We start from the raw sequence: 57671 nt of genomic DNA on the forward strand, positions 1-57671 counted from the left end.
TTAGAAAAGAGCGACTGCAAGAAGCTCCTTTTATAAAAATAGAAAAAAGGCAAATGAGCGAGAGATTGAAACGGATAACGCGATTAAGCTCCTAAGAAAGTGATTGCTATTACTAAATAAGGACTAATAGATTTTTTTTATGTTTACAATAAGTATCGGTCCAATATATAAGTATAACAATGTTTAAGATAGTACTTATTATCGTCAACTAAGCTAATATTATGGAACTCTAAAAACACTAACTCTACTGCTATAATGAATACTTTATTTTTTGGATCTAGCTTTAGCATTGAAATCTAAATTGTTTAAATTAACTTCAAGTACCCAAACCCTCTGAATTTAAGAGCTTACTAAGAATTTTATTTTCAAGATTATATAATGATTTTCTTCCTCTTTAGTGTTTTTCTGAAATAAATTATTCAAATTCACTTTAAATATCGATCCAAAAGTAATACACTACAATTGCTTTTGATATTAACTTTTACAAAAATCAAAGTTTTTACCGAAAACTATCAACGCGTTGTTAAAAATTACTTTAAAAATGAAGATAAGATTACATTTTTTTACCTTATTATTAATAGCAGTATTTTCATTATTTCATAAACAGTCGAAGAATAAGAATTTTGTAGTTTCAATTTTAGACAAAATAAAATTTACAATTCGAAATATAATTTCCTATTATATCAATAAAAAATTTACATATTAATCAAAAAACAACACTTATTTAAATTTATTTAACAATTTTTAATAGATCGTATTTTTATTTAACATTTTATTTAGATATTTGTTTGAACTAACTATAAATAAGTAAAAATGAAAATTAAATTCAAGTGTTTTTTGAGTTTCTTACTGGTGCTTTTTGCACAATTAATATTTGCTCAAGAAAGTAAAATTTCAGGAAAAGTTACTGACATGACAGGCCTTCCTATTCCCGGAGTCAATATTGTTATTAAAGGCAGTGACACAAGTGCTCAAACTAATTTTGACGGTGAATTTATCATCACAGCAAAAAAAGGACAACTTTTAATTGTAAGTTTTGTAGGTATGAAAACAGTTGAAATTCCTGCCTCTGACTCCATGCAAATTAAATTAAAAGATGATTCAAACCAGCTGGAAACAGTTCTTGTAATGGGTTATGGTACACAATCTAAAAAGAAGTCTACAGATGCAGTTTCACGAGTTACGGCAAAAGATATTGAAAATATCCCTGTTTCAAATGTACAAAATGCGTTAGTGGGTAAACTTGCAGGGGTACAAATCACGCAAACAAATGGCAAAGTTGAAGGCGGCATGAATATTCGCGTACGTGGACAAGCTAGTATTTCTGCTGGAACACAACCTCTATACGTATTGGATGGCATGATTTTAATTAATCAAAATGAATCTCTTAATGGTGCTGCTCTAAATCCATTATTAACTCTAAGCCCAAATGAAATAGAGTCCATCGATATTTTGAAAGATGCATCATCAGCAGCTATTTATGGTGCTAGGGGTGCTAACGGAGTTGTTATTATTACAACCAAAAAAGGAAAAGCAGGAAAAACAGCCTTTTCAGCGAACTTTTCACAAGGTATTAGTGAAGCTACAAATACAAGAAAATTCTTGAATAGTGCACAGTACATCGAATTATTTACCGAAGCGCGTTTGAATGAGGGTTTTAGTGATCCACGAAATGCAGGAGGTAAATTTGACCAATTATCAGCAGGTAAAGACTGGAGAAAAGGCGAGGTCGATACGGACTGGACCAAACTTGCTTTGAGAACTGGATATACAACCGATGCCGATGTCTCGGCATCAGGAGGAACAGATAAAACGCAATACTACTTTTCTGGCGCTTATAGCAAAAATACTGGTATTGTGTCATTTAATGATTTAGAAAGATTTAATTTTAGAAATAACGTTACCACAAAAATATCCGATCGCTTCAGCGCGGGAATGAATATGGCTTTTTCACGTACTTTAATTCATCGTAATACTAATGATAACTCTTTTACCACGCCAATGCAAGGAGTTGCACAGTCGCCATTGTCTCCTGCAAGAAATGATGATGGAACTGCTAACACTGCTACGCAATACGTAAACTTTTTAGCAGCTCAGGATAATGGAAACAATCAGACTATCATTAGAAGAATAACAGGGAAATTTTTTGGAGAATATAAAATTATTACTCCTTTAAAATTCAACTCTGAGGTTTCATATGATTTATATGCTCAAACGCAGGACAATTGGTATGGTACCAATTATCCCTTTGTTGCCACAAATGGAGAAGTATTTGCAGCATCAGTTAATAATGAATCATATACATTGTCCAATTATTTCACGTTTGATAAAACTTTTGGAGATCATAATTTGAATATAGTTGCTGGTCAAGAATTTACAAGTTTTGCTAGTCGTTATCAAAGTGTAACGTCGATTTACTTCGCAAGTGATTCACTTCAAACTGTAGATAGCGGCGCTGAAGTAAATGCCGGATCAGGTAACGAATCTGATTATGCATTTGACTCCTTGTTTTCACGAGTGAGTTACAGTTATGCTAACAAATATCTACTAAAAGCCTCGGTAAGAAGAGATGGATCGTCCCGATTTGGACAAAATAACCAATATGGATATTTTCCGGCAGTGTCGGCGGGCTGGGTTCTTTCTCAAGAAGATTTTTTAGCAGACAATAATACTATTTCTAACTTAAAGTTGAGAGCTTCATTTGGTCAAACTGGAAACGCTGAAATAGGTAATTTTAGTTCAAGATCGCTATACTCTGGAGCATCTTATAATTTAAAAGCGGGATTATTGCCTTCTCAACCCGGAAATAATGATTTGAGTTGGGAGAAATCTAAACAATTAGATTTAGGTTTAGAATTCGGCTTCTTGAAAAATAGAATTAGCGGCGAGATAGATTACTATGATAAAAATACAGATGGTTTATTATTTGATGTTCCTTTAGCGATTAGTTCAGGAGCTTCGTCAATCACTGAAAATATAGGACTAGTCAATAGTAAAGGGTTTGAATTTGTGCTAAATGGAAAAATAATTGATACCGATGATTTCCAATGGAACGCCTCATTAAATTTAACAACTAATGAATCTGCAGTGAAGAAATTACCAGATAATAATACTGATATTGTAGGTACATATACAATCAATAGAGTTGGAGAAAACATTAATTCTTTCTATTTAATTGAATATGGAGGTGTTGATCAAGCCAATGGTGATGCATTATTTGTAAAAAACACTAGACTACCAGACGGATCATTAGATAAATCAACCACAAATGACTATAGTCAAGCAGAAAGAGTAATTTCAGGAAATCCTTTTCCAACATTAATGAGCGGATTCACAAATACAATAAATTTCAAAGGACTTGACTTTTCATTTACTTTTCAAGGTGAATGGGGATCAAGCATTTATAACGGCGGTGGACAGTACCAATCAGCTAATGGAGATTTTTGGGATAATCAAACCATTGATCAATTAAATAGATGGCAAAAAGCAGGTGATATTACAAGAGTACCGCAAGCTCGCTATGTGGGTGGAAACGGTACTCAAGCTTCAACAAGGTATCTTGATAAATCTGATTTTGTACGATTAAGAAACTTAACTTTAGGTTACTCTTTACCAACATCTTTACTTGAAAAATCTGGTTTAAGTAAGGTGAGAGTTTATATTACTGGAGTAAATCTATTAACATTTACAAACTACCAAGGTAATGATCCTGAAGCACGATATGATATCGGTGGAAGCATTGGACAAGAATTCTATTCTGCTCCGCCAGCTAAAACTATTGCATTGGGAGTGAATTTAACATTTTAAAATATAAATGATGAAAAATATAAAAATATACCTTTTCTTTTTGACAACAGTTTTATTCGTAAGTTGTGAATCTGAGTTAGCACTTAATCCTAAACAAAGTTTAGATAGTGGCGTTGTATTAACAACAGAAAGTGGTGTTAAACAAGTTTTAGTTGGTGCATACGCTAACTTAGCAAACGGTTCTTTATACGGTGGACGAACACAAATAATGGCAGATCTGCTAGGAGCTACAGGTAGATCAAGTACAACTCATATTGAATGGTACGGGACATTTGCAGGATTTAGTGATATCTATTCTAAAAATATGACCAATGATAATATTTTTGCTGAAGATTTATATCGTGAAAGCTATGATGTTATCAATGCTACCAATATTGTTATCGAAAATGCAAATCTAATAACAGATCTAAATGATCGAAAAAAAGCAATTGCAGAAGCAAAATTCATACAAGGTTTAGTATATTTTGATTTAGTGCGTTACTTTGCACTTCCTTTTGATGCTACAACTAGTAATACGCAGCTGGGTGTTATCATCAAGCCAAAAGCTATTTATAAATATCAAGGAGCTGATTTATCTGCAGAAAGAAATACCGTTGCTCAGGTTTATACAAAAGTAATATCAAGTTTGGAAGACGCTTACGCAGACTTACCAGTAACAAATGGCGAATTTGCTGACAAGTATGCTGCACAAGCACTTTTAGCTCGTGTTTATTTACAGCAGCAAAATTATCCCAAAGCATTAACATCGGCGAATGATGTGATTACTAATGGGACATATTCGTTGTCAACAACTTTATTAGGCGCTTACAATCACGATACAAAACAAAGTGAAGATGTATTTTCAATCGCGATTACCTCTCAAACTGGAGATAATCAAGTAAATAATTCGTATGCATCTACTAATTTAGGTGGTCGTGGTGGTGATATCGCAATCGGCGGTGGATATTATTTGAAATTTACAGATCCAAATGATAAGAGAAGTAGTTTTAAATACAGCAATAGTTTAGGTGATGATTTAACTTTAAAATATACAAATCAGTTTGCTGATGTAAACGTGATTCGTTTTGCAGAATTACTGTTAATTCGTGCCGAAGCCAATATACGATTAACCAGCGCGCTAGGCGATACACCACGCAATGATATTAATAGAATTAGAACCAGGGCTGGGGCCAATAATTTTATACTTGCGATAACGTTAGCTGATGTTTTAAATGAGAGACAGATAGAATTAGCCTTTGAAGGTTTTTGGATTCATGATCTAAAAAGAACAAAAACTACGATTGTAGGGCAATCGAAAACTTTTTTATACAACGATCCAAAATTAGTATTTCCTATTCCGCTGAGGGAATTAAATACTAATAAGAAAATAACACAAAATCCGGGATACTAATTTTTATTAAAAATATTAGCACTTTAAAAAACAAAAGCCCGAAATCTAAATTTGATTTTGGGCTTTAATTTTTCCTTGTTCAAAAAGGTTATTCTACTGTTGAAATAAGGGTGTTGGTTACTGCTTCTAAAACTTCAAAAGCAGTTTCAGCCATTTTGTTGCCTTTATTATCCAATAATGGATTTACCTCAACAACCTCCATACAGACAACTTTTTTTGATTGTATTATTTGATTGATAATAGCTATGATTTCATATTGATTGAACCCTTGTGCCACCGGAGTTCCTGTGCCATACGATATTAAATCACAATCCATTGAATCTACATCAAATGAAATGTATAAAACCTCACAATGTGCTACTCTTGCAAGTGCTTCTTCAACGCAAAGATGCAATCCTCTATAGCGAACCTCTTCAACTTTATAATTTTTAATATTTAGTTTGTCAATCTGCTTGTCCTCTTGCTCTTCTGTATCGCGAACACCGAAATAAATTAAATTTTCAGCACTAACCTTTATGCCTTTACAACCGATATTTTTCATATCCTCCCAATGTTGTTGCGTTTCGGAAGTAATTACGTTACTCTTACAATTTAAATTGTCTTCGCCTAAAGCTGCTGACAAAGGCATACCATGAATATTTCCAGACGGAGAAGTATATGGAGAATGTAAATCAGCATGGGCATCAATCCAAAAAACTCCGATACTCTTCTCTGGAAAAGCAGATTTAATACCACTTACTGTTCCCAATGCTGAGGAATGATCACCTGATAAAACTATTGGAAAATAATTGTTCTGCAAGTTCTTTTTTACAGAATAACATACTCTCGTACATTGTTTAACAACATGCTCAATTCTTTCTGCTGAAGAACTACGATTTTTATTATAAATGGATTCGTTAGAAGTCTCTAAGTCCTCAAAGTCAAACTTATTGAAATAGTCACTATTTTTATTTATCGCAGCTATTTCTATTGCATCAATCCCCAAATCTGAGCCACGTGTTCCAGCACCAATATCTGATCTATTTTTAATTAATTTTATAACTCTGTCCATTACTAAAATCTATTTGAAATCGTTTAATGCTCGTTCGATAATCGCTAAGCATTCATGAATTTGCGATTCAGAAATCACTAAAGGCGGTGCAAATCTAATTTTATTACCATGAGTTGGTTTCGCTAATAGACCATAATCTCTAAATTTCATACAAATATCCCAAGCTAAATCAGATTCTTCGCCACTGTTGATTACAATTGCATTTAATAAACCTTTACCACGAACCAATGTAATAATAGGATTTCTCGAGGCAATTTCATTGAGTCCTTTTCTTAATATTTCGCCTAAATAAGCTGCGTTTTGTGCTAAATTTTCTTCTTGAACAACCTCTAAAGCTGCTATTGCAACTGCTGCAGCGATTGGATTTCCTCCAAAAGTAGATCCATGTTGTCCTGGTTTAATAACATTCATAATATGATCATCAGCTAACACTGCCGAAACAGGATAAACACCACCTGAAATTGCTTTTCCTAAAATTAGAATATCAGGCTTAACTTCGGGTTTGTTTTCACAACCTATTTTACAATCGCAGTTTCCACAAGTTGCTAATAATCTTCCGGTACGTGCAATTCCTGTTTGTACCTCATCAGCAATGAACAACACATTATGTTCTTGACAAAGTGCCTTTGCTTTCGCTAAATATCCTTCTGCGGGAACATAAACGCCAGCCTCCCCTTGAATAGGTTCTACTAAGAACCCTGCAATATTTTTAGTTGATTTTAATACATTTGCTAAAGCTTCAATATCGTCATACGGAATTTTGATAAATCCAGCGGTAAAAGGTCCAAAGTTTTTGCGAGCATTCTCATCATTAGAAAACGAAATAATAGTTGTTGTTCTCCCATGAAAATTATTCTCACAAACAATAATTTGCGCATCATTCTCAGAAATTCCTTTTACTTCATACGCCCATTTTCTACAAAGTTTTAAGGCTGTTTCCACGGCCTCTGCACCAGTATTCATAGGAAGGACTTTATCAAAATTAAAATATTTCGTTACATATTCTTCAAAAGGGCCTAGTTGATCGTTGTGAAAAGCACGAGAAGTCAATGTTAAGGTTTGTGCTTGTTTTATCATTGCACCAACAATTTTTGGATGACAATGTCCTTGGTTTACCGCTGAGTAAGCTGATAGAAAATCAAAATATTTTTTTCCATCGACATCCCAAACATATACTCCCTCACCTCTTTCTAAAACCACTGGTAGAGGATGGTAATTGTGAGCGCCGTATTTATTTTCTTTAGCTATTAAAGACTCTGACTTTAAAGAAAGTATTGATTCAGTATGTGTCATGATTTTATTATATTTAAAATTTCAAAAGACAAATCTACAGTTTTTTTTTAGACCGACAATGAAAATCAAAATTTTGACTTTTATTTAGATCTTTATCGTAATATTTTGACTATTTTAGGGAGTTATTAAGTCATTTTAAATTTATTTTTTAATAATTGCTTTCAAAAACTACAAGCTTAATTATTAGTACTTTTATAACAACTAAAAGACTGAAATTCATATCAATTAAAATGGAAATAATAGACGAATTCGACATCAATATACTAAAAGAACTTGAAAAAGACGGACGAATGGCTTATTCAGCTATTGCAGCAAATTTGAAAATTTCAAATACAATGGTCCATCAACGAATTAATAGATTGATGGAACATGGAATTTTAACTGGAATAAAGCCTGTTATTAATGAAAAAAAAGTGGGTTATGATTGGGGATCTTTTACTGGTCTTACCTTGAATAAAGATCAAGACTCCAATCGAATTATTGAAGAATTGAAAAAAATTCCTGAAATAACCGAATGCTACTATATTTCTGGATCTTTTACACTGTATATCAAAATTATTGCTAAAGACCATGAACACATGAGAAAAATACTTTACGAAAAAATAGATACCATACCAGGAATAGCAAAAACAGACTCCATAATGGAATTGGGGTGTGCATTTAAAAGAAATGTTACACTATAACATTCAAAACCTAATCTGTAAATCAAATCAATGAAAATAAAATCATCACTACTGCAATATTTCAAAATGTGTTTTCTACTGGTAATAATGGTATTTACCGCAAATAGCCAAGCACAAAAAAATAAAGGAAATCTTTTTATAATAGGTGGCGGAAATCGATCAGATGAATTGATGAATCAACTGATTTCTATTGCTGATTTAAAGCAAAAAGATTACATAGTTGTTTTACCTATGTCCAGTGAAGAGCCAGATAGCGCCTATATTTATTTTAAAAATCAAATGAAAAAATTAGTTACAAATCGAATCATTATGTTGAATTTTGATAAAAATGATGCCAATAACAAAATTCTAAACGACTCGTTACAAAAAGCAAAATTAATATTTATCAGTGGTGGCGATCAAACACGATTTATGAATGTGGTTAATAACACTTTGTTATATGGCACTATTCACAAAGCGTATAAAAATGGGAGTATGATTGCGGGAACCAGTGCTGGCGCTGCGGTGATGTGTGAACACATGATTACGGGAAACCAAAAGTTAGAGACTAAGTACACCTCTACTTTTGATAACATCAGGTATGACAATCTAGAAACTTCACAAGGATTAGGACTAGTAAAAAATGTTATTATCGATCAGCATTTTTTAAAAAGGAATCGGTACAATAGATTATTAACCGCATTAGTAGAGTATCCAGATCATATAGGGATTGGAATCGATGAAAGCACCGCAATAATTGTTAGAAATAAAAAAATTGAAATTGCTGGCGAAAGTGAAGTTGTGGTAATAAAAAATCCAAAACGAATTATCAAATCTAACAAAAGAAATTTAGTTAGCATCAAAAGCTTAGAAATGGCAATTTATACAGAAGGACAAAAATTCAAAATAAAATAATATAAAATAAAATGAAGAGTTTAAAAACGTACATACCAATAACGATAGTAGTAATTTTCTTGAGTGCTTCTGCTTATTCTCAAAATATAAACGCCAAAGAAATTACTAGGTTAGAAAAACTGGCACAACAAGTAACTGTAATTAGAGACAAATGGGGAATTGCACATGTTTATGGTAAAACAGATTCTGACGCTGTTTTTGGAATGCTTTACGCTCAATGTGAAGATGATTTTAAAAGAGTTGAAATGAATTATATTGAAAAACTAGGTCGTCTTTCAGAAATCAAGGGACAAGCTGTTTTGTATAATGATCTTGAAATTAAACTTTTAATTGATACTGATGAAGCTAAAGATGATTACGCTAAAGCCGCACCTTGGTTAAAAAAACTACTCAATAGCTATGCTGATGGTATCAATTATTATCTCTATAAAAATCCTAAAATAAAACCTGCTCTATTGACTCATTTTGAACCATGGTTTCCATTATTATGGACCGATGGAAGTATTGGAGCCATAAGTACAGCTGATCTTTCAACAGGAGAGTTGAAAGCTTTTTATTCTGGCAATAACGATAAAGTGGCATATGTAGAACGTGAAAGAGATGTTCAAACGGGTTCGAATGGATTTGCAATTGCTCCATCAAATACAGCATCTGGCAATGCTATTTTGTATATCAATCCACACACTACTTTTTATTTCCGTCCCGAAATCCAAATGACCAGTGAAGAGGGTCTAAATGCTTATGGCGCTGTAACGTGGGGACAATTTTTTATCTATCAAGGATTTAATGAAAATTGTGGATGGATGCATACCTCCTCTAATGTGGATGTTGCTGATGTCTATGCCGAAAAAATAACTGTTAAAAACAAGAAATTGTTTTATGAATATGAGAGTAAATTAATACCTGTGATCGAAAAATTAATTACCATTAAATATCTTGAAAACGGCAAACTAATTCCTAAAACTTTTAAAACCTTCTACACACACAATGGCCCAATAATGGCAAAACGTGACAACAAGTGGATCAGTTTAAAATCTAATAATCGGTCGATGAAAAGTTTGGAACAAAGTTGGATTCGAACCAAGTCAACAAGTTTTAGTGAATACAAAAAAGCGATGGATCTAAAAGCTAACACCTCTAACAATACTGTTTATGCTGATAAAGAAGGAAACATTGCCTATTGGCATGGAAATTTTGTTCCCATTAGAGATAAAAATTTGAATTGGTCAAAAGTCATGGATGGTACACTTGCTGCAACGCAATGGAAGGGATTACACGAAGTTGCAGAAACGGTACATTCCTATAATCCTAAAAACGGTTGGTTACAAAACTGTAACTCAACTCCTTACTCTGTCGCTGGAGCAAATAGTCCAAAAGAAGAAGATTACTTACCTTACATGGCGCCAGATGGTGAGAGTTTCAGGGGATTAAATGCAGTTCGTCTATTAAGCAGAGGAACTGATTACACTTTAGACAAAGTAATTGCTGATGGTTATGATACAAAGCTAACTGCTTTTGAATTTCTTATTCCAGCTTTAATTTCAACATTTGAAAAAAATAATTTAGCTGAGAATTCCATTTATAAAGATTTAATTGAACCAATAAAAGAACTAAAAAATTGGGATTATTATGCAAAAGAAAATTCTGTTGCCACAACATTAGCCATAGAATGGGCCTATAAATTAGACCCAATACTTCAAAAAGTTTATACTAACGAAGGAGAATTAGACCAAATAGAAAATACACAAATTTTTGTAAAAAACGCAAAATTGGAAAATTTACTTCCACAACTTGAGATAGTTATTAAGGAATTAAAAGAGAAATTTGGAACTTGGCAAATTTCATGGGGCGAGATTAATCGTTTTCAAAGAACATCAGGCGAAATAAATATGACTTACAGCGACACCCTAAATAGCTTACCAATTTCATACGGTCCAGCGCTCTGGGGTAGTTTACCTGCTTTTAAAAGTAATTATCAAAAAGGGACAAAAAAGCGATACGGTTTTAACGGAAATAGTTTTGTATGCGCGGTTGAATTTGGACCCAAAATAAAAGCAAAATCATTATTAGCAGGCGGAAACAGTGGCGATCCTTCTTCTGAACATTTTTATGATCAAGCAGAAATGTATCAAAAAGGCACATTTAAAGATATACTTTTTTATAAAGAAGATGTAGAAAAAAATGCCGAAAGAACCTATCATCCTGGTAAATAATTTAAAGACGACTAATTATAAAATTTAAAAATAGTAGTATAAGATAAAAAAATAAAAAAAATTACCTAAACGATAATTATATTAGAAATTTGTAATTCTAAAAAAAAGATATGAAAAATACATTATTTACTTTACTTAGTATTATACTATTTTCAGCTGCTGCTAATGCACAATTGAAAACAGTAAAATATGTTGATGGAACTCAAAAATTAAATGGTTTATCGATTACTCCAGTGAAAGAAATGAAAACAAAACCTGGAATTTTAATTCTTCCAGCTTGGAAAGGAATTGACAATCATTCCAAACAATCTGCCGAAAAGCTTTCAAAAATGGGATATTATGCATTTGTAGCTGATATATACGGTGAAGGTAATTATCCAACTAATACAGATCAAGCGGGACAACAATCTGGATTTTACAAAAAAAATTACTTAGATTATCAAAGAAGAATTCAACTTGCTTTAAATCAATTAGTTAAATCAGGTGCAAATCCTGACAATATAGTTGTGATTGGGTACTGTTTTGGTGGAACTGGAGTTCTAGAGGCTGCAAGAGCTGGGATGAAAGTTCAAGGTGTAGTTTCATTTCACGGAGGTTTAGGTCGTGATGCAGCAAGAAACAACAATCCTATTAGTACGAGAGTTCTAGTATTACATGGTGCAGATGATCCTTATGTACCGGTAGCTGAAGTGGCGGCTTTTCAGCAAGAAATGCGCGATACAAAAGCAGATTGGGAAATGATTTATTATGCTGACGCAGTACACGCATTTACAGAACCAGAGGCTGGAAATGACAATAGTAAAGGTGCAGCATACAATGAAAAAGCAGCCATCCGTTCTTGGGAGAGAATGAATACGTTCCTACAGAATGTCTTGAAATAATAAGACATAAGTTTAAAAAGACAGTATATTTTTAATTTAATGTTGGCTTGTGTAAAATAGCTGACAATGAATTGATTTTATACTGTTTTTTATGTAAAAAAAGGAATGAACATTATATAATTCATTGCAAGTTAAAAAAATATCATTCCTGTTTTCAAGCACAAAATTTTTAGTTTGCGCAAAAGATTTAATTATATTTACACTTTTATGCCCATATAATTAATCATTAATTGACTTCAAAAGAAATGAAACAAACACCCTTGTTAGGTTTATTAGCCGTTATTACACTAAGTTGTACTTCCCAAAAAATAAATGTTACTCAAGTTGAGCCTACGAATTACATGAAAACGATTACCGCTGATGAGTTAAAAACACATCTGTACATAGTAGCTTCAGATGAAATGGAAGGTCGCGAAACTGGATCAGCAGGTCAGAAAAAAGCAGGTGTTTACCTTATTGATCAGTACAAGAAAGATGATATTTCCTTTCCTAGTGCCGCTTCAAATTATTATCAACCCATTCCTGCTTCTTTCCTGAATGCTAAACGCAATGAAAATTTACCCGATTCCGAAAATATCTGGGCTTACATTGAAGGATCAGAAAAACCAAACGAAGTTGTGGTAATCTCAGCGCATTACGATCACGTAGGAATCTTAAAAGGACAAATTTATAATGGAGCCGATGATGATGGGTCAGGAACAGTAGCTTTATTAGAAATTGCTCAAGCGTTCCACCTAGCTAAAAAAGAAGGTCATGGCCCAAAGCGTTCTATTTTATTTCTTCATGTAACTGGTGAAGAACACGGCTTACACGGATCGAGGTACTACTCTGAAAATCCGTTGTTCCCGCTAGCAAATACAATTGCTAACATAAACATAGATATGATAGGTCGCCGTGATGTTGCACACGCTGATAGCAATAATTATGTGTATGTTATTGGAGCTGATCGTTTATCTACTGATTTGGATATCATTTGTAAAGAAGCTAATGCTAAATACACGCAATTAAATTTAGATTATAAATTTAATGATCCAAAAGATCCTAATCATTTTTATGAGCGCTCTGATCACTATAACTTTGCAAAAAACGGAATTCCATCTGTATTCTTTTTTAATGGTGTTCATGCCGATTATCATAGACACACTGATACCGCCGATAAAATTGAGTATGATGCCTTAGAAAAAAGAGCTCAATTTGCTTTTGTAACTGCCTGGGAGCTTGCTAATAGAGAAAATAGGCCTGTTGTAGATAAAAAATAGTATTTGGGCACATCCACGCTCTCACTCCCGAAAGGTCGGGACGTTTCAGCGTGGTCGGGCTATACGTTACAATCTTTTCATGCTCCGTTCCTGCGCATAAAAAGGATTTTCACTGCTATCCCTTGTGCAAAGAAAAGAGCAATCAAATAAAGCTTTGAAGAAATTCAAAGCTTTTTTTATGAAAACTTGACACCACAAAAAAAGCCTCTCATTTCTGAGAGGCTTTTGACTTTCTGGGTGGAAGACGGGGCTCGAACCCGCGACCCTCGGTACCACAAACCGATGCTCTAACCAACTGAGCTACAACCACCATACTGCTTAGCGGTGGCAAAGATACAATATAAAGTTACTTTTACAAATAATTTTTTTAAAAAAATAGAACAATTTTAAATCAAATCTCCTAAGCTATTGACTGCCAAATATCTTTCAACTGTAAAACCTTCAGCATGTTCTACTCCTACTAACCTACCGAGATCTCTTGAGCGGTAATTTAAGCTTTCTAGAAAGTTTTTACTGCTAATTGGGGATTCTGGTTCCTTAGAATTTGGATCATAAAATTGAGATCCATACGCTAAAATTGATTCTATCTTTTTATCAGTAAAGCCCGTAATATCAACTACAAAATCAGGTTTAATATTTTTCCATTGAATGTAGTGATAGACAATTTTTGGGCGCCACGCTTTTTGCTCTTGTCCATCTAATTGCGTTTCTATTTTCATTAAACCAGATAGAAAGCAGGCGTCTGAAACTAAACTGCTTCCTTTTGCGTGATCGATATGCCGATCATCAATTGCATTGCACAAAATAATCTCCGGTTGATACTTACGAATCATTTTTATGATTTCTAACTGGTGATTTTCGTCATTGACAAAAAAGCCATCGCGCATTTCTAAATTCTCTCGCGCTATAACTCCTAAAATTTTTGCAGCAGCATTCGCTTCTTGATCTCGTATTTCAGCTGAACCACGAGTTCCTAACTCACCACGAGTTAAATCCACAATTCCTACTTTTTTTCCTAATGAGATTTCTTTTAAAATAGTTCCAGCACAACCTAATTCTACGTCGTCAGGATGAGCTCCAAAAGCTAGTATGTCTAATTTCATCTTTTTATATTTTTATTTACCTCTAAACGGTTTATTTTTTTGAGCTAATAATTATGCTAATTTTCAAAAAGCCTAAACTACAATACCCATTTCATTGTCATTGACTTATTCACGCTTTCCTCCCACTCTTTCTCAGGATTACTGTCTTTTGTGATACCACAACCCATATATAAATAAGCTTGCGTATCTTTAATTTGCATACAGCGTAAATTTACAAACAAGTCGGAACTCACGCTATTATCTCTAAAATTGCAATTTAATTCTCCTAGAAAACCAGTATAAAATTCTCGATCGTAAAGCTCATTTTCAATTATGAATGCCTTTGCTATTTCTTTAGGCAAACCGCACACGGCCGGTGTTGGATGTAATAGTTGTACAACCTCTTTTAAACTCGAATCAGCATTCAAAATTCCCGAAACATCTGTTTTAATATGCCAAATACTTCCTGCTTTTACGCTGTAAGGTTTTGTATAATGCACTTCAGAAGCTACATCTTTAAGTCTTGAAACTAAATAGTCGGTTACAAATTGCTGTTCTTCTTTTTCTTTGTCACCCCATATAATTTCAGAAGAACCACTATCTTTTTGAGTTCCTGCTAATGAAATAGTTTCAAAATTTAATTCTTTTACTTTCAATAATTGCTCTGGTGTTGCACCTATCCAGTTTCCTATCTTTGGATGAAAAAAGCAGTAAACAAAAGTAGATGGATAAAGTTGAACTAACTTTTGAAAAGTTTTTATCAAATTAAAATTAATCAAGTCGAAAGTTTCTGTGCGAGATAAAACCACTTTCTTAAACACATTATTGTTTATTGCTTTAATCCCTTTGCTTACTAAAACTTTAAAATTTTCCGCACTTTCCGAAATGCGATTTAAAAATTCTTTCTCAACAAATTTAAACTTTATTGTATTGGTATTAAAATGAATTATTTCTGATTCTTGTTCAGGAATTAAGTATTTTTTTGCGCTATCAAAACTAGCTAAGATGAAGCCTTTTTCAGTAAAATCATTTACTTCAAATAGTGTTTCATTGTTTTGAAAAAAACCAATAATTTCATTTGAATTTGGTTTCGAATACAAAACAAAAGGTAAATTGTCCAATAACTGTTTTTGAACTCTAGTCTCAATCGTTTCCATTATTTGTCTTCACTTTTTCTTTTTGGCAATATCATATTCGTTAATTTGCAGAGCGATATTAAATTATCTTTTTCATCTGCAATTCGTATTTCCCATAAATGAATGCTTGCGCCTTTATGAATAATTCTAGCTGTAGCTGTTACCATACCGCTACGTTTTGCTTTCAAATGGTTGGCTGAAATTTCGATCCCTCTCACCTCACTCACTTCCGAATTTATAAAAATCATGGAAGCAGCACTTCCCACGCTTTCGGCTAATGCTACTGAAGCGCCTCCATGCAATAATCCCATAGGTTGATGCACTGCCGGAGTGACTGGCATAGTTGCTACCAGAAAATCTTCACCCGCATCAACATATGTAATATTTAGGGTTCTCATTAGCGTGTTTTCTGAAACCTGATTGCAATATTGTAAAATTTTATCTCTATCGAATGTCATGGTATTACTTTTAATATGCAAAATTAAAGAAAAGATACGGGAGAAAGCGGCTATTAAATTTCTAATTCTAATTGCAAAATAGATTTTTCTTATTTTTACAAAAAAAAATCCAAATGCGTTCAAAAATATTGTTCTTGTTTATGGGAATCATTCTTTCTGTTTGCTCCTGTCGCACTGATTTTGAAACAGTAGCAAGTTCTGGAAAATTAGAATTTTCAAAAGATACAATCTATTTGGATACTGTGTTTACAAATATAGGCTCCAGCACTTACCGTTTGAAAGTTTATAATAAAAGCAAGGATGATATCACTATACCATCAATTAAATTTGCAAAAGGACTCAGTTCTAAATACAGAATGACAGTTGATGGAATGCAAGGAACAAACGGAAAAATTTTTACTAATATTGATATTTTAGCTAAAGACAGTTTGTATATTTTTATAGAAACTACCGCTAATATCGCTGATACTAATCCTACTAATTTTTTATATACAGACCAAATTCAATTTGACGGTGGTCAAAATCTTCAAAATGTAGAACTGGTTACTCTTATACAAGATGCTGTTTTCTTGTATCCAAAACGCTTTTCTGATGGAACAACTGAAACACTTCCCATCGGTGCTGAAAAAATTAATGGTTTTTATTTAGATGAAAACGATCCTATTAATGGTAACGAGTTAATATTCACAAAAAATAAACCGTATGTTATTTATGGTTATGCCGCGGTTCCTGCTAATAAAATAGCCACTTTTGAAGCAGGAAGTAAAGTTTATTTTCATGCAAATTCAGGTCTTATCATTTCTGATAAAGCATCAATAAGAGTAAATGGCGCAGTTTCTTTAACTGATAAAATGGAGAATGAAGTTGTTTTTGAAGGCGATCGTTTAGAACCTAATTTTGAAAATATACCCGGACAGTGGGGAACAATTTGGCTCACTGATGGCAGTAATAATAACTCATTTAATCACTTGACTATTAAAAATGCAACCATAGGATTACTGATTCAAAACAATGATGGAACTACAGTTTCTATCAAAAACACTCAAATTTACAACTCGACTAACTATGGAATTTTGGCGCAGACCGCAAAAATTAATGGCGAAAACATAGTTATAAATAATGCAGGACAAGCGAGTTTAGCCTGCACATATGGCGGAAATTATAAATTTACACATTCTACTTTCAACAACAATTGGAACAGTTCGCAGCAAGTTGCTGTTGCCATAAGTAATTATATTTTAGGCGCTATTCCAGAAACTAAAGATCTAACGCAAGCCACTTTTAACAACTGTATTATCTACGGTTCATACTCGAATGAATTGATTCTAAACAAGAAAGCAGGAGCTACTTTTGAATATCAATTCAACAACTGCTTGATTAAATTTGATAATACATCAAGTAAGTTCGCAACTAATCCAGATTATCAATTTACAACTGATGCGGTACATTATAATGCTATTATTTTAAATAAAGATCCCAAATTCTTTAAAACAGCACAAAATAAATTGAATATTGACCCCACTTCTGCTGCTTTCGCAAAAGGGAATCAAGCCTATCTAATTCCGCTAGACATTTTAGGAAAAACACGAAGTTTACCTCCTGATTTAGGAGCATATCAGAGTATGGAATTTCCTAAAAAGCCTTAATTATTTCTATTCTTTTGCTATTTAAAAAAAATGAAAATTAAAAATATCTTAACATTAGCTAGGAAAGCAGTTACTACTTTTGTTACAAAAAAATCAATAATCAAATACTAATCAATAACTAAACCATGAAACAAATTTACTCTTTACTCTTTTTATTACTATTCACAGCTGGATTTGCGCAAGCTCCAGCGGGATACTACTCTACAGCCACCGGAAGTGGTTATACCTTAAAAACTCAATTATATGACATTATAAAGGGTCATACAGTATTAAGTTACGCTGATTTGTACGTTACTTATGAAACCTCAGACGTTGATAATTTCTATGAAAATGATGGTAGTGTTTTAGATATGTACTCTGAAAATCCATCAGGTGCTGACCCTTATAATTACAGTATAGCGTCGACTCAACGCTGCGGTAGTAACGGTTACAACAAGGAAAGTGATTGTTATAATAGAGAGCATATTATACCACAATCTGTTTTCGGTGAGCAAACGCCGATGGTTTCTGATGCGCATTTTATTACTCCTACTGACGGTCAAGTCAACGGAATTCGATCTAATTTTCCACATTCTGTAGTAGCATCGCCAACATTGGTAACAGCAAACGGAAGTAAATTAGGACTGAGCACAATTGCAGGATATACTGGAGAAGTATTTGAACCAATAGATGAGTTTAAAGGCGATATCGCTAGAATGTATTTTTATTTCGCTACTCGCTATCAAAATTTAGTAGCTGGATATAACTACCCCATGTTTAACAAATCCACTAATAAAGTTTTTACAAATGCTTTTTTAAGTCAATTACTAGCTTGGCACAATCAAGATCCAGTTAGTGCAAGGGAAGTAGCAAGAAATAATGCAATTTATGCGCGTCAAAATAATAGAAATCCTTATATTGATAATCCTAGTTTTGTGGCAGCTGTTTGGAGTACCGAGCCAGCTGATACCGAAGCACCAACTGCTGCAACAAACTTTACAGTAACAACAACTTCAAACTCCGCTACTTTAACTTGGAATGCAGCTACAGATAATATTGGAGTAACTGGCTATGACCTTTACGTTGATGGAACTTTCAAATCAACTTTCACAGATTTGACAGCAAATGTGACAGGTTTATTACCATCCACAACGTACAGTTTTTATTTAATTACGAGAGATGATGAAAGAAATTCATCTGTTGAAACTGCCTCTATAAATGGAACAACAACAGCGGTTCCATCAGGCACAACGAATTGCGTTTCTGAAGATTTTCAAAATATTCCAGCCAACTCCGTTTCATACGCCACTCAAACTTGGACTAACAGCGGAGTAACTTGGACTGCTACTGATGCACGTACGGATCAATCCTTAAACGCAAGAGCAATAACAATTAGAAATGGTTCATTAACATCTTCTGCTATTCCTAATGGTATTAAAGATTTAACCGTTACCACTCAACTAGTATTCTCTGGAGTTGCAGGAACATTTAAACTAAATGTTAATGGAATTGAAGTAGGAACCATTCCTTATAGTTCTGCTGTCACAACAACTACAATATCTGGAATAAATGTAACAGGAAATATTACTGTTAGCATTAATGGAAATAGTGGCACAAAAAATCGTGTAATAATTGATGATCTTTCATGGTCTTGTAATAATTCATTATCAAATATTGATTTTGATACTAGTAAATTTACAATTTACCCAAATCCTTCAAATGGAACTGTAAAAATTAATTTCAGCAATTTTGCTGAGAAGCATCAAGTGCAAATATTTTCGCTTTCAGGACAAAAAGTATTTGATGAGGAATATATCAATAGTCCAAATGCTGAAATTAATTATGTAACGAAAGGTGTTTACATCGTCAAGATTACAAGGGACGGTGCATCAGAAACAAAAAAATTAATCGTAAATTAATTTACAGTTTCAGTTATTCAAATAAGGGCGGCATTTATTGCCGCTCTTATCATTTAATTTGTACTTCAACTTTAATTTAGTTATTAATTTTTGTCTCTATCGGAAGTTGTTTCAGATATCAACATTCTAATTAAATTGCTTTAGTTAAGTAAATTCGTCTAGAAAATAAATTTATAAAATTTAAATTTAAAAATTTAAACCAGGTAGTTTTTATCATTTAAAATTGGATTTTAATTCCTTGCTCGTACTATTTTTTTAAACTAAATTTGCATCGCAATACAACAAACTACACAACAATGATCCACTTCTTTGAAAACAAAAGCAAAACTGTTTTTGCAGTACAAATGCAAATACTATCGAGCGTAGACGAGATGTCGGCTCAAGACATTTCAAAATTAAATTGGCTTTTTGCCGACTCAAATAAAATAGAAAAATCCGTATTGACGGATTTTTTTGTTGGACCACGTGCCACAATGGTAACGCCTTGGAGTACCAATGCTGTTGAAATTACTCAAAACATGGGAATTAATGGTATCATTCGAATTGAGGAATTTCATAAAGTAACGGAAGATTTTACTGATTTTGACCCAATGCTTTCACAAAAATATACAGAGTTACACCAGGATATTTTTACAATCAATGTGCAACCAGAACCTATTTTAGACATCGAAGATATTGATGCGTACAATAAAAAAGAAGGTTTGGCTTTAAGCCTTGATGAAGTAGAATACTTAGATAATTTATCCGCTAAATTAGGTAGAAAATTAACCGATTCTGAGATTTTCGCATTTTCACAAGCGAATTCTGAACACTGTCGTCACAAAATTTTCAACGGAACATTTGTAATTGATGGTGTAGAAAAAGAAACTTCTCTTTTCAAATTAATCAAGAAAACATCTCAAGAAAACCCGAACGATATTGTATCGGCATATAAAGATAACGTGGCTTTTGTAAAAGGGCCAAGAGTACAACAATTTGCTCCAAAAACCGCTGACAAAGCAGATTTTTACGAAATAAAAGAATTTGATTCGGTTATATCCTTAAAAGCTGAAACACATAATTTCCCAACAACCGTAGAGCCTTTCAACGGAGCTGCAACAGGCTCAGGTGGAGAAATTCGAGATCGTTTAGCTGGTGGACAAGGTTCTTTACCATTAGCGGGAACGGCAGTTTACATGACTTCGTACTCACGCTTGGAAACGTTCGACTCCGCTCACGATGACAAACCATGGGAAAATGGAATGAAAGAAAGAAAATGGTTGTACCAAACTCCAATGGATATTTTAATTAAAGCATCTAATGGAGCTTCTGATTTTGGAAACAAATTCGGCCAACCGCTAATTACGGGATCTTTATTAACTTTCGAACACGAAGAAAACAATCGCAAAATTGGTTACGATAAAGTGATCATGCAAGCGGGAGGAATTGGTTACGGAAAATTAGATCAAGCTATTAAGAAAAAACCACAAGAAGGCGATAAAATTGTTATTCTAGGTGGAGAAAATTATAGAATCGGAATGGGTGGTGCTGCGGTTTCATCTGCAGATACTGGAGCTTTCGGTTCAGGAATTGAGTTGAATGCGATACAGCGTTCGAACCCAGAAATGCAAAAACGCGCTGCAAATGCTATTCGTGCCTTTGTAGAAAGCGACAATAATCCAATTGTTTCTATTCACGATCACGGTGCTGGAGGACACTTAAACTGTCTTTCTGAACTAGTGGAAGAAACGGGTGGATTAATCGATCTTGATAAATTACCTGTGGGAGATCCTACCCTTTCGGCAAAAGAGATAATCGGTAACGAATCTCAAGAAAGAATGGGATTGGTAATTAGTCAAAAAGACATTGATTTATTACAAAGAGTGGCCGATAGAGAACGTTCTCCAATGTACCAAGTGGGTGATGTTACGGGCGATCACCGTTTTACTTTCCAATCAAAATCTACTGGTGCTAAGCCAATGGATTATGCTTTGGAAGATTTCTTTGGTAGTTCTCCAAAAACGGTCATGAACGATAAAACAATTGCTTACAATTATGCTCCTCTGGAGTATTCTGTAAAAAACATTTCAACTTACTTACAACAAGTATTGCAACTCGAAGCAGTGGCTTGTAAAGACTGGTTGACTAATAAAGTAGACCGTTGTGTAGGTGGAAAAGTAGCCAAGCAACAAACTGCTGGGCCCTTGCAATTACCATTAAATAATGTTGGTGTAATGGCTTTAGATTATCAAGGAGCTGAGGGAATTGCCACATCAATTGGGCACTCTCCTATCGCGTCTTTAATTGATCCTGTTGCGGGTACACGAACTGCTATTGCAGAATCGTTATCAAACATTGTTTGGGCTCCTATTAAGGACGGAATGAAAGGAATTTCATTGTCTGCCAACTGGATGTGGGCTTGTAAAAATGAAGGTGAAGACGCTCGTTTGTACGCAGCTGTGGAAGCTTGTTCAAAATTTGCAATTGAATTGGGAATCAATATTCCAACAGGAAAAGATTCGCTTTCTATGAAACAAAAATATCCAAATGACGAAGTAATCGCACCGGGAACAGTTATTATTTCGGCAGGTGGCAACTGTATCGATATTAAAAAAGTAGTAGAACCTGTCCTTCAAAAAGATGGTGGTTCTATTTATTATATTAATTTGTCGCAAGACGATTTTAAATTAGGTGGTTCATCATTCGCACAAACATTAAATGCGATAGGAAACGAAGCACCAACTATTAAAAGTGCTGCTTTCTTTAAAAATGCTTTCAATACCATTCAAGATTTAATTTTAGACAATCAAATTCTTGCAGGGCACGATATAGGAAGTGGTGGTTTGATTACAACCTTATTAGAAATGTGTTTTGCTGATGTGAATTTAGGGGCCAAAATTGATTTCTCTGTTTTTGAAGAAAAAGACATCATAAAATATTTATTTGCTGAGAATATCGGAATTGTTTTCCAAGCGAAAGACAATACAACTATTGAAGCTAAATTAAACACTAACGGACTTACTTTCTACAAATTAGGAAACGCTACTGCCGATGCTACTCTAGATTTCGGCCCTAGTAAATTAGATATTGCAAAATACAGAGATATTTGGTTTAAAACTTCGTTCTTATTAGACCAAAAACAATCTAAAAACGGAACGGCTCAACAGCGTTTTGATAATTACAAAAACCAACCCCTACAGTACACTTTCCCAATTCACTTTACAGGGAAAAGTCCAGTAATCGATAATTCAAAACCACGTCCAAAAGCAGCTATTATCCGTGAAAAAGGAAGTAATTCTGAGCGTGAAATGGCTAATGCAATGTATTTAGCAGGTTTTGACGTTAAAGACATTCACATGACTGATCTGATTTCAGGACGTGAAAATCTAGAAGACATTCAGTTCATAGGAGCGGTTGGAGGCTTCTCTAACTCTGATGTTTTAGGTTCTGCCAAAGGTTGGGCTGGAGCTTTCAAATACAATGAAAAGGCAAATACGGCATTAAATAACTTCTTTAAACGCGAAGACACTTTATCGGTTGGAATTTGCAACGGTTGTCAATTATTCGTCGAATTGGAATTAATCCATTCAGAGCACGAACAAATGCCTAAAATGTTATATAATGATAGTAACAAACACGAAAGTATTTTTACATCAGTAACTGTACAAGAAAATAAATCTGTGATGTTGTCAAGCTTAGCTGGAGCAACATTAGGCGTTTGGGTTTCGCATGGTGAAGGAAAATTTGAATTGCCATTAGGTGAAGAGCGTTACAACATTGTAGGGAAATACGCTTACGAAGGCTATCCTGCTAATCCAAACGGTTCTCATTATGATGTTGCTATGCTTTGTGATGTAACGGGACGCCATATGGTTACTATGCCGCACATTGAGCGTTCTACGTACCAGTGGAACTGGGCGCACTATCCAAAAGATAGAAACGATGAAGTTTCGCCTTGGCATGAAGCGTTTATCAATGCCAGAAAATGGATTGAAAACAACTAATATTTAGTTATTTATATATGGAAAGCGTTCTCGAAAGGGAGCGCTTTTTTTTACATATTAACATCATCGTATCGAAATACAATCTAAAATAAAATATAGGCATTACGAGACTTACAACATTACAGCAAAAAAAATTAAATATGTAAGTTTGATTTCAAACTTTATTAGCAACAACAATCCAGAACTAAGCTTGACAATTTTTATAAATAGATTTGATAATAAATTTAAAGAATATTTTAAGTACTACGATAAATATTTTTAAAATAATAGTTATTTATTTGATAATTATTTAACGTAATTTGTAATTCATAATTCCTAATGAAAAAGTGACTTATTGCCTATGTAGTGTAGAGTTTCCTGTTTTATAATTAGTAAATTTATCTTAATGAATTAAAAATAATAAAATAATTATGGCTTAATCATATTGTTTCTCAATGTAAATAAGAGCTATGTTTAAGCTAAAATGCCTTGTATTATTAAAACAATAAATTTATTTTCCTGTCACAACTTAGTTATATTTGTCCCTGATATAAAATAAAAATCTAAAACTATCTTAAAAAATTATACCACTCAACGATAACAAAACGATGATCAAAAATACCATTTTAATTTTACTACTATTCATGTCTACAATGATAAATGCGCAAGAAAAATTTATACAAATCCCAATATTAACTGGTGAAACAGCTTTAAAAATGGTACAAGCTGCAGCAGAGCAAGCTCAAAAAGATGGATTATATGTAACTATCACTATTGTAGATCGATCAGGGCAAACGCTGGCAGTTTCGAGACACCATAATGCAGGCGTGCATACTATAAGAGCAAGTTATAAAAAAGCTTATACCGCTTGTTCTCAAAAGAGAGAAACTGCTGAAATTGCAAAAGGACTAATAGATGGAAGTATTCCTGAAGATATTCGATTTCTAGATGAAAACATTTTAATGATGGATGGAGGGATTCCAATTATTAGGAACGGTAAAGTTGTTGGCGGAATTGGAGTTGGCGGTGCTCATGGAAGTGAAGATGTTCGCATTGCTAAAGCAGGATTAAGTATTCTGACCGAATGATTTTTTATTTCAACATAACACGCTCTATAAACCGCCTCTAATTGCAGCACCAAAAAATTCACATCACTATCAAAAATTTAAACATTTTAAATTTTTGTTTAATAATTTGTTAAAAATGATAAACAAACTAAAAAAAAGTGTATCTTTGAGCATCTTAATTTAATTTTAACATAAAAAAACAACTATGAAATTAGTAAAATCAATTAGTGCTTTAGCATTATTAGGAGTAATAGCTACTTCTTGTGGAGAGAAAAAAACAGCTGACACAACAGAAATGGCTGACACAACTGCTGTAGCAATGGATACAATGGCAGTAGCTGAAACTGGAAACATTGTAGATGTAGCTGCTGGGAATGCAGATTTCTCTACTCTTGTAGCAGCTGTAAAAGCAGCAAATTTAGTTGAAACATTAAGCGGAGAAGGCCCATTTACTGTTTTTGCTCCAAACAATGCTGCATTTGATAAATTACCAGCAGGTACAGTAGATACTCTATTGAAGCCAGAAAGTGCTGAAAAATTAAAATCAGTGTTGACTTACCACGTTGTTGCAGGAAAATTTGATGCTGCTACAGTTATTGATGCAATCAATAAAAATAATGGAAAATACACTGTTACTACAGTACAAGGTGGTACAATTGTATTAAGCTTGAAAGACGGAAAAGTAATGCTAACAGATGCTAATGGAGGAACTGCTACAGTGATTCTTGCTGATGTTGCTGCTTCAAATGGTGTTATTCACGCTATTGATACGGTTGTTATGCCTAAATAAGGTTCTTAACTAATTCTATAAAAAACCGTTACAGCAATGTAACGGTTTTTTTACGGATAAAAATCAATGTATATTTCTAATCAGAAAGATGTTTATAGCGCTACTTATAATATTAGTTATAATTATCAAATAAAAATAATAACACTCATAAAATTGAATTCTGAAAAGTTTAAATCTAATTTTTTAAATTAGATTTAAACTTTATATAACTTCCTCTCCCTCTATTACAAATTCCATGTGATCCTCTACCTCTTCTAGAACTTCTGACTTAGATGCTTTTAATGTGTTGAACTTTTCGAGTTGTTCTAGTTCTCCTTCCTCACCAGAGAAATAAGGAAATACATCAAATATAGGTGACTCTGTAATTGCAGGAATTGTGTAATCGCCCATCGTTCCGGTCATCACACTAACTGTATTATCAAATGCTTCTTTTACATCATTAGCTTGAACTAATAAATACATATTGCTTTTGCGTTCTTTTCCACTTTCCTCATCATATGCTAGCAGCGAAACTTTAGATTTAAACCATCGATCTGTATTCTCAAAAGGATGAATTTCTGCATAATTAGCGATCTTAATATTGGTGATTTTAAATTCTTCGCTAATGTAAGCCGACATTTCCTCTGTGATCCTGCTTTCGGCCTCTGTATAGGAAACTGCATCAACTAAATAGGGTTCAGTGGTCACTTTTTGACCGCCATTTTCATCTGTTTTTTTATACTTTACTTTACATTCGTACCAAATTGTGCTCATCGTTTATTTATTTAAGGATGTCAAAGATAGATTTTAGACGTAAAATAAAGTAGTTTTTGCCAAATAGATATTCACAATTTGATTTATATTTCACTGTCTATTTTATTTTTTAAAAAGAGATGTAATTTTACAAAAAAAAACAGCCTCTCAAAAATGGAGGGCTGTTTTTTATGAATGTCGAATTTAATTATTCATATAAAGTAACTAGGTCTTCCCTACTCTTTCTCACTTTTGTTAAATTGACTAACCAGTCATTACTCGCATCTCTATAACCAAGTGGAAGAATCACGCAACTCCTAAGACCTTTTTCTCTTAATCCTAAAATTGTATCTAATGCCTCAGGATCAAAACCTTCAATAGGTGTACTATCTACACCTTCAAAAGCGGCGGCGGCAATCGCTTGTGAAAAAGCAATGTAAGCTTGTCTAGCTGCATGCTGAAAATTCACTTCAGGATCTTTTTGCGGATAGGTATTCAACAACATTTGACGGTATTTTTCCCAACCTTCATTTTTGAAGCCGCGAATTTCATTCGTCAGATCAAACATTTTATTAATTCGCTCCACAGTGTAAGTGTCCCATGCAGCGAATACAAGCAAATGAGAACAATCAGTAATTACGGATTGATTCCATCCTATTACTCTAATTTTTTCTTTAAGTTCCTGGTTAGTTACAACCATGATTTCAAAAGGTTGCAATCCACTTGACGTAGGCGCTAGAGATGCTGCTTCAATAATAGCATCTATTTTTTCTTGTCCTATTGTTTCGCCATTCATAGCCTTAGCTGCGTAACGCCATTTCAATTTATCAATTAATTCCATTTATATTCTATTTATTAAATTTCTATTTATTTTACTTATTACTATCTTCTAATACTGTCCCAAGCTACCTTAAATGCATCGTTTAGTGTTGTATCGCATAGAGTACAAAGTTTTCTATTATCCATATTCATTAAAAATGCAATAGGATAAACAGTAAAAGCATAAAGTAAATAAGGTGATATCTCTTTTATGATTCCTTGTTGCTTTCCCTCATTCCATACATCAAAAAGCAATTTAAGATGTTTTAATCCTTCTTGTCGCGTTGGTTCGTCGATCATAGGCGTATTGTCGCACTGAGATAAAAAAGATGCTTCTTCCTTGTTGTTTAACTTAAAGTGAGCCATTTTGTACCAAATTTTTTCAAAACGATCTTTTATTGTTTCTCCCGAATCGTAATTAGCGAAAGTAGCTTTCGCAAAAGATTCCTTCACATCAAGATACAGTTGATTTACTAAATCCTGCTTACTTTCAAAATAAAGATAAATAGTAGCTGGTGATACATTAGCAATTCTGGCAACTTTTGCCATTGATGCACCTTGAATACCATCTCTATTTACTAAACACAAAGTAGCCTTTAGTAGTGCGCTGCGTTTATCAATGCTTTTTTGAAGTAAGGCCATGCTAAAATATTTAATTAATTAATAAATTTTACGGAAAAATATTTTGACAAAGATATTAAAAAAGAATGAACGTTCATAAATATTATTATTTATTTCTAAAAATTTATCGAGCGAATTGCTTCAATGCTTTTTATAATAAATAGCTCAATAGTAAAATCTTTTTCGTTAATATTATGTTAATTCAAAAATTAAACAGTTGTTTAATTTAAACAGTTGTTTAATTTTGCGTTTGAAAAATTTCAGATAAATTGAAAAACAATTTCAACGATAAACAAATCCAGATTTTAGAAGTTGCCGAATGTCTTTTTGCAGAAAAAGGATTTGACGGTACCTCAATACGTAATATTGCGAAAATGGCAAAAATCAATATTGCAATGGTTTCATACTACTTTGGATCAAAAGAGCGCTTATTAGAATCGTTGATTATTTATAGAACTTCTGATTTAAAAAATCAACTAGATAATTTACTGCAAGAAGACCTTGAACCTATCGAAAAAATTAACAAACTCATTGAGCTCTATATTAATCGAATAAATAGTAATCGAGGTATATATAGAATTTTGCATTTTGAATTTACCTCTAAAAAAAGAGAACAAAGTTTACAAGACTTTTCCGAACTGAAAAAGGGAAATTTAAAATCTTTAGAAACCATTATTGAAGATGGTCAAAGAAAAGGAATTTTTAGAAAAGACATCATCATTCCACTAATTACGCCAACAATTTTAGGTACGTTTTTTCATTTTCATATGAATAAAACCTTTTTTGAAAATCTATTGAACTTAAAGACTGAAGAATTATACAATAATTACATAAAGACCAATTTGACAAAGCATATTCAACAAACAATTAAAGCACTTCTAATTTATGAAAGTTAGTCAATTCGTTTTATACGGAATTTTATTCATAGGAATTTCATCCGTAAAAGCACAAGAGAAAACAAGTTTAACTTTGAACGAAGCTATTAATTTGGCTTGGGCCAAAAGCAATGAAGTTACATTGGCAAATACGAAAGTAAAAACCAAAAAATATGAATTGCAGTCTACTAAGAATAGTCAATACCCTGATTTAAAACTTTCTGGACAATATTTAAGATTAGCAAATGCTGATATTAATTTTAAACTTAATCAAAATAATTCTGGAGCTCAAGAGCCGCTTCCGATTGTAAATCAGGTTATGATTGGGCAGTTAAATGCCAAACTTCCTGTTTTTTCTGGTTTTAAAATTAAAAATAGTATTGTTGCTTACGAGAATTTATATGAAGCAGAAATGGCAACGGCTTCGCAAACTAAAGAGGAAATTGCAATTCGTGTTATTGATTATTATGCCAGCTTATATAAAGCACAGAAAACGATTGAATTACTAAAAGAAAATCAAAAAACTGCTCAGCAGCGAGTTAAAGATTTTATACAACTAGAGAAAAACGGAATTATTCCCAGAAATGATCTTTTAAAATCAAAACTGCAGACCTCTAAAATTCAATTATCTCTGGATGAGACTAATAATAATATTAAGGTAATTAATTTCTATTTGATCACACTTTTAAAACTAGATCCAAATACAAAATTAGAAGTTCGTGAAGAAGATTTTGCTGATTTTCAGATGGCTAATGTACCTACCAACGAAATGCCTGCTCTAGAAAATAGAAAAGATTTAGAAGCGATTCGGTTTCAAGAAAAAGCAAGTGAAGCCAACATAAAAATAGCTAAAGGTTCTTATTATCCATCAATTGCAATAGTTGGAGGTTATACCGCTTTAGATTTAAGTAACGTAATTACTGTGCAAAACGCAATGAATATTGGCGTAGGAATTTCTTATGATTTAAGTGCAATTCTGAAAAACACAACCTTGGTTAAATTAGCAGAAAGTAAGTTTCTTGAAGTTCAAAATTCAGAATTAGTGTTGACAGATTATATCAAAATTCAGGTCACAAAAGCAATTGAAGATTACGACTTAGCATTAAAACAAAAAGTTGTTTATAATGAAGCAGCTGAACAAGCTACTGAAAACTATCGAATTGTTAAAGAGAAATATGAAAATGGACTTTCTGACACTAACGATTTGCTAGACGCTGATGTAGAGCAATTAAGTGCAAAGATTAATACCGCTTTGGCTCAAGCAAATACCATTCAAAAATACTATGAGTTACTTTCAGTAACTGGCCAATTATCACAAACCTTCAACATAGCTCAAAAATAATCACAACCATGGAAAAGAAAAAAACAAATAAAAAATTTATTATTATCCTAGTAGCGTTAGTGGTTTTAGGCGGAACTTATGGAACTTATAAATACCTGCATTCCCAATCACATGAAGAAACTGATGATGCACAAATTGAAAAAAACATGAATCCTATTATTCCAAGAGTTTCGGGATATGTGGATAAAGTATTTATCAAAGACAACGATTATGTAAAAAAAGGTGATACTCTTTTTACTATTGATAAAAGAGATTATCTATTAAAAATTGAGGAAGCATCAGCTGCGGTTGTAGGCGCTGAAGGTAGTTTTGCAGTTTCAAAAGCAGACACTGGTAGTGCTTTAGCTAGTATTTCTGTGTCGGATGCTAATGTGCAATCAGCAGGTGGGAACATTGAATCAGCTAAAATAAGATTAGACCGCGCTACTAATGATTACAACCGTTACGATAATTTATATAAGAGCCGCACAATTACGAAACAACAATATGAGCAGGCGCTGGCAGCAAAGATGGAAGCCGAAAGCCAGGTTCGCGTTTTACAGCAGCAACAAAGAGCAAGTTCATTTCAAAAATCCGTTATTATTGCTAAATCTAAAGTATCAGATAAACAAACAGAGGTAGCTGCAGCCAATATTAAACGCGCAAAAGCTATACTTGACGCTGCAGAATTAAACTTGAGTTACACTATTATCACTGCTGCAATAGATGGGCAAGTATCTAAAATTGATATTCAGCCAGGGCAATTAGTTCAACCGGGACAATCTTTATTTTACATTATTAACAATAAAGAAGCATGGGTGATTGCAAATTTTAAAGAAACGCAATTGAACAAAATGATTATAGGCCAGAAAGTCTCTGTAAAAGTAGATGCCTATCCTAATTATGATTTTCAAGGGACAGTGACTTCTTTTTCGCCAGCAACAGGATCTAAATTTTCTCTACTACCTCCAGATAATGCTACAGGAAATTTTGTAAAAACGATTCAGAGATTACCGGTTAAAATAAGTTTAAATCCAACTAATGATCCTGAAAAAATAAAACTACTTCGTCCGGGAATGAACGTTGACGTAGATGTTCATTTAGATTAATTTAATTTTAAGAAACATAATTTTAAAAAGTAGTAAAGCTTACAATTACGTATAAAATGGCACCAATCGGAGAAGATGATTTAGTAGAATATGGCTTTAGAAGAGTCATAATTACCATTACAGCTGTACTTTGTGCGATGCTAGAAATTGTAGATACTACAATTGTTAACGTTGCATTAAACAACATGAGAGGAAGCCTTGGTGCATCTCTCACTGATGTTGCTTGGGTAATAACTGCTTATGCTATTGCTAATGTCATTGTAATTCCCATGACAAGTTGGCTATCACAGCAATTTGGACGTAGAAATTATTTTGCTGCTTCCATAATAATCTTCACAGTCGCCTCTTTCTTATGTGGAAATGCTGATAATATTTGGGAACTGGTAACTTTTCGATTTATTCAGGGACTCGGTGGTGGAGCATTACTGGTAACTGCACAAACAATCATAACAGAGAGCTATCCCGTTGCTAAAAGAGGAATGGCTCAAGCTATTTACGGAATGGGAGTAATTGTAGGACCAACGCTTGGACCGCCTTTAGGAGGTTATATTGTTGATCATTTTTCTTGGCCCTATATATTTTATATCAATATCCCCCTTGGAATTATAGCTACGTTACTGACTTTATCTTTTGTAAAAAGTCCAAAATACGGTGAGAAACTAAAAGCAAGTCAAGTAGATTGGATTGGAATTTTTCTACTGACAGCCTTTATTGGTTCTTTGCAATATGTACTAGAACATGGTCAACAAGATGATTGGTTTAACAATCTCACAATTGTTATTTTATCAACGGTAACAGTGTTTGGCTTGATTTTATTTATATGGCGAGAGCTAACTTATAAACATCCAATTGTAAATTTACGAGTACTAAAAGACACAAACCTTAGGGTAGGAACTATTATGTGTTTCATTTTAGGTTTTGGGTTGTATGGCTCTACATTTTTAATACCTATTTATACACAATCTGTTTTAGGCTGGAGTGCTCTAGATGCAGGATTACTGTTGATTCCTAGTTCTATTACGACAGGAATTATGATGCCTTTTATCGGTAAAATGATTCAAAGAGGAATTCCGCAAGCGTACATGGTAGCTGTTGGCTTTTTTATGTTCTTTTTATTTACTTTTTGGATGCAAAACGTAATTACCCCCGATTCTGGTGAAGAACATTTATTTTGGCCATTGATATTAAGAGGAGTTGGATTAGGATTACTTTTTGTGCCTATTACCACGCTTTCACTTTCAACCTTAAAAGGAAAAAGTATTGGTGAAGGAGCAGCGTTCACAGGAATGATGCGACAATTAGGAGGATCTTTTGGTATAGCAATAATCACTACTTTCATAGCCCGATTCAACCAAGAACACCGCGTGAATTTAATAGCACATTTAGATAAAACTTCTTTTGAAGTACAACAAACAGTGCAACAACTCAAAATGGGATTTATGTCCAAAGGCTTTGCCGAAAATGAAGCATTAGCAAAGGCTTATAAAACAATTGAATATAAAGTGATGGTGCAAAGTTCAGTGCTATCTTATATGGATGTATTTTTATATTTAGGAGCTCTATTTTTACTGTGTATTCCATTTATCCTTTTAATCAAAAAAGGAAAAAACAAAATCAATCCAGCAGATGCAATGCATTAAAAGGTTTAAAAATATAGAATGGATCCCGGTTGCAGGGCTATCTAGTGAAAGTTAGATGATTGTCTTTCGATAAATTAGCATCAAATTGATAACCATCGTAATTAAATCCTTTTAAGTCCTCAATTGTTTCTGCATTGGTATCGATAATATAACGCACCATCATTCCTCTTGCTTTTTTAGCAAAAAAACTAATGATTTTTAGTTTACCATCTTTGTAATCTTTAAAATCAGGTGTGATAACTGGAACTTTTAAAGCTTTTACATCAACAGCCGAAAAATATTCGTTGCTTGCTAAATTAATAAATAACTCATCCTCTTTAAGTTCATCATTTAAGGATTTTGTAATAGTCTTTTTCCAAAAATCATATAAGTTTTTGCTTTCCCCAATTGGCAATTTAGTGCCCATTTCAAGACGATATGCCTGCATTAAATCCAGTGGTTTCAGCAAGCCATACAAACCTGAAAGAATACGTAAACGATCTTGTAAAGTTGCAATTTTATCGAGTGGAATTGTGTATGCATCTAATCCAGTATAAACATCGCCATCGAAAGTGTAAATCGCCGGACGTGCATTTGCAGAAGTAAATGGTGTTTTCCAATCTTGATTACGTTGCCAATTCAGATCAGCTAATTTGTCTGAAATACTCATTAAAGTGGATAAGTCAGCTGGTTTTACTTCTTTTAAGACCTTATGAATTTTTTTTGATTGCCTTAAAAAAAGGGATTCAGTATGCAATTCAGTCGGTAATTCTTTTGTAAATTCTAATGATTTAGCTGGCGATATAACAATTTTCATATACTACTATTTGATTTCTTTTGTTCACCAAAAATACTAATTGAATATCATAATAAGTACCTTTTATAATTGATTTGTATAATGTCAGTATAAAATATCCAAATCAAAAACAGAATTTATCACTATTTTTACAGCCTAAATAAAATAAACGATGCAAAACATCAATACTTTTAATATTCAAAGAGCAATCCTAAAAGATTTGAATCTATTACAAGAAATTAGTATTAATACATTTGCAGCTACTTTTTCATCCTCTAATAGTGCTGAAAATATTGCTGGTTACATTGAGAAAAATTTGAATTTACAACAATTAGCACTTGAACTAAATAATCCTAATTCACACTTTTATATCGCTTACGCAAATGCTGAGGCGGTTGGTTACATCAAGATAAATTTTAGCGATGCACAAACAGAAAAAATAGCTGGTAACACTTTAGAGATACATCGTATTTATGTTTTACAGTCTTTTCACGGTAAAAGTATAGGTCAACTTTTATTAGATAAAGCACTTCATATAGCTCGAGATGCTAAATGTGAAAATGTTTGGTTAGGGGTCTGGGAGTTGAACCATAAGGCAATTCAATTTTATAATAAAAATAGTTTTATAGTTTTTGATAAGCACGATTTTATGATGGGAAATGACAAGCAAACTGATTTGTTAATGAAACTTTCTCTTCTAAATTAGTCTACTTTATAAACTTTGCAAAAGCATAAAATGATCATTAATTAAACGTTATTAAAACCGCATTTGGCTTATTTTTGCAACAAATTTTACAAAAACTATGAAACAAGATGTAATTATTGTTGGAGCAGGATTAGCGGGTTTATCGGCAGCGGTTCATTTGCATCGTCAAGGAAGAAAAGTACTTATTTTAGAAGCCAGTGATCGTGCAGGCGGAAGAGTAAAAACGGATTCGAAAGACGGTTTTCTTTTCGATCAAGGTTTTCAAGTGCTTCTAACTGCGTATCCAGAGACACAAGCACTACTAAATTATAAAGATTTAAAACTAAAAAAAATGTTACCTGGCGCCACGGTACTTTATAATGGTGGCCAATTCGAAATTGCAGATCCTTTTAGACGACCATCGGCGGCATTTGCAACCCTTTTTGCTCCTGTAGGAAGTTTAAAAGATAAAATAAATACACTTTGGCTAAAAATTAGGCTACAAAAACTGAGTATCGACGAAATATTTAAACAGCCTGAGCAAACTACGCAAAAACAATTAAATGAATATGGTTTTTCACCAAAAATGATTCAGCGTTTTTACGCGCCTTTTCTTTCTGGAATATTTCTCGAAAACGAATTAACAACTTCCCGACGAATGTTTGATTTTGTAATGAAAATGTTTTCTGATGGTGATGTTGCTGTACCAGAATTAGGAATGGAAGAAATACCGAAACAATTGCTAGCTATGCTTCCCCCAAATAGCATTCTATGCAACAATAGCGTGACTTCGATTGATTCAAATAAAGTCACATTAGCTGACGGAACGATATATGAGGCCGATCAAATCCTGTTGGCTACTAACGCTAATAGCCTGACGCAGCATTTTGTTCCAAAGCAAAAAATGAGCTCGAACCAAGTAACGAATATCTATTTTGAAGCAAATGAAGCACCAACTAAAAAAGCGGTTGTAGTCTTAAATGCTTCACTAAATAAAAAGTGGGTCAATAATTTAACTGTTATGACAAATGTGTCTAAGGCATACGCGCCAAAAGGAAAAATCTTAATTTCTATTTCATACAATGGAATTCCGGAAATAAATGACGCAACTTTAGCTGAAAATATGAAGCAAGAATTGAAGCAGTGGTACGGTGAAAAAGTAAATAACTGGAAAATGTTAAAAAGCTACCGAATTGAATACGCATTACCTACTCAAGAAAGTGTTAGAAACAACATTGAAGCATCTGAAATAAAAATTACAGATCATTTGTTTATTTGTGGTGATAATTTATTAAACGGCTCCATAAATGCAGCAATGAAAACAGGCCGATTAGCCGCAGAAGCAATGAAAATTTAAATTGTTTCTAAAAATGAAAGCTATTCTACTTTATGTAAAACCATCAACAACATCTAGAAAAATTACAGTAGTTTCTAAACAATTGATAAAATTAATCTATTAAAACTTTATAAGTTGGATCTTCAAATATATTGACGTCAATAACCTGATCTGCATTTTTTAGTAGCGTCTTGCAATCGGAACTTAAGTGACGCAAATGGACCACTTTATTCACTTTAGCGTATCGTTCCGTAAGTTTATTGACTGCGTCAATTGCACTCATGTCAGTAATTTTACTCTCTTTAAAGTCAATGATTACTTCTGCTGGATCATTAGCTACATCAAACTTTTCCAAGAAAGCAGTTGTTGATGCAAAAAACAAAGGACCGTATATCTCGTAGTGCTTCACTCCCGCAGCATCTATATATTTCTTCGCACGAATTCTTTTAGCACTTTCCCAAGCAAAAACCAGTGCGGATATAATAACACCAATGAGCACAGCAAGAGCTAAATTATGTAATAGGATTGTAATGACAGCCACAACAATACCTACAAAAATATCGTGTTTAGGCATCTTGTTGATAATTCGGAAACTTGCCCATTCAAAAGTTCCAATCGCAACCATAACCATAACGCCCACTAATGCCGCCATGGGAACTCGTTCGATTATAGGAGCACCAAACAAAATAATAAGCAATATGGTAAAGGCAGCAATAATTCCTGATAAGCGCGCTCTTGATCCTGCCGAAAGATTTACTAATGTTTGCGCAATCATAGGACAACCGCCCATTCCAAAGAAAAATCCATTTAGAATATTTGACCCGCCTTGTGCAATACATTCTCTATTTCCATCGCCTTTTGTCTCCGTAATTTCATCGACTAAGTTCAACGTTAGCAAACCTTCAGTTAATCCTACTGCTGCCATTATCAGAGCATAGGGAAATATAACTTGCAACATTTCGAAATCTAGAGGAATATTAGGAAGATGAAAAGGAGGAAATCCACCGCTGACAGAAGCAATATCTCGAACCGTCTTAGTTTCAATTCCAAAGAAAAATACTAAAGCAAATACAACGATTATAGCAACTAATGAAGCTGGAATAGCTTTACTCAATTTTGGTAAAAACACAATTATAGTTATTGTAAGCAGCACTAAACCCAGCATTATATAAAGAGGATTCCCGCTGAGCCAAGTCATTTTACCATTAACAATCGTTTTAAATTGCTCTAATTGAGACATGAAAATGATAATTGCTAAACCATTTACAAAACCAAACATAACAGGTTGCGGCACTAATCGAATAAATTTTCCAAGTTTAAAAATTCCAACAACTATTTGTAGTATTCCTGCTAGAATTACTGCAGCAAAAACAAACTCTAAACCGTGTGATTTCATCAAAGCTATCAAAACAATTACCGTTGCGCCAGCACCTCCAGAAATCATTCCAGGTCTTCCGCCAAAAATTGCGGTCACTAAACCAGCAATAAATGCCGCATACAAACCCATCAACGGTGGAAAACCAGCTAATATAGCAAACGACAAAGATTCTGGAATCATTGTCATAGCAACAGTTAAGCCTGCTAAAATTTCAGTACGGAAATTTACTTTTTGAGAAAAATCAAACAGATTAAATACTTTTTTCATATACAATTTTTAAACACACCTTCGAAAATAGAAATTGTATCGAAAAAATCAGATATAATTTTTTAGAAAAAATTCTTGATTTAAAGGCTATAAATCAAGGTTTAATTACTTAAGTGAATCATTTTTTATTAGAAGTGCAAAACTAAAACTTTTAGAGGCTTATACCAAAAGATAAAGGAAATACTTATGCTATCAGTACTTAAAAATTCATAATATATGTTATTAGTAAAAGATTATTTTTTGATAAACGGCAATGCATTTGTGATCAATACACAAATTCTCGTAAACTAACTGTTTCCATTTATATGAGGATTGTAGGTTTTTTTGCAATTCCAAAAAATCTTATTTGTGAATATCCGTATAGTTCGCGGCCGAAGTTAATTATCTAAATTTTATCATTTGCGATCTTAAATAATCTTCTTATAAAGTATAGAGTCATTTAAATTAAAAAAAATACAATTCTTTTAATTAATTTTCAAATTAAATAAGAAATCTTCACCTTTGTCAAATTTTATTTTTTAAGCTAACATTTATTTAAAATCTTTATATGCTTATAAAAAACCTAAAAATAACATTCTATGAAAATATTATATACTATTCTTTTTGCCTTTTTACTATCTACAGCTTATTCGCAAAAAGCGAATGAATATTTTGAAAAAATAAGAGATAATGAAGCGGAATTAACCGCTTTCTTTTCGCAGATGCCAAAAGGTGGAGATCTACATCACCACTTTTCAGGCTCTATTTATGCAGAACCGTTACTAAAGCGGGCCATTGAGGATAATTTTTACCTTAATATAGAAACAATGGATGTTCTTAAAGAAAGACCATCTAAAGGAAAGTGGGAACAATTTTCGGTATTAAAAAATAATGGAACTTTAGAACTATTTAAGCAAAAAATCTTGCAAAAATGGTCCGTAAAAGATTATAATGGTGTTGATTATCCATCGGATAAATTATTCTTTGAGTCATTTATGAAATTTGAGCCCGCTATACAAGGAAATTTTGGTCAAGGATTAATAGAATTAAAAAATAGAGCTATTACTGAAAACGTAAGTTATATTGAGACCCAATTGTCAACTATACCTACTACAATAAATACAGATGAACTGGGGCCATTTAATTCTCGATTAAGAAAATTAGCTTTAGTAAAAGATGAAAAAAAAATCCTGAAATCCCTAGATTCAATTTACACTAGCTTAATTAAAAAGGGAGCAGAAACTGATGCAAAAAATTTTAATATAAATTTCGTCACTAAGTTGCATAACGATTTAAAAATTGATGATTCGCAATTTACGATGCGTTATCAAAATTTTGTATTGCGTTTTATGGAACCTGTCGATTTATTCAAAAACTTGGTCATTGCATTTATATCTGCAGATGGTAGTCCGCTTATGGCAGGCGTTAATATCGTTTCTCCCGAAGATGGTGAAACATCAATGAATGATTACTGGTTGCATATGATTATGTTCAAATACTGTCATTCTCGTTATCCAAATGTGAAGTACACGATGCACGCCGGAGAACTTACCCTTGGACTAGTGCAGCCAGAAGAACTAACGTGGCATATAAGTGCTGCCGTTTACACCGCGGGGACAAATCGAATAGGCCACGGCGTTGATATAGCTTATGAGAAAGATGCCTACGATTTACTGCGTTTTATGGCAAAAAATAAAATTCCAGTAGAAATTAATTTGGTAAGTAATGAATTTATTTTAAAAGTAAAAGAGAATCGTCATCCGTTGACATTATATAAAAATTTTGGCGTTCCCATTGTTATTAGTACTGATGATGCTGGAATTCTGCGCTCTAATATGACGGAACAATATGTTTTATTAGCAAAAAGATATAAAAATATATCTTATGCTGATATAAAGGAATTTGTTTACAATAGTATCAATTACAGTTTTATCAGAGAAGAAAAAGTTCGAAAAAATTTACTAAATGATTTAGATAGTCGATTTAAAACCTTTGAAGCAAAATTTCCCTTACAATAATCTGTGTTCAATAAACAAATCATTTTGAAATCTCAAAACTCACTTAGAATTACTAAGCGAGTTTTTTTGTTTACATCAAAGAAATTTAATAAAATACTTACTTATGGATTTAAAGTAAATAAATGATTAAATTTGATAGTGTAATCAATTTTAGTAAACAAGAAAGTTGCTTTTTACACTTGTAAATTGATTAACAACAATTTCTAAAAAAATTCGCAATGGCATTTATTGATTATTACAAAATTCTTGGAGTGGATAATAAAGCAACTGATGTCGAAATAAAAAAGGCATACAGAAAACTCGCTCGGAAGCATCATCCAGATTTAAATCCTAACGACCAAGAAGCCGAAAAAAAGTTTAAGGAAATAAATGAGGCGAATGAAGTATTAAGTCATTCTGAAAACCGAAAAAAATATGATGATTACGGTGAAAATTGGAAAAATGCGGAGCAATTTGAAAAATCAAAACAGCAGCAACAATATCAAGGAAATGGACAGCAAACTGATTATGCAGATGGGGCTGATTTCTCAAACTTCTTCGAATCGATGTTTGGCGGAAGAACTTCTAATGGAGGCCGCAGAAGTACTCAATTTAAAGGACAAGATTTCAATGCCGAGCTACAGCTCGACTTGAAAGATGTTTACACCACTCAAAAGAGAACCCTTACCATTAACGGAAAAAACATAAGAATTACAATTCCTGCAGGAGTTGAAAATGGACAACAAATAAAAATTAGCGGACTTGGTGGCGAAGGTGCCAGTAGCGGTCCAAAGGGCGATTTGTACATAACATTTTCAATAGAGAATCACAGCAAATTTAAATTAGAAAATCACAATCTTTATTCTTCGGTCGATCTAGATCTATTTACAGCTACTCTTGGAGGTGATATTACTGCCGAAACATTTGACGGAAAGGTAAAACTAAGTGTAAAACCAGGCACTCAAAATGGAACAAAAGTTAAACTGAAAGGTAAAGGATTTCCTATTTATAAAAAGGATGGAGAATTCGGTGACTTATATCTTACTTATCAAATACTTATTCCTAAAAATCTTTCTGAAAAAGAAAAAGAATTATTCACAGAACTTGCAAAACTCAGAAAATCATGACTCTAGAAAATCTTATTTCGATACCTGAATTATGTTCCCATTACCAGATGGAAATGTCATTTTTTACCAATCTTAAGGAAGTGGGTTTAGTTGAAATAAAAACAGTTGAAACTATTTCTTATATTGATTCTGCTTGCATATACGAAATCGAGAAGATGATTCACATTCACCAAGATTTAGATGTGAATATTGAAGGAATTGATGTGGTTTTAAATTTATTAGAAAAAATAGAGGCCTTAAATAATGAAGTTACGTCATTGAAAAACAGATTGCGCTTGTATGAAAGTTAAACTAAATTCTTTACTGCAAGCAATATCAAAATGATAATTAAGGTCATTTTACAAACAAAAAAACTTAACATTGTTTTATAGAATGATTATTTGCTTCTCCATTAAAGGTCAATCTTTATAATATTCTTAAATCAATAAAAAATAGGAGAAAAAATGTAATCTTATTTTATTTCATCTTTAAAAGAGATTATTTTTAATTGATAACTTCTTGTTTAAATCAATTTTTAAGACTGTGAGCAGTAAAAATAAAATAGTTCACTCATTTGAAAAATTCTTCCTAGAAATAGGAGAACTATCCTATTTTGCAAGACGTTTTTTTAATGAAGTATTTAATCGGCCATTTGAATTAAAAGAGTTTTTACGACAGTGTTATAACATGGGGAATCGATCACTTCTTCTAGTTGCAGTTACAGGATTTATAATAGGACTAGTATTTGATTTGCAATCTAGACCCACACTACAGCAGTTTGGAGCTGTTTCTTGGATACCTTCAATGGTGAGTATTTCAATCATCAGAGAAATAGGACCTATCATAACTGCTTTAATTTGCGCAGGTAAAATAGGTTCAGGAATAGGTGCTGAATTAGGTTCGATGCGAGTTACTGAACAAATTGATGCTATGGAAGTATCTGGAACTAATCCTTTTAAATATCTTGTGGTAACCCGTATTCTGGCTACTACACTCATGTTACCTCTTTTAGTCTTTTTTGGCGATGCAATTGCAATATTTGGATCCTATCTTGTTGAAAATATAAAAGGAAATGTGTCTTTTTTGCTGTATTATAATCAGGTTTTTAATGCATCTGAATTTAGCGACTTAATACCAGCAACCATTAAGTCCTTCTTTTTTGGATTCGCAATAGGTTTAGTGGGCTGTTTTAAAGGATACAATTGTAAAAAAGGAACAGCTGGTGTGGGAGTTGCAGCTAATTCTGCGGTCGTATATACTTCAATGTTACTTTTTGTAATAGATTTTATTGCTGTTTTTATAACTAACATTTTTTATGATTTATAGGTTAATATGAATTTAAAGAGCGAAAATACAAAACCAATTATCGAAGTGAAAAACCTAATGAAAAGTTACGGTAATAACCACGTTCTTAATAAATTTAACCTTGTCTTAAATGAAGGGGAAAATTTAATAATAATGGGGAAATCGGGATCTGGGAAATCTGTTCTTATTAAATGCATTATTGGTTTAGAAACCGCTGATAGCGGCACCATCACCGTAATGGGAAAAAATATAAACGGCTTAGACCGCACAACTTTAGACGAACTTAGAACAGAAATAGGTTTTTTATTTCAGGGCAGTGCCTTGTACGATTCAATGACCGTGAGAGAAAATTTAGAATTTCCACTGCGAAGGCATACTAAAAAATTTGGAGTGATTAAGGACACATCACCTTTAGTGATGCAAGCATTAGAAAATGTAGGTCTTGCACAAACAATGAACTTAATGCCCGAAGAACTATCAGGAGGCATGAAGCGAAGAATAGCATTAGCGAGAACATTAATTTTACAACCAAAAGTGATTCTTTATGACGAACCAACTACTGGATTAGACCCAATAACTGCAAAGGAAATATTGATACTAATGAAATCAATTCAAGATAAATACAACACCTCATCAATCATAATTACACATGATGTCGATTGCGCCAGAGTAATTTCGAATAGGATGATTTTATTAGTTGATGGCATTAATTATGCAGAAGGAACCTTTGAGCAATTGTCCCTTTCAAAGGATCCTAAAGTACAAGCTTTCTTTAAATAATATCGAATATGGAAAAAACGACATCACAAAAAATACGTCTTGGATTCTTTGTTATTTCAGGCCTAATCATTTTTATAGTTGCCATTTATTTTATTGGCGATAAACAAAAAATGTTTGGACAAACTAATCATCTAAAAGCGATTTTCAATAATGTAAACGGATTACAGTTAGGCAATAACGTGCGGTATTCTGGCGTAAACGCAGGTACAGTGCGAACCATAAATATGATTAATGATAGCGTAATAGAAGTAGAAATGCTTATTGACAAATCTATTTTTAGTCACATAAAAAAAGATGCCATAGCTATTATAGGTTCTGATGGACTAGTAGGAAATATGATTATCAATATTGTTCCCGGTAAAGGCAACAAAGCAGCTGTTGAGCATGGAGACCAAATTACGACCGTCAAAAGAGTGCAAACCGATGATCTTCTAAGCACGCTGGACGTTACTAATAAAAATGCAGCTCTCCTCACTGCCGATTTACTTAAAATAACAAAAGAAATTATAGAAGGCAAAGGAACAGTTGGTTCATTAATAAACGATACGGTTATTGCGCAAGATCTAAAACAGACTATGTTTTACTTAAAAGTAACAGGAAAAGGAACAGCAGAATCCGTCACAAAATTAAATAAGCTAATTGGTTCTTTAGAGAACAAAAACAACGTTATAGGCGTTTTAAAAGATACGGCTGTAGCTAATGATATTAAAAAAATAGTACAAAATTTAGATCGGTCGAGTGCTGGAATTGATAAACTGGTAAGTAATTTAAACACTACCATACTCAATATTAAGGAAGGAAAAGGAGCTTTGAATTACCTGTCCAATGATCCTAATTTAGTTAGAAAGATTGACTCTACAATGATAAATATTAATGAAGCTAGCTTTAGATTGAACGAAAATTTAGAAGCTTTAAAGCACAATTTCTTATTTAGAGGCTATTTTAAAAAACAGGAGAAAGAAAAACAAAAAGCTATAAAAAAGTAATTTTATTTGATTAAACTAGGATTCATTTTATTTGTCTTTTAATACTATTTGGAATTTCAGTATCTATTGTGCAAATGATAAGTAATGCGTTTCCATTTCTTAAATGAAAATAGGTCTTGAAATTATAAATTAGCTTTGAGTTTCTGTAATCTATTATTCCAAATGGATAATTTTTTTATTTCCTATGCAACTTTATATAAAACAGATAATTCATTTCCTTAGTAAAATAATTTTATTTAGCTAAAAATGAAATGATTATGTTAAATTTAGAAGAGTCAAAATTTTTTTTAATTTGAGTTATAAACGTTTTTAACATTGTAGATTGATCAATTATTAATAGTTACAGCATTAATTTAAAAATCAATAAATCTGTTTTTGAGCTGTAAAATATTTTAAAAATACAATTCTTTACTATCTTTTGACCAATACTTATTTATATTTGATACAATAAAATAACTCCCATTTAGAACAGGAGTGTCTTTGTCTATTGTCATAATTTCAAATTCTATAATAAGTCAAAATAATCTTGAGAAAAAAATTTACTTTCTACTTTAAAATATACCTGACAGTATCAACGCCAATACAGAAGTAATCAAACTCATTTTGTCTCATTTCGTCTTTGTCATAAATATTTCTTCCGTCAAAAACAGCGGGTGTTTTCAATAGTTTTTTGATCACGTTAAAATTTGGAATTCTAAATTCTGGCCACTCTGTAATTATTGCTAAACAATCCGAATCTATTAGTGCTTCATATTGGTCATTATAATAAGAAATTGTATCTCCGAAATGATGCTTTGCTTCTGGAATAGCAACTGGATCATAAGCTTTAACGCGAGCTCCCGCTTTTAAAAGCTTGCTTACTATTTCTAAAGATGGTGCTTCACGCATGTCATCAGTATGAGGCTTGAACGACAATCCCCATAAAGTTACTGTTTTACCTTTGACATCACCATTGTAATAATTCAAAATTTTATTGAATAATATAGACTTTTGCGCCTTATTGACAGCTTCAACAGCCTTTAAAACTTGTAAATCATAGTTGTACTCACCAGCTGTTTTAATTAATGCTTGAACATCTTTGGGAAAACAAGAACCTCCATAGCCAATACCTGGATAAATAAATTTGTTACCAATACGACCATCTGATCCAATACCTTTTCTTACTTGATTAATATCTGCTCCTACGAGTTCGCAAAGATTTGCAATATCATTAATAAAGCTAATTTTAGTAGCTAGCATAGAATTTGCCGCATACTTTGTCATTTCAGCAGAAACAATATCCATAAAAATTATAGGATGTCCGTTTAATACAAAAGGTTTGTATAATTGTGTCAACAACTCTTCTGCATATTCACTTTCTATCCCCACCACAATTCTATCAGGTTTTAAAAAATCATCAATTGCAGCTCCTTCTTTTAGAAACTCAGGATTTGACGCTACATCAAAATCGATATTTACTTTACGTTTATCTAGCTCTTCCTGTATTGCCTTTTTAACCCTTAACGAAGTACCTACGGGAACAGTACTTTTTGTAATCACAAGTGTATACTTATTCATGTGTTTACCACAATCACGAGCAACGGCTAGTACATATTTTAAATCTGCGCTTCCATCTTCATCAGGTGGCGTTCCCACAGATATAAAAATTATTTCAGATTCCTTAACTGCTGCTGCAATATTGGTGGTAAACTTTAGTCTTTCCTTTTTCATGTTACGAACTATCATTTCTTCTAGTCCGGGTTCGTAAATGGGTATAATACCATTGTTAAGATTATCAATTTTACTTTGATCAATATCAACACAAACGACATCAATACCGACTTCTGAAAAACAAGCACCTGTAACTAAACCAACATATCCACTTCCTACAATTGTTATCTTCATAATTCCTATTTTATTTTTTAATAAATTTAATATTTTTTAAGATGTGCGATCAAGATCGATTTAATTTTACATCACGTTTACTGCTCTTTTTTTTACAACATATCTATAATTTCAGAAAAAAAATTAATATTTACTGAACCAATTTAAAAAGAAACACTTCGGTTTTTAAACATTTATACAAAGTCTCTTTTCTTTTAAAACAACACTAAAGTAACAAATTTCGCTTTTCACTAGTCAAAATAAATATGCAATATCTAAATTTTGGAACTTTCATTAAGAAGTAAAAGATCATAACCATCATATTTTGTTATAAAAATAAATTTTTAAAGGCCACAACTTACATTAGTACTTAGGTGAGACTTAAATTGTCTTCAACGCATCTATAAATGCATCTACATCATCTTTGGTGTTAGAATAACTCAAGGAAATTCGTAAACTAGGTTTTTTCAAATCTTCTTCTGATAAAATTTCTGCCAAAACATGAGATGGTTTTATACTTCCTGATTGACAAGCACTACCACGTGAAACGGCAATTCCTTTCATGTCTAAGTGAAACAAAATCATGGCAGTTTTATCTTCTGTAAAAGGTAAGAGAACGTTTAAAATGGTATAAAAACCATTGATATCACCATTAATTTTAAATGTTGGAAATTGACTTTTAAGTTGAGAAATAAGATACTCTTTTAAATCTAATATGTACTCTCTTTCTTCAGCCATATTTAAACAAGAATACTCTAAAGCCTTCGCCATTCCGGCAATTTGATGGAGAGCTTCTGTTCCGGCTCGTAATCCTTTTTCCTGATCTCCTCCAAAAAATAGCGGTTGTAATCCAGAATTTTTACGAATAAATGCAAACCCAACTCCCTTAGGCCCGTGAAATTTATGAGCACTTGCTACAATAAAGTCGACTGTACATTTTTGTAAATCGATGCGTGTTTTACCAACGGATTGTACCGTATCCGAATGGAATAATGCACCGTGCTCTTTACAAATCATACTCACATGCTCTAGGTCAAGAACTGTTCCTACTTCATTATTTACATGCATTAAACTTACTAATGTCTTCCTATCTTGCGATAGTAGTTCAACTAAATGAGTTATATCTATTTCTCCATCTGGCTTGACATTAATAAAATCAACTTGAATATCATATTCTTTTTTTAATACAAAAACCGCATAAAGTACAGCATGATGCTCAATTTTACTCGTTATAATTCGTTTGACGTTTAAATCTTTCACCGCCGAACGAAGAATCCAATTATTTGCCTCCGTGCCACAAGAAGTAAAAATAACTTCCTGAGCAGTAGCATTTAAATTTTGCGCTATAGATTTTCTGGAAAGTTCTAATATGCTTTTTGATTTCCTACCTAAAGCATGTGTTGACGATGGGTTTCCATAATTTTCGGTTAGTACCTTGGTCATTTCCTGAACTACCTCCGGACGAACAGAAGTTGTGGAAGCATTATCTAAATATATATTTCTCATTTTTGACTTTTATAAATTAGTTTGAGCCTTTCTTCTAGGTAACATAAAATTTCCCTTACTAGAAAAAAGTATTTTTTTATTAAAAATAAGTATCGCAATTAGAATTAAAAAATAAGATAACAGTTGTCGCGAACTTATTTGCTCATTATAATAAAAAATTGCTAAGATAAAATTAATTAATGGGTTGATATAAATCATAATTCCAACAGCAGAAGAAGTAATTCCTTTAAGTGCATATAAGCTTAAAAATAGTGGGATGATTGTAAAAAAAACTACAATTATCATCATATAATAATAAAATAAAGGCTCCGTTGGGATAATTCCGCTGAACTTAGGGTAAAACGGCAGTAAAACAATCGCACTAAAAATAAGTTGAAGTGTTAAAACCAAAAATTTATCCATAACATTATTTTTACGCTGACTTACAAGATATAAAGCGTAAGTAGCAGCAACAATCAAACTATAAAAATATGCATGAAAATGATTAAATGAAAGTAACAAACAACTCAAAATACTAATAAAAACTGCAATCCACTGCCACTTATTTAGTTTTTCTTTTAAGATGAAATACGCAAAAACTGTGGTGAGTATTGGACAAATTAAATACGCTAATGAAGCCGCATTTACAGAAACATGATTAACCACATAGATAAAAACGAACCAATTTAAGGTTAGAAATATACCTCCGCCAAAAGTTAGCGCAATGATACTTCTTTTCTGTTTTACATCGCAATTTTTAAATATCGTCCAATTAGCGCGTATGTGACTTCTGCGAAAGCCCACATTTATTAAAACCATCACGATGACGCTCAAGAATACTCTATAAAAAAGTATATCTAAAGATGCATAATTGTGTAAAGGTTTAAGAGCAAAACTAAAAAAACCCCAAATAAAGAAGGCGATAAATGCAGCGGAGTAATACTTAGTAAGAGACATAATGCATATAAATTCCTGCAAAGATAATGAATACCATATACTTTTAAATAAAATATGAAAACCAGATAAAAAACTTCCTTTAAAAAACTGCTTTTTTAATCTTAATACATGTGGTCAAAAGCACTAAAAATGCTATTTTCAAGATAGACTGTAATTGTAACAAATTAAAATTCTATTTTTACTCAAATTTTTAAAAATGAAAAGAATAATAACTTTACTAGCATTATCACTACTGGTTAATAGCTGTGACGATGGAGATCTTACCCAAGAAAATATAAGTTTTGATGCTGTTACAGTACAAAGATGTACAACAAATGCTTTACTTTACAAATTGAAAGAAAACGAGGCGTTAATTTTTGAAGCACGCAATATAACTTTTCCTACCGAAACGACCTCTCAAGAAATTAATATTAGTGCAACTAATAGAATTATTTATAGATTTTATAACAGTACTGTTAGTGCTGCTACAATATGTGAATCAATCCCTCCAGCTATTCCTGTAGTAACGGAAGAATGGACTGCAACCGGTGGAAAAATCGTAATAAATACTACAGCTGTAAAAAGTACAAATGATACTGACAATAGCTCGAAAATTACTGGGTACAATCACAACATCACTTTTAAAAATATCACTTTTAATAAGGTAAATGGAACCCAAGTTTACGAAACATTTACATTTGGAGATTACGTGATGAGTACGAAAACCCTACCATTTGCATTTACTAAAATTATTAAACAATGTTCAGTTACTAAACAATTGTATGATAAAAATAGTAGCGAAGCATTAATTCTAGATATAGACTCTGCATTAATTGTCAATGCGGTCACACCTTTAAATACTCCGAGAGTAGGATTAATAAGCACTATTAAAAACAAACTTACTTATAGATTGTTTTCTGGTTTATTAACTGATGATTATTTCTGTAACACTACTTTCCCAGCAACTCCTGCTATTAGTGAAGAGTGGATTGCTGTAGCTGGCGTTGCTGATACATCAGGGATGATTGAGGTAACAACAACTGCCAACGGAAATGCATTTAAGCATACCGTAGTTATCAAAAAGGCAAAATTAAAGAAAGGAAATAGTGATTTTTTATTAGGTGACAATTATATTTATGGTGAATTATTAACCACAAATTAATTACTATTTGAGCACCTTAAAACAGCTCTTCTTTAAACTAATAAAACTCTAATTTTAGATGAATTTCTCATAAGATGTTTATTTAAAATTAGAGTTTTTTTTAAATATAAATGCTTTTACTAATGTTTACATAGCACTTTGCTTTATAAAAACTTCGGTAGCACCTTGTCCATATTTTTGATAATTTCCTTCTTGAAAAGCAATATTATCATAACGGCCTAGAAGAAAATCCAGCTCAGCTTTTAACACACCTTCGCCAACGCCGTGTATGAAAACAATCTTTGGAATTCGATTTCTAATGGCAAATTCAATGTGACGTTGTGCTGTTTCAGTTTGTAAAGTTAGGATATCATAATTAGACATTCCGCGTTTATTAGGCACTAGTTTTTCTATATGTAAATCAAATTCAGGAGCGGGAATCTCATGCTTGGATTTCTTTTCTTTTACAAAGCTTCTCGGTTTTGGAACCTCCTTCTCTTTCACAATTTCAGCTACATTAATTCTTCTGATAGAATCCATTAAGTTGCTGGACTGGTTTATTTTAATCAACTCATTGACATTAAATGTCATCAAAAAACCATCTTCGGTTTCAATAGTTACTTGATTATCTAAAACGGATAAAACTACACCATTCATATTTTCATCAAGAACAGAAACCTTATCTCCCTTACTATACATTGTCGTCTTCTTTATCTTGATTTTTACTCGGCGTTTTCGCACTTAGCTGCATCATTCCAATCATAAAAATTATAATTGCAATTACCATAATGTAAATATTTTTTTCGGAGCTTGCTTGTTGGTACAATGCAACAATTATAGCAACAATCATTATAGGTATTATAAATTTTTTCATATTTAAAAATATCAGATTCCAAAAGTAATCAATTTAATATTGCTTGTTAATTATTTAAATCATTGTTTATTTTTTCGTAAAATTGTAAAAAATAAAAGTAGTGGATTTAGAAAAATTTATGTTTCCTTGTTTAAGTAAAACACTCTTTGGAATTGAATGTTTGGGCTGTGGTTTTCAGCGCAGTTTTGTGTTGTTGTTACAAGGTGATTTTTCCGGTTCGTTTAAAATGTATCCTGCACTATTAACCACCTTTTTATTCTTAGGAATTTTATTTTTAAACTTTATCCAAAGTAATAAAAACTTCAAAAATATGATTTTTGCTTCCGCTATTTTAAATGGAATTTTTATGGTAGGGGGTTACATCTATAAGCATTATTAAGAACTAATTTAGATTAATTACATTTTTAAAAATCATTTTTTAATTCTAGTTAAAATATCATTCATCATTTCGATTTGAACTTTCTGAATTTCAATTAACTCCTCTTGTTGATGCATAATTAAATGATCTAATTTTTCATGAAGCATTCTAATTTCAAGTTCTGATTTTAAATTAATCATATAATCCTTCTTAGCTCTTTCTCGATCTTTCTCTTCTTGTCGATTTTGGCTCATCATAATCACTGGAGCTTGAAGCGCAGCTAAACAAGACAAAATTAAATTCAATAAGATAAATGGATAGGGATCGAATCCTTTATTAATTAGAAGATAAATATTAGCCAAAATCCAAAGCAAGATAAATATTCCAAAAAGTATAATAAATTTCCAACTTCCGCCAAATGCTGCTACTTTATCGGCTATTTTTTGTCCAAAGGTTCTAAATCCTATTTCATCTTCAACAGAATTCACCAATGAAACATCTTTTTTTAAAGAGCCAATAACTTTGTTTTCTAGTTTAGAAAGCTCTCCTATTTCAACAGATAGATAATTAGAAATATATTTTTCACGGTACATATTCAGTTCTGCAATAGATAGAAATTGATTTTCATCAAAATCTGGGTAATCAAATTTAATTAAAGTAAAAATAGGATCTCGTACTGTCTTTGCAGATATTTTCTCAGAAATAGGAAAATCCTTTTTTGAAAGATCGCTTATAAAAGTGCTATTGTTCATAAATATTTTTTAAGGTATTTTAAATAAGATTTGCTCAACTATTTTTTAAAAGATGATTTGTTTTAAGTAACCAAATTATTATAGAACTAAATTACTAACAATTTTAATGAAAAGTAATAAAAATAAGGTAATAGCTTTCTTTTTCGAAATAAATAATCAAATTTAGTTCAATATCTTTGTTTCTATTTTTACATCAAATACAGTGATTGCCCTAACACATTAATCATTACCAACACTTATTGCGATTAGTGCAAAAAACACCTTACTACTGACAATGAAAAAAAAATAAATTTACTTAATTATGACCCCTATTATGGTTGCATCGATTAAAAACACATCAAATAAACTAACATGATATCTCAAAAAATAGTTGATCTAATTGGAAACACTCCGTTAGTTGAATCAATAAATTTAGTTCAAAATAAAAACGTAAAACTTTTTTTAAAATTAGAAGGTAATAATCCGGGAGGTAGCGTAAAAGACCGAGCGGCCTATAACATGATAAAATCGGCTTTAGATCGAGGCGAAATCAAGAAAGGTGATAAATTAATTGAAGCTACTAGCGGCAATACAGGTATCGCCTTAGCCATGATTGCACAATTGTTCAACATAGAAATTGAACTAGTACTTCCCGAAGATTCAACAAAAGAACGTACGCAAACGATGCGTGCCTATGGTGCAACTGTAATATTAACACCGGCAAGCACAGGAATCATTGGCTCCAGAGATTACGCGGATAAAAAAGTAGCCGAAGGCGGCTATATCATGTTAAATCAGTTTGCCAATGATGATAACTGGAAAGCTCATTATAACACCACAGGTCCAGAAGTGTGGAATGATACTGATGGAACTGTCACCCATTTTGTAGCAGCAATGGGAACAACAGGAACTATAGTGGGGACTTCGACGTACTTAAAAGAAATGAATTCATCCATTCAAATAGTAGGTGCACAACCAAGCGATGGATCTCAAATACCCGGAATTAGAAAATGGCCAAAAGAATATCTTCCAAAAATTTATGATGCTTCAAAAGTGGACACGCTGATTGAAGTTTCTGAAAAAGAAGCACGTGCAATGACTAAAAGATTAGCTCTTGAAGAAGGAATATTTGCTGGCATGAGTAGCGGAGGGTCAGTTGCTGCCGCAATTAAAATAGCAAGTACCCTAGACACTGGAGTAATTGTTGCTATTATTTGTGATAGAGGTGATCGCTATTTATCGTCTGATTTATTTGATTAAATAAAAGTAAAAGGGGATTAATTTTCAATAAAAACTAATCCCCTTCTATGTTCTGCTTTTTTACGCAATCAATGTAGCATCCGTAGAAATTGCTGCATTAAGAAGCTTTGAAATCGGGCAATTCTTTTCTGCCTTTGTAACGTGCTGTTGAAAAACTTCGTCAGTAATATCTTTTATTTTTGCTGAAATAGTTATATGTGAAGTGACAATTGCACCATCTATTAAATCGATAACACATTTTGACTCAATATTCTCGATCTGAAAACCTTCCTCCGAGAGATAGGCTGATAATTGCATCGTAAAACAACCTGCATGTGCTGCCGCAATCAATTCTTCTGGGTTTGTACCTACTCCTTCTTCAAATCGAGATTTGAAAGAATATTGTGTATTGTTTAGCGTAGTACTTTGTGTAGTAAGTTGTCCATTTCCTTCTTTTACAGAACCTTTCCATACTGCTGTTGCATTTCTTTTCATACTTTTAATTTTTAAATGGTTTTTAAATTGATGTTTTATACTGATTTCATTTTCAATTTCATAAAATGACATTCCTCTTAAAACAAAATCATGTTACTCAAATTTAAACCTTTCAATAAGAAGAAGTAAAGCGATTGATTATTTTTAACGAAAGTTTAAAGATTTAAATTCTTAAAGCGCACTAGTGAAAGTAATAGAAAATTTTGCGCCTTGATTTATCCCTTCACTTTCAAGTGATAGATTGCCTTTATATTTTTCAACAATTTTTTTACATAAATACAAACCAATACCGGTTGAAGGTTCGTTTGCAGTTCCTACTCGACTTCTGCTAGTGAATTTTTTATATAATTCCTCTTTATTTCTTGGATTAAATCCAATTCCTGAATCAGAAACCGAAAAAATAAATTTCTCATTTTCATTTGAAAATTTAAGCTGAATTTCGCTTTCGGGAAAAGAAAACTTTATTGCATTATCCACTAAATTTATTAGTACTCGAACTAATAAATCCTGATCTATGTAAAGGGTAACTTCATCACTAATAATAGTGGAAATCAGTTTAATGTTCTTTGAAACCAATTTTTGATTCAACTGATTCTTAACCAAATCAAAAACCGCTGGTAAATAGATTATGTTTGTTCGTAACGATCTATTTGAGATTTCCTCTTCATCTCTAATTAACTTTATGAAAATTTCAATAAATGTAAATTGCTGATTTGTTGATTCTAAAATTAATTGTGCATATTCTTGCACTATTTCTGTAGCATTTTCAGCTAAAATTAGTTGCGCTAATCCCTGCGAATTACCTGTAAAGTTTTTAAAATCATGGGAAAGTAGGTATATCAAATCTTGCTTATCGGAGATAAACTGCTCATTTTCTAAAATTGATTTTTGAATATTGCTCATCAACAATCCAGCTTCGTCCTGAAATTGTGCGGGCATCGCTGGAACCTTCCTTTCATTTCTGTAATTGTCTAAAGCTTTAGAGGCCGTTTCAATTGGTTTAATTAATTGCTTTAAAAAGTATAAAGTAGCTGCTGTAGCTAGCAATGTCATAATTAGAGCGAAAAATAGAATTGTTTGCGTTGATATATTTTCACTTCCGTAAAGCACAAAGAATAACATTCCTATTAACGGAATATGAATGCCTATAAATGCAACAAATAGAAATTTAAAAGCGTAACTCTTTTTTAAAAATTTAATTTTGGATAAATTTCGATATAGCTTCATTGGTGTTTTTACTTTAAACAAAGGTAGTACTTTAATATTGTTAGCCTTTTATAGATTATTTAAACGTAAATCTGAATTCTGAACTACTACAAGACGATAATAGTATTTCGTTTTTAGCTCTTCCTTCAAACTATAATGGTATCATTAATTTGTTATATTTTTAAAAATGCTTCCCTTTTACAGTTTACTTAGATAATAATGATGCATCTGCTACAATTATAAAAAAGCGATGATACTATTTTCAATGAATCAAATGTTCAACTTTCTAAGAAAATCTAAATTTGTAATTACATTTGTAATTATGGCAGGAAAAATTCAAGGACAAGATTGGGCTAATTTAAATAAATATCAAACTCAAAATGCAAAACTTCAAAATCCGACTGCTGGAGAAAAAAGAATTATTTTCTTTGGCGATTCTATCACAGAATTTTGGAGTGCGATTGATCCTGATTATTTTAAAGGAAAACACCATGTAAATCGTGGAATTAGCGGACAAACTACTCCACAAATGCTGATTCGCTTTAGAGCCGATGTTATTGCTTTGCAGCCCAAAGTAGTTGTAATATTAGCGGGAATAAATGATATAGCTGGAAACACAGGCCCTTCAAGTATTGAAATGATTCGGGACAATATTTTCTCAATGACGGAACTTGCTAAAGCTAACCATGTCAAAATAATTCTATGCTCTGTGTTGCCCGCTTTAGATTTTCCATGGAAACCTAATCAAAATCCCGTCGCAAAAATAAAAGCGATAAACAAAATTGTTAAAAATTATGCTTACAAAAACAAAATAAAATATGTCGATTACTATTCTTCCATGGTAGATGAAAGACAAGGATTAAAAATAAATTATTCTGATGATGGCGTTCATCCAAATAAAGCAGGATACCAGATAATGAAACTCCTTGCTAACAGAGCGATTGAATTGACGTTAAAGAAAAGTAGCAGTTAGCACTCTATTGTTTTGAAAATAACCCATAATTATCGCAAAAAAGAGAGGTCTTTTAATTCTTTACGAAGTTTTTTATCTTACGAATATCGCTTATTGGTCGATTAGACAAGCAAGGCAAGAATTTCTTCTATAGAAAAGTGAGCATGATAAAGAAACTCATCAGTTGCTCTATAATAAATTGTGAGTTGGTCGCCGTTTACTATATCACCATTGCTAAAAGCCACACCAGTAAAAAATGCGTTGCGCTCATAATCTCCTATTAGAGCCATAAAGGATCATTAGAACGTGCTCTACCTTTTAAAGGGTTTTATAAATCCATTAAAAAAGCACCCAAGCAATAATGATTTTCTACATTTGCACTGTGATAAATCTCCAACTAACCTTTTTTTATCCTTATTGATTGCGGCACCAGCTCCAACTCGGGCGCTATTCTAGTTTTCAAAATATATTTATAGTTCCCCCCGTGATCACCATTAAGTGATTCAGCAAGTCAAATGAAACTTCCTTCAATTTCAGGACTTGAAAGTCTGTACAGTCCATAATATTTATTATTTACAGACAATTCAAAATAGCGCAATCTTTATTATATGGCGGAAAAATCCTAGCTTCATTCTCGAAATTTTTCCAATCGGTCTTTGTACGCAAACTACAAGCCTAATCACACTTCGCTATCTGAAACCGCAGTATAAGTAAAGTTATAGTCATTATCTACTTTACAAAAGCGATAATCTTCAATGGCAAATTTGTCTAAAACACTCATTTCTGATAAAATAATAGAAGATAATGTTTCATAAAAGTGAATTCCATAATCATTGTAAAATAAGCGCAAATGGAAAAGTATAGTCAAACGATCAAAAACTTTCTATTTAATAACTCCTGGATCAGTAGCTATTAAATTAGGATCATTGAGTGCAACTTCAATAATTTAAAATTCATCAACATCATTAATTAGCTTATAAGAAACAATACGCTCTTTTTTGTAATTAATTCGGCTACAATCGTCTAGTAATAAGTTTTATACTTAAAAACAAAAGCAATAAGACTAAGTAAACTTATGATTTGAAGTTTATAACTAGTTGCCATTAACTCAGCAGGTATTAGGAAAGGATGCTATGGAAAACGGCGGACTATATTACTCATACCGATTAGGTAATTATTACAACCATATCATTTTACTTAATCCATAATTGAGACCCTATAGAAATTACTTTTATATTTTTCCAAAATACATGGCTTTTACAATTCCATCAGAAAGTCCAATTTTAGGCACATAAATATTCCTTGCGCCACTCCATTTCATAGCATTAAGATAGATTCTAACGGCAGGAATAATGACATCCGCACGATCAGGATTTAGTCCTAACTCAGCCACTCTTTGATCGTACGAAAGAGAATTAAGGAATGCATATTGAGAATTCACATACATGTAAGATAGTGGTTTTTCTTGCATTTTACCTGACATTTTAAACAACTTGTTGATGTTTCCACCAGAACCTATAAGTGTAACGTCATCATAATCAGCAGTACTAGCCCTAATCCATTTTTCAATTTCTTCCCAAACTACGTCGCAAACCATGTTGTTTAGTAAACGCACGGTACCCACTTTAAAGGAGCGAGAGATAACCAGCTTACCATTCGAGAAAAGTGTAAATTCAGTGCTACCTCCACCAACATCTACAAAAAGATAGGTTTGATCCGTTTTTAATAAATGATGTAAATCAGTTGATGCGATAATTGCTGCTTCCTTTTTACCATCTATTATTTCAATTTTTATGTCTGCTTTTTTCTGAATCAAATCTACTACTTCTTTACCATTGTAAGCCTCACGCATTGCCGAAGTTGCGAAAGCCATATAGCGTTCAATTTTATGAACTTTCATCAACAAATTAAATGCCTTCATTGCATCACACATGCGCTCAACATTTTCTGGAGATATTTCACCCACAGTAAATGCATCTTGACCAAGACGAATAGGAACACGGACTAAAGAACTTTTATTAAATTGTGGCTCTTTACCTTCCTGCTCTACAATATTTACAAGTAATAATCGCATCGCATTTGAACCAATATCTATAGCTGCGTATCTTTTTATTTTAATCATAAGTTCTGCTTTAATTGATTTTTTTTCTTTTAAAAAATTCAATTTTTATTTATTCTCGAAGTGTGGTCTCTAATAGGAGTTTATTTTGATAATATTTATAGGTCTCAAATTGTGCCCTAAAAATTGGATTATGATTGCGGGGTTTATATTTATTATCTAGTTTATAGGAGTGTAAACGTACTTTGACATTCCCGCGCCAACCGATATCAAAGTTTTCTATTAATTCAGTTTTTATTCCTTGATCATAGATGGGACAGGTTACTTCAACCCGGCCGTCAATATTTCGAGTCATAAAATCAGCCGAAGAAATGTAAACTTCTGTTTGTCCTGCATTACCAAAAATATAAATACGAGAATGTTCTAAATAATTATCAACGATACTAACTGCTTCTATGTTGTCACTTAAGCCCGGAATTCCTGGAATAAGCGAACATATTCCTCTAATTTGTAATTTAATTTTAACACCTGCTTTACTAGCTTCATATAATTTATCGATCATTTCAAAATCAGATAAACTATTCATTTTTAACTTAATATGAGTTTTTCTACCGGCTAGTGCATGTATGATTTCTCGATCAATTAACTTTATAAATCGAGTTCTAGTATAATGAGGAGAAACAATGAGATGTTTATAACGGTGCACTCGATAATTGATGTCAAAAAAATCAAAAATTTTCATGATATCTTTTAGGATCTGCTGATGACTGGTAAAGAGTGTAACATCAGTATAGATCTTTGCAGTTGCTTCATTGAAATTTCCAGTAGAGATGAAGCCGTAGCGCTTTATTTTATCGTTCTCATATCTTTCGATAACACATATTTTACTATGCACTTTTAAACCTTTTATACCAAAAATTAGTTCAATACCTTCCAGTTGCATTTGCTCTGCATAAGAAATATTCGAAGCTTCATCAAAGCTAGCTTGCAATTCGATTTGAACAGTAACTTTTTTACCATTTTTAGCCGCATTTATTAGTGAGCTTATAATTTGAGAGTTTTTAGCTAGTCGGTACAACGTGATTTTTATTGAAAATACTTTTGGATCTAA

The 57671-nt window shown here is 32.5% G+C and carries 50 protein-coding genes and 1 tRNA gene (1 of these 51 running past the window's edge); 28 read left to right on the top strand and 23 right to left on the bottom strand.

Annotation, left to right across the window (positions count from 1 at the left end):
• Positions 1 to 813 precede the first annotated feature (813 nt).
• The gene (locus tag BUA99_RS14160) at positions 814 to 3807 is read left to right on the top strand and encodes a SusC/RagA family TonB-linked outer membrane protein (RefSeq protein WP_072993803.1); all 2994 of its coding nucleotides are present in this window, start codon (positions 814 to 816) and stop codon (positions 3805 to 3807) included.
• A 10-nt stretch (positions 3808 to 3817) separates the two neighbouring features.
• Complete coding sequence (locus tag BUA99_RS14165; RefSeq protein ID WP_072993806.1) at positions 3818 to 5197, top strand: RagB/SusD family nutrient uptake outer membrane protein; 1380 nt, start codon at positions 3818 to 3820, stop codon at positions 5195 to 5197.
• 88 nt (positions 5198 to 5285) lie between these two features.
• On the opposite strand, the gene BUA99_RS14170 is transcribed toward BUA99_RS14165, so the two are convergent.
• Both BUA99_RS14170 and rocD read right to left on the bottom strand, forming a co-directional pair.
• Positions 5286 to 6248, bottom strand: coding sequence for an arginase (locus BUA99_RS14170; RefSeq protein WP_072993808.1), 963 nt, complete (start codon positions 6246 to 6248; stop codon positions 5286 to 5288).
• A gap of 9 nt (positions 6249 to 6257) precedes the next feature.
• Positions 6258 to 7541 carry an ornithine--oxo-acid transaminase gene (rocD, locus tag BUA99_RS14175; protein WP_072993810.1) on the bottom strand — a complete coding sequence of 428 codons (1284 nt, stop codon included), beginning with the start codon at positions 7539 to 7541 and terminating at the stop codon, positions 6258 to 6260.
• A gap of 230 nt (positions 7542 to 7771) precedes the next feature.
• Between rocD and BUA99_RS14180 the strand changes: the two genes are divergently transcribed.
• The 5 genes from BUA99_RS14180 to BUA99_RS14200 all read left to right on the top strand — a co-directional run bounded on the left by BUA99_RS14180 (position 7772) and on the right by BUA99_RS14200 (position 13471).
• Entirely contained in the window at positions 7772 to 8224 is a 453-nt protein-coding gene (locus tag BUA99_RS14180; RefSeq protein ID WP_072993813.1) for an Lrp/AsnC family transcriptional regulator, read from the top strand.
• A gap of 30 nt (positions 8225 to 8254) precedes the next feature.
• Entirely contained in the window at positions 8255 to 9118 is an 864-nt protein-coding gene (locus BUA99_RS14185) for a cyanophycinase (protein ID WP_072993816.1), read from the top strand.
• Between the two features lie 11 nt (positions 9119 to 9129).
• Entirely contained in the window at positions 9130 to 11331 is a 2202-nt protein-coding gene (locus BUA99_RS14190) for a penicillin acylase family protein (RefSeq protein ID WP_072993819.1), read from the top strand.
• 110 nt (positions 11332 to 11441) lie between these two features.
• Positions 11442 to 12212 (top strand): dienelactone hydrolase family protein, encoded by a 771-nt coding sequence (locus tag BUA99_RS14195; protein ID WP_072993821.1) that lies wholly within the window; start codon positions 11442 to 11444, stop codon positions 12210 to 12212.
• 245 nt (positions 12213 to 12457) lie between these two features.
• Entirely contained in the window at positions 12458 to 13471 is a 1014-nt protein-coding gene (locus tag BUA99_RS14200) for a M28 family metallopeptidase (RefSeq protein WP_072993925.1), read from the top strand.
• A 235-nt stretch (positions 13472 to 13706) separates the two neighbouring features.
• On the opposite strand, the gene BUA99_RS14205 is transcribed toward BUA99_RS14200, so the two are convergent.
• The 4 genes from BUA99_RS14205 to BUA99_RS14220 all read right to left on the bottom strand — a co-directional run bounded on the left by BUA99_RS14205 (position 13707) and on the right by BUA99_RS14220 (position 16147).
• Positions 13707 to 13782 (bottom strand) — tRNA-His (locus BUA99_RS14205).
• A 75-nt stretch (positions 13783 to 13857) separates the two neighbouring features.
• Positions 13858 to 14574 carry a bacillithiol biosynthesis deacetylase BshB1 gene (bshB1, locus tag BUA99_RS14210; protein WP_072993824.1) on the bottom strand — a complete coding sequence of 239 codons (717 nt, stop codon included), beginning with the start codon at positions 14572 to 14574 and terminating at the stop codon, positions 13858 to 13860.
• 77 nt (positions 14575 to 14651) lie between these two features.
• Positions 14652 to 15710: an isochorismate synthase gene (locus tag BUA99_RS14215; protein WP_072993827.1), complete on the bottom strand. Its 1059-nt coding sequence runs from the start codon at positions 15708 to 15710 to the stop codon at positions 14652 to 14654.
• Positions 15710 to 16147 (bottom strand): PaaI family thioesterase, encoded by a 438-nt coding sequence (locus tag BUA99_RS14220; RefSeq protein ID WP_072993830.1) that lies wholly within the window; start codon positions 16145 to 16147, stop codon positions 15710 to 15712. The genes BUA99_RS14215 and BUA99_RS14220 overlap by 1 nt, the downstream gene beginning before the upstream one ends.
• A 113-nt stretch (positions 16148 to 16260) precedes the next feature.
• Between BUA99_RS14220 and BUA99_RS14225 the strand changes: the two genes are divergently transcribed.
• From BUA99_RS14225 to BUA99_RS14245, 5 genes are all read left to right on the top strand, one after another.
• Positions 16261 to 17793: a hypothetical protein gene (locus tag BUA99_RS14225; protein WP_072993833.1), complete on the top strand. Its 1533-nt coding sequence runs from the start codon at positions 16261 to 16263 to the stop codon at positions 17791 to 17793.
• 125 nt (positions 17794 to 17918) lie between these two features.
• Complete coding sequence (locus BUA99_RS14230) at positions 17919 to 19691, top strand: endonuclease (RefSeq protein ID WP_072993836.1); 1773 nt, start codon at positions 17919 to 17921, stop codon at positions 19689 to 19691.
• A gap of 296 nt (positions 19692 to 19987) precedes the next feature.
• Entirely contained in the window at positions 19988 to 23674 is a 3687-nt protein-coding gene (gene purL / locus BUA99_RS14235; protein WP_072993839.1) for a phosphoribosylformylglycinamidine synthase, read from the top strand.
• Positions 23675 to 24261: 587 nt separating this feature from the next.
• The gene (locus BUA99_RS14240) at positions 24262 to 24741 is read left to right on the top strand and encodes a GlcG/HbpS family heme-binding protein (protein WP_234972979.1); all 480 of its coding nucleotides are present in this window, start codon (positions 24262 to 24264) and stop codon (positions 24739 to 24741) included.
• A 184-nt stretch (positions 24742 to 24925) separates the two neighbouring features.
• Positions 24926 to 25510: a fasciclin domain-containing protein gene (locus tag BUA99_RS14245; RefSeq protein WP_200778672.1), complete on the top strand. Its 585-nt coding sequence runs from the start codon at positions 24926 to 24928 to the stop codon at positions 25508 to 25510.
• Positions 25511 to 25711: 201 nt separating this feature from the next.
• On the opposite strand, the gene BUA99_RS14250 is transcribed toward BUA99_RS14245, so the two are convergent.
• The 3 genes from BUA99_RS14250 to BUA99_RS14260 all read right to left on the bottom strand — a co-directional run bounded on the left by BUA99_RS14250 (position 25712) and on the right by BUA99_RS14260 (position 27703).
• The gene (locus BUA99_RS14250) at positions 25712 to 26263 is read right to left on the bottom strand and encodes a DUF4494 domain-containing protein (protein ID WP_072993842.1); all 552 of its coding nucleotides are present in this window, start codon (positions 26261 to 26263) and stop codon (positions 25712 to 25714) included.
• Positions 26264 to 26450: 187 nt separating this feature from the next.
• Entirely contained in the window at positions 26451 to 27083 is a 633-nt protein-coding gene (locus BUA99_RS14255; protein ID WP_072993845.1) for a nitroreductase family protein, read from the bottom strand.
• Between the two features lie 41 nt (positions 27084 to 27124).
• The gene (locus BUA99_RS14260; protein WP_072993848.1) at positions 27125 to 27703 is read right to left on the bottom strand and encodes a TetR/AcrR family transcriptional regulator; all 579 of its coding nucleotides are present in this window, start codon (positions 27701 to 27703) and stop codon (positions 27125 to 27127) included.
• A 248-nt stretch (positions 27704 to 27951) separates the two neighbouring features.
• On the opposite strand from BUA99_RS14260, the gene BUA99_RS14265 reads away from it, so the two are divergent.
• From BUA99_RS14265 to BUA99_RS14280, 4 genes are read left to right on the top strand one after another with little or no spacing between them, the layout of a single operon-like run.
• Positions 27952 to 28578 carry a TetR/AcrR family transcriptional regulator gene (locus tag BUA99_RS14265; protein ID WP_072993851.1) on the top strand — a complete coding sequence of 209 codons (627 nt, stop codon included), beginning with the start codon at positions 27952 to 27954 and terminating at the stop codon, positions 28576 to 28578.
• Positions 28568 to 29899, top strand: a complete 1332-nt coding sequence (locus BUA99_RS14270; RefSeq protein ID WP_072993854.1) for a TolC family protein — start codon at positions 28568 to 28570, stop codon at positions 29897 to 29899. The genes BUA99_RS14265 and BUA99_RS14270 overlap by 11 nt, the downstream gene beginning before the upstream one ends.
• A gap of 8 nt (positions 29900 to 29907) precedes the next feature.
• Positions 29908 to 30987 carry an HlyD family secretion protein gene (locus BUA99_RS14275; protein ID WP_072993857.1) on the top strand — a complete coding sequence of 360 codons (1080 nt, stop codon included), beginning with the start codon at positions 29908 to 29910 and terminating at the stop codon, positions 30985 to 30987.
• A 56-nt stretch (positions 30988 to 31043) separates the two neighbouring features.
• Positions 31044 to 32627 (top strand): DHA2 family efflux MFS transporter permease subunit, encoded by a 1584-nt coding sequence (locus BUA99_RS14280; protein WP_072993860.1) that lies wholly within the window; start codon positions 31044 to 31046, stop codon positions 32625 to 32627.
• 37 nt (positions 32628 to 32664) lie between these two features.
• Here the strand turns inward: BUA99_RS14280 and yaaA are convergent, their stop codons facing one another.
• Positions 32665 to 33423 (bottom strand): peroxide stress protein YaaA, encoded by a 759-nt coding sequence (gene yaaA, locus BUA99_RS14285; protein WP_072993863.1) that lies wholly within the window; start codon positions 33421 to 33423, stop codon positions 32665 to 32667.
• A gap of 151 nt (positions 33424 to 33574) precedes the next feature.
• Here yaaA and BUA99_RS14290 point away from each other — a divergent pair, with 151 nt between their 5' ends.
• Entirely contained in the window at positions 33575 to 34108 is a 534-nt protein-coding gene (locus BUA99_RS14290; protein WP_072993866.1) for a GNAT family N-acetyltransferase, read from the top strand.
• Positions 34109 to 34178: 70 nt separating this feature from the next.
• Entirely contained in the window at positions 34179 to 35444 is a 1266-nt protein-coding gene (locus tag BUA99_RS14295; protein ID WP_262487712.1) for an NAD(P)/FAD-dependent oxidoreductase, read from the top strand.
• Between the two features lie 91 nt (positions 35445 to 35535).
• On the opposite strand, the gene BUA99_RS14300 is transcribed toward BUA99_RS14295, so the two are convergent.
• Positions 35536 to 37068, bottom strand: coding sequence for a SulP family inorganic anion transporter (locus BUA99_RS14300; RefSeq protein ID WP_072993871.1), 1533 nt, complete (start codon positions 37066 to 37068; stop codon positions 35536 to 35538).
• Between the two features lie 578 nt (positions 37069 to 37646).
• On the opposite strand from BUA99_RS14300, the gene BUA99_RS14305 reads away from it, so the two are divergent.
• The 6 genes from BUA99_RS14305 to BUA99_RS14330 all read left to right on the top strand — a co-directional run bounded on the left by BUA99_RS14305 (position 37647) and on the right by BUA99_RS14330 (position 43221).
• Positions 37647 to 39065: an amidohydrolase family protein gene (locus tag BUA99_RS14305; protein WP_072993873.1), complete on the top strand. Its 1419-nt coding sequence runs from the start codon at positions 37647 to 37649 to the stop codon at positions 39063 to 39065.
• 218 nt (positions 39066 to 39283) lie between these two features.
• Complete coding sequence (locus BUA99_RS14310; protein WP_072993875.1) at positions 39284 to 40171, top strand: J domain-containing protein; 888 nt, start codon at positions 39284 to 39286, stop codon at positions 40169 to 40171.
• A complete protein-coding gene (locus BUA99_RS14315) occupies positions 40168 to 40461 on the top strand; it encodes a chaperone modulator CbpM (RefSeq protein WP_200778673.1) in 294 nt (97 codons plus the stop codon). Before BUA99_RS14310 ends, BUA99_RS14315 begins: the two co-directional genes overlap by 4 nt.
• 232 nt (positions 40462 to 40693) lie before the next feature.
• Entirely contained in the window at positions 40694 to 41476 is a 783-nt protein-coding gene (locus tag BUA99_RS14320) for an MlaE family ABC transporter permease (RefSeq protein WP_072993934.1), read from the top strand.
• 6 nt (positions 41477 to 41482) lie between these two features.
• Positions 41483 to 42235 (top strand): ABC transporter ATP-binding protein, encoded by a 753-nt coding sequence (locus tag BUA99_RS14325; RefSeq protein ID WP_072993881.1) that lies wholly within the window; start codon positions 41483 to 41485, stop codon positions 42233 to 42235.
• 8 nt (positions 42236 to 42243) lie between these two features.
• Positions 42244 to 43221, top strand: coding sequence for an MlaD family protein (locus tag BUA99_RS14330; RefSeq protein ID WP_072993884.1), 978 nt, complete (start codon positions 42244 to 42246; stop codon positions 43219 to 43221).
• 546 nt (positions 43222 to 43767) lie between these two features.
• Here the strand turns inward: BUA99_RS14330 and BUA99_RS14335 are convergent.
• The 3 genes from BUA99_RS14335 to BUA99_RS14345 form a co-directional block, all read right to left on the bottom strand.
• Entirely contained in the window at positions 43768 to 45105 is a 1338-nt protein-coding gene (locus tag BUA99_RS14335) for a UDP-glucose dehydrogenase family protein (RefSeq protein ID WP_072993886.1), read from the bottom strand.
• 360 nt (positions 45106 to 45465) lie between these two features.
• Positions 45466 to 46590, bottom strand: coding sequence for a cysteine desulfurase family protein (locus tag BUA99_RS14340; protein ID WP_072993889.1), 1125 nt, complete (start codon positions 46588 to 46590; stop codon positions 45466 to 45468).
• Positions 46591 to 46599: 9 nt separating this feature from the next.
• Positions 46600 to 47526, bottom strand: coding sequence for an EamA family transporter (locus BUA99_RS14345; RefSeq protein WP_072993892.1), 927 nt, complete (start codon positions 47524 to 47526; stop codon positions 46600 to 46602).
• A 196-nt stretch (positions 47527 to 47722) separates the two neighbouring features.
• Here BUA99_RS14345 and BUA99_RS14350 point away from each other — a divergent pair, with 196 nt between their 5' ends.
• Positions 47723 to 48667: a hypothetical protein gene (locus tag BUA99_RS14350; RefSeq protein ID WP_072993895.1), complete on the top strand. Its 945-nt coding sequence runs from the start codon at positions 47723 to 47725 to the stop codon at positions 48665 to 48667.
• Positions 48668 to 48793: 126 nt separating this feature from the next.
• Here the strand turns inward: BUA99_RS14350 and BUA99_RS14355 are convergent, their stop codons facing one another.
• Both BUA99_RS14355 and BUA99_RS14360 read right to left on the bottom strand, forming a co-directional pair.
• Entirely contained in the window at positions 48794 to 49345 is a 552-nt protein-coding gene (locus tag BUA99_RS14355) for a Smr/MutS family protein (protein WP_072993898.1), read from the bottom strand.
• Positions 49338 to 49520: a hypothetical protein gene (locus BUA99_RS14360; RefSeq protein WP_072993901.1), complete on the bottom strand. Its 183-nt coding sequence runs from the start codon at positions 49518 to 49520 to the stop codon at positions 49338 to 49340. Before BUA99_RS14360 ends, BUA99_RS14355 begins: the two co-directional genes overlap by 8 nt.
• A gap of 100 nt (positions 49521 to 49620) precedes the next feature.
• Here BUA99_RS14360 and BUA99_RS14365 point away from each other — a divergent pair, with 100 nt between their 5' ends.
• The gene (locus BUA99_RS14365; RefSeq protein ID WP_072993904.1) at positions 49621 to 49899 is read left to right on the top strand and encodes a DUF2752 domain-containing protein; all 279 of its coding nucleotides are present in this window, start codon (positions 49621 to 49623) and stop codon (positions 49897 to 49899) included.
• 32 nt (positions 49900 to 49931) lie between these two features.
• Here the strand turns inward: BUA99_RS14365 and BUA99_RS14370 are convergent, their stop codons facing one another.
• A complete protein-coding gene (locus BUA99_RS14370; protein WP_072993907.1) occupies positions 49932 to 50630 on the bottom strand; it encodes a DUF1003 domain-containing protein in 699 nt (232 codons plus the stop codon).
• Between the two features lie 351 nt (positions 50631 to 50981).
• On the opposite strand from BUA99_RS14370, the gene cysM reads away from it, so the two are divergent.
• Positions 50982 to 51869, top strand: coding sequence for a cysteine synthase CysM (gene cysM / locus BUA99_RS14375; RefSeq protein ID WP_072993911.1), 888 nt, complete (start codon positions 50982 to 50984; stop codon positions 51867 to 51869).
• 60 nt (positions 51870 to 51929) lie between these two features.
• Here cysM and BUA99_RS14380 read toward each other — a convergent pair whose 3' ends face one another.
• Both BUA99_RS14380 and BUA99_RS14385 read right to left on the bottom strand, forming a co-directional pair.
• Complete coding sequence (locus BUA99_RS14380) at positions 51930 to 52343, bottom strand: OsmC family peroxiredoxin (protein ID WP_072993937.1); 414 nt, start codon at positions 52341 to 52343, stop codon at positions 51930 to 51932.
• Positions 52344 to 52514: 171 nt separating this feature from the next.
• The gene (locus BUA99_RS14385) at positions 52515 to 53570 is read right to left on the bottom strand and encodes a sensor histidine kinase (protein ID WP_072993914.1); all 1056 of its coding nucleotides are present in this window, start codon (positions 53568 to 53570) and stop codon (positions 52515 to 52517) included.
• A 301-nt stretch (positions 53571 to 53871) separates the two neighbouring features.
• On the opposite strand from BUA99_RS14385, the gene BUA99_RS14390 reads away from it, so the two are divergent.
• Positions 53872 to 54522, top strand: a complete 651-nt coding sequence (locus BUA99_RS14390) for an SGNH/GDSL hydrolase family protein (RefSeq protein ID WP_084673568.1) — start codon at positions 53872 to 53874, stop codon at positions 54520 to 54522.
• 101 nt (positions 54523 to 54623) lie between these two features.
• On the opposite strand, the gene BUA99_RS15160 is transcribed toward BUA99_RS14390, so the two are convergent.
• From BUA99_RS15160 to ppk1, 4 genes are all read right to left on the bottom strand, one after another.
• On the bottom strand, positions 54624 to 54791 hold the full coding sequence (locus tag BUA99_RS15160; RefSeq protein ID WP_159430955.1) for a hypothetical protein: 168 nt from the start codon (positions 54789 to 54791) through the stop codon (positions 54624 to 54626).
• A 389-nt stretch (positions 54792 to 55180) separates the two neighbouring features.
• On the bottom strand, positions 55181 to 55369 hold the full coding sequence (locus tag BUA99_RS15040) for a glycoside hydrolase family protein (protein ID WP_143151782.1): 189 nt from the start codon (positions 55367 to 55369) through the stop codon (positions 55181 to 55183).
• Positions 55370 to 55732: 363 nt separating this feature from the next.
• A complete protein-coding gene (locus BUA99_RS14400; RefSeq protein WP_072993940.1) occupies positions 55733 to 56623 on the bottom strand; it encodes a Ppx/GppA phosphatase family protein in 891 nt (296 codons plus the stop codon).
• A 49-nt stretch (positions 56624 to 56672) separates the two neighbouring features.
• A protein-coding gene (ppk1, locus tag BUA99_RS14405) for a polyphosphate kinase 1 (RefSeq protein WP_072993920.1) crosses the window boundary here: on the bottom strand, positions 56673 to 57671 show its end. Its footprint extends 1083 nt past the window's final position; 999 of the gene's 2082 nt are visible here — the last part of the coding sequence; the start codon falls outside the window, past its right edge; its stop codon occupies positions 56673 to 56675.

The sequence above is a fragment of the Flavobacterium segetis genome (assembly GCF_900129575.1).
Lineage (GTDB): Bacteria > Bacteroidota > Bacteroidia > Flavobacteriales > Flavobacteriaceae > Flavobacterium > Flavobacterium segetis.

Excerpts from the sequence above, each read along its gene's own strand:
- BUA99_RS14290 (WP_072993866.1), top strand. The coding sequence starts at position 33,575 with ATGCAAAACATCAATACTTTTAATATTCAAAGAGCAATCCTAAAAGAT.
- BUA99_RS14300 (WP_072993871.1), bottom strand. The coding sequence starts at position 37,068 with ATGAAAAAAGTATTTAATCTGTTTGATTTTTCTCAAAAAGTAAATTTC.
- BUA99_RS14335 (WP_072993886.1), bottom strand. The coding sequence starts at position 45,105 with ATGAAGATAACAATTGTAGGAAGTGGATATGTTGGTTTAGTTACAGGT.
- BUA99_RS15160 (WP_159430955.1), bottom strand. The coding sequence starts at position 54,791 with ATGGCTCTAATAGGAGATTATGAGCGCAACGCATTTTTTACTGGTGTG.
- BUA99_RS14250 (WP_072993842.1), bottom strand. The coding sequence starts at position 26,263 with ATGAGCACAATTTGGTACGAATGTAAAGTAAAGTATAAAAAAACAGAT.
- BUA99_RS14325 (WP_072993881.1), top strand. The coding sequence starts at position 41,483 with ATGAATTTAAAGAGCGAAAATACAAAACCAATTATCGAAGTGAAAAAC.
- BUA99_RS14385 (WP_072993914.1), bottom strand. The coding sequence starts at position 53,570 with ATGAAGCTATATCGAAATTTATCCAAAATTAAATTTTTAAAAAAGAGT.
- BUA99_RS14255 (WP_072993845.1), bottom strand. The coding sequence starts at position 27,083 with ATGGAATTAATTGATAAATTGAAATGGCGTTACGCAGCTAAGGCTATG.
- BUA99_RS14270 (WP_072993854.1), top strand. The coding sequence starts at position 28,568 with ATGAAAGTTAGTCAATTCGTTTTATACGGAATTTTATTCATAGGAATT.
- BUA99_RS14165 (WP_072993806.1), top strand. The coding sequence starts at position 3,818 with ATGAAAAATATAAAAATATACCTTTTCTTTTTGACAACAGTTTTATTC.
- BUA99_RS14280 (WP_072993860.1), top strand. The coding sequence starts at position 31,044 with ATGGCACCAATCGGAGAAGATGATTTAGTAGAATATGGCTTTAGAAGA.
- BUA99_RS14240 (WP_234972979.1), top strand. The coding sequence starts at position 24,262 with ATGATCAAAAATACCATTTTAATTTTACTACTATTCATGTCTACAATG.
- BUA99_RS14340 (WP_072993889.1), bottom strand. The coding sequence starts at position 46,590 with ATGAGAAATATATATTTAGATAATGCTTCCACAACTTCTGTTCGTCCG.
- BUA99_RS14245 (WP_200778672.1), top strand. The coding sequence starts at position 24,926 with ATGAAATTAGTAAAATCAATTAGTGCTTTAGCATTATTAGGAGTAATA.
- BUA99_RS14315 (WP_200778673.1), top strand. The coding sequence starts at position 40,168 with ATGACTCTAGAAAATCTTATTTCGATACCTGAATTATGTTCCCATTAC.
- BUA99_RS14390 (WP_084673568.1), top strand. The coding sequence starts at position 53,872 with ATGGCAGGAAAAATTCAAGGACAAGATTGGGCTAATTTAAATAAATAT.
- BUA99_RS14360 (WP_072993901.1), bottom strand. The coding sequence starts at position 49,520 with ATGAAAAAATTTATAATACCTATAATGATTGTTGCTATAATTGTTGCA.
- cysM (WP_072993911.1), top strand. The coding sequence starts at position 50,982 with ATGATATCTCAAAAAATAGTTGATCTAATTGGAAACACTCCGTTAGTT.
- BUA99_RS14200 (WP_072993925.1), top strand. The coding sequence starts at position 12,458 with ATGAAACAAACACCCTTGTTAGGTTTATTAGCCGTTATTACACTAAGT.
- BUA99_RS14400 (WP_072993940.1), bottom strand. The coding sequence starts at position 56,623 with ATGATTAAAATAAAAAGATACGCAGCTATAGATATTGGTTCAAATGCG.
- BUA99_RS14380 (WP_072993937.1), bottom strand. The coding sequence starts at position 52,343 with ATGAAAAGAAATGCAACAGCAGTATGGAAAGGTTCTGTAAAAGAAGGA.
- BUA99_RS14345 (WP_072993892.1), bottom strand. The coding sequence starts at position 47,526 with ATGTCTCTTACTAAGTATTACTCCGCTGCATTTATCGCCTTCTTTATT.
- BUA99_RS14305 (WP_072993873.1), top strand. The coding sequence starts at position 37,647 with ATGAAAATATTATATACTATTCTTTTTGCCTTTTTACTATCTACAGCT.
- BUA99_RS14215 (WP_072993827.1), bottom strand. The coding sequence starts at position 15,710 with ATGGAAACGATTGAGACTAGAGTTCAAAAACAGTTATTGGACAATTTA.
- yaaA (WP_072993863.1), bottom strand. The coding sequence starts at position 33,423 with ATGAAAATTGTTATATCGCCAGCTAAATCATTAGAATTTACAAAAGAA.
- BUA99_RS14225 (WP_072993833.1), top strand. The coding sequence starts at position 16,261 with ATGCGTTCAAAAATATTGTTCTTGTTTATGGGAATCATTCTTTCTGTT.
- BUA99_RS14260 (WP_072993848.1), bottom strand. The coding sequence starts at position 27,703 with ATGGCCTTACTTCAAAAAAGCATTGATAAACGCAGCGCACTACTAAAG.
- BUA99_RS14190 (WP_072993819.1), top strand. The coding sequence starts at position 9,130 with ATGAAGAGTTTAAAAACGTACATACCAATAACGATAGTAGTAATTTTC.
- bshB1 (WP_072993824.1), bottom strand. The coding sequence starts at position 14,574 with ATGAAATTAGACATACTAGCTTTTGGAGCTCATCCTGACGACGTAGAA.
- BUA99_RS14170 (WP_072993808.1), bottom strand. The coding sequence starts at position 6,248 with ATGGACAGAGTTATAAAATTAATTAAAAATAGATCAGATATTGGTGCT.
- BUA99_RS14350 (WP_072993895.1), top strand. The coding sequence starts at position 47,723 with ATGAAAAGAATAATAACTTTACTAGCATTATCACTACTGGTTAATAGC.
- BUA99_RS14370 (WP_072993907.1), bottom strand. The coding sequence starts at position 50,630 with ATGAACAATAGCACTTTTATAAGCGATCTTTCAAAAAAGGATTTTCCT.
- BUA99_RS14220 (WP_072993830.1), bottom strand. The coding sequence starts at position 16,147 with ATGACATTCGATAGAGATAAAATTTTACAATATTGCAATCAGGTTTCA.
- BUA99_RS14355 (WP_072993898.1), bottom strand. The coding sequence starts at position 49,345 with ATGTATAGTAAGGGAGATAAGGTTTCTGTTCTTGATGAAAATATGAAT.
- purL (WP_072993839.1), top strand. The coding sequence starts at position 19,988 with ATGATCCACTTCTTTGAAAACAAAAGCAAAACTGTTTTTGCAGTACAA.
- BUA99_RS14310 (WP_072993875.1), top strand. The coding sequence starts at position 39,284 with ATGGCATTTATTGATTATTACAAAATTCTTGGAGTGGATAATAAAGCA.
- BUA99_RS14185 (WP_072993816.1), top strand. The coding sequence starts at position 8,255 with ATGAAAATAAAATCATCACTACTGCAATATTTCAAAATGTGTTTTCTA.
- BUA99_RS14230 (WP_072993836.1), top strand. The coding sequence starts at position 17,919 with ATGAAACAAATTTACTCTTTACTCTTTTTATTACTATTCACAGCTGGA.
- BUA99_RS14330 (WP_072993884.1), top strand. The coding sequence starts at position 42,244 with ATGGAAAAAACGACATCACAAAAAATACGTCTTGGATTCTTTGTTATT.
- BUA99_RS14195 (WP_072993821.1), top strand. The coding sequence starts at position 11,442 with ATGAAAAATACATTATTTACTTTACTTAGTATTATACTATTTTCAGCT.
- BUA99_RS14180 (WP_072993813.1), top strand. The coding sequence starts at position 7,772 with ATGGAAATAATAGACGAATTCGACATCAATATACTAAAAGAACTTGAA.
- BUA99_RS14160 (WP_072993803.1), top strand. The coding sequence starts at position 814 with ATGAAAATTAAATTCAAGTGTTTTTTGAGTTTCTTACTGGTGCTTTTT.
- BUA99_RS14275 (WP_072993857.1), top strand. The coding sequence starts at position 29,908 with ATGGAAAAGAAAAAAACAAATAAAAAATTTATTATTATCCTAGTAGCG.
- rocD (WP_072993810.1), bottom strand. The coding sequence starts at position 7,541 with ATGACACATACTGAATCAATACTTTCTTTAAAGTCAGAGTCTTTAATA.